Genomic DNA, 48,187 nt, shown 5'->3' with positions numbered 1-48,187 from the left:
TAGCAAGCTATCTATGCTGCCCCTCGACTTGCATGTGTTAGGCCTGCCGCTAGCGTTCATCCTGAGCCAGGATCAAACTCTTCATCGTAGAATCTTTTAAAGATCATTTATTAGAATAACTCCAAAAACCTCTTTTAAGAACCCTCAATTAGCGTACATGTGTCTATTTTTATTTTCTTACCAATACTTGCCTTTGTATTAATCAATACAAAAACAGTATCGCTGTGCTGTCAATCATTATTTTCAATGAACTACTTCAAAATATCTAGACCGAAAATTTGATGCGAAATCCTCACAATCCGCTACAAATATTTCCAACCTTTTTGAAGAACTATCGCTTTATGTAAACATCATTGTTTCCCAAAGCGGGTGCAAATATACACACACTTTTTCTTACCAAACAAACTTTTACGACAAAAAATTTGAAAAAAATCACAACCCGTCCTCAAACACCTTCGAATCAATTACTTACAAAATGAAAAAATCAAAACTTTTTTAATCACAATATATAATCCGTTGTCTAGTCGTAAATAGAAATTTGATCAACGTTTGAAGAGCGGTAAATTGAAAAAGATGTCATCATTGTTAAACAGTGCTGTATTTCCTGGTAATCAAGGAGGTCCTTTAGAGCATATAATCGCTGCTAAAGCAGTGGCATTTAAAGAGGCACTCTCTGATGATTTTCTTCATTACATGGTTCAAGTAAAGAAAAATACACAAACACTCGCAAGTGCCTTAATCGATAAAGGGTTTAATATTATTTCTGATGGTACAGATAACCATATGATGTTAATCGATTTAAGAAACAAAGGCATTACGGGTAAAGACGCAGAAGAGCTTCTTGGTAAGATAGATATAACCGTAAATAAAAATATGGTGCCGTTTGACGACCAGTCACCGTTTATAACAAGTGGTATACGCATAGGAACTGCAGCTGTAACAACAAGAGGATTGAAAGAATATCAAATGAGTCTAATATCTCAATATATAAGTGACGCAATCACAAATAAAGACGATGAGAGTAAATTAAAATCTATAAAAGAACAAATCAATTTGATGATGAGCACATATTCTTTATTTCAACTCTAAAGAACATATTAATAGAATACAATAAAAGGCTGTTATTATTTATTTAATAACAGCCTTTTATTTAATTTATTTCTAATTAGAGAAAGTTTAGCACAACAAAAAACCCTTATCAAATTGATAAGGGTTTTAAAAGAAGGCGGCGACATACTCTCCCACAAATGCAGTACCATCTGCGCTAATGGGCTTAACTTCTCTGTTCGGAATGGTAAGAGGTGAGCCCCATTGCTATAACCACCTTAAAGGTTTCAGTTAAATTAAAATAATCCAACTGTATATGTTGACATTTTGAAAATTCAAAATCAATACAAGTAGATAGAGGTATCTAAGCTTACGGGTAATTAGTATCACTCGGCTATGACATTACTGCCTTTACACCTATGACCTATCAACGTGGTAGTCTCCCACGACCCTTTAAAGAAATCTCATCTTGTGATGGGTTTCGCGCTTATATGCTTTCAGCGCTTATCCCTTCCCGACGTAGCTACCCAGCAATGCCCCTGGCGGAACAACTGGTAGACCAGCGGTCAGTCCAACTCGGTCCTCTCGTACTAAAGTCAGATTCACTCAAATTTCTAGCGCCCACTACAGATAGAGACCGAACTGTCTCACGACGTTCTGAACCCAGCTCGCGTGCCACTTTAATGGGCGAACAGCCCAACCCTTGGGACCTTCTCCAGCCCCAGGATGTGACGAGCCGACATCGAGGTGCCAAACCCCCCCGTCGATGTGAGCTCTTGGGGAGATCAGCCTGTTATCCCCGGCGTACCTTTTATCCTTTGAGCGATGGCCCTTCCATGCGGAACCACCGGATCACTATGCTCTTGTTTCCAACCTGATCGACCTGTATGTCTCTCAGTCAAGCTTCCTTATGCCATTGCACTCTACGCACGGTTACCAAGCGTGCTGAGGAAACCTTTAGAAGCCTCCGTTACTCTTTTGGAGGCGACCACCCCAGTCAAACTACCCACCAAGCAATGTCCCCATTTCTGGGTTAGATTTCAAATAAGCAAAGGGTGGTATTTCAACAATGACTCCACAACGCCTGGCGACGTCACTTCATAGTCTCCCACCTATCCTACACATTACTTATCCAAAATCAATACTAAGCTATAGTAAAGGTGCACGGGGTCTTTTCGTCCCGTAGCGGGTAATCGGCATCTTCACCGATACTACAATTTCACCGAGCTCATGGCTGAGACAGTATCCAAATCGTTACACCATTCGTGCAGGTCGGAACTTACCCGACAAGGAATTTCGCTACCTTAGGACCGTTATAGTTACGGCCGCCGTTTACTGGGGCTTCAATTCAGATCTTCGCCGAAGCTAAACCCTCCTCTTAACCTTCCAGCACCGGGCAGGTGTCAGGCCCTATACTTCATCTTTCGATTTTGCAGAGCCCTGTGTTTTTGATAAACAGTCGCTTGGATCTTTTCACTGCGCCCTATTAAATAGGGGACCTTTCTCCCGAAGTTACAGGTCTATTTTGCCTAGTTCCTTAGCCATGAATCACTCGAGCACCTTAGAATTCTCATCCCAACCACCTGTGTCGGTTTACGGTACGGGCTGCTTCACTTGCTTTTCTTGGAAGTTGCTCCTCTGGATTATCCACGTAGCCGTAGCCTTGTGGTACTATCCCAACCTTAACAGTTGGTTCAACGTACATTTCCGTCAGTACGCACCAAATTCACACCTCCGTCACTTTTATTGTGAGCAGGTACAGGAATATTAACCTGTTATCCATCCACTTCCCCGTTCGGGTACGCGTTAGGACCCGACTAACCCTCAGCTGATTAGCATAGCTGAGGAAACCTTGGTCTTTCGGTGAGGGGGTTTCTCGCCCCTTTATCGTTACTTATGCCTACATTTTCGTTTCTAATCGTTCCAGCAAACCTCACAGTTCACCTTCAACACAATTAGAATGCTCTCCTACCACTCTCAATGGAGTCCATAGCTTCGGTAGTATGTTTATGCCCGATTATCATCCATGCCGTACCGCTCGACTAGTGAGCTGTTACGCACTCTTTAAATGAATGGCTGCTTCCAAGCCAACATCCTAGCTGTCTAAGCAGTACAACCTCGTTTTTTCAACTTAACATACATTTGGGGACCTTAGCTGATGGTCTGGGTTCTTTCCCTTTCGGACATGGACCTTAGCACCCATGCCCTCACTGCTGATCATCATTTTATAGCATTCGGAGTTTGTCAGGAATTGGTAGGCGGTGAAGCCCCCGCATCCAATCAGTAGCTCTACCTCTATAAAACTAAATCAACGCTGCACCTAAATGCATTTCGGAGAGTACGAGCTATTTCCGAGTTTGATTGGCCTTTCACCCCTACCCACAGGTCATCCGAAGACTTTTCAACGTCAACCGGTTCGGGCCTCCACTGTGTGTTACCACAGCTTCACCCTGCCCATGGGTAGATCACACGGTTTCGCGTCTACCACTACTAACTATAGCGCCCTATTCAGACTCGCTTTCGCTACGGCTCCGTGTCTGAAACACTTAACCTTGCTAGCAACGGTAACTCGTAGGCTCATTATGCAAAAGGCACGCCGTCACCCGAAGGCTCCGACCGCTTGTAAGCGTATGGTTTCAGGTTCTTTTTCACTCCCTTATTCAGGGTTCTTTTCACCTTTCCCTCACGGTACTGGTTCACTATCGGTCTCTCAGGAGTATTTAGCCTTAGCGGATGGTCCCGCTAGATTCATACAGGGTTTCCCGTGCCCCGCACTACTCAGGATACTACTATCAATAACTAAAATTACCAATACAGGGCTATCACCTTCTTTGGCTCCTCTTTCCAAAGGATTCTTATTCTTTTAGCATCAAATATTGTAGTCCTACAACCCCAATTAGGCCGTAACCTAATTGGTTTGGGCTTTTCCGCGTTCGCTCGCCACTACTGACGGAATCACTATTGTTTTCTCTTCCTCCGGCTACTTAGATGTTTCAGTTCACCGGGTTTGCTCCATTACTGGTGACATGTCTTCAACATGCCGGGTTGCCCCATTCGGAAATCTGCGGATCACATCGTATGTGCCAATCCCCGCAGCTTATCGCAGCTTATCACGTCCTTCATCGCCTCTGAGAGCCTAGGCATCCCCCATACGCCCTTATTTGCTTATGATACCTATTACTATACAACGATATATAGTAATATTATTTTTTCTATCTTGTATTAATCCTAATTAATATTAGAACTAATGCTCGTTTTGATCTTTTCAAAATGTCAATGAACGTTTAATGATTAATCTCTACTAATCATTCGTGGAGAATATCGGAGTCGAACCGATGACCTCCTGCGTGCAAGGCAGGCGCTCTAGCCAGCTGAGCTAATTCCCCATGACGAATCCTAAATACTGAATTTAGAATATCGAATTTAGAATCCTCAACCTCTAGAATTTCCATTAAAATTCTATAAATGAACTTTATCTCTTAGCTATAATTATCTACTCAATAACTACCTAAGACATCGTAGTCTCAGGCAGACTCGAACTGCCGACCTCTACATTATCAGTGTAGCGCTCTAACCAGCTGAGCTATGAGACTGAGTGTCTTGCGACTATTTCTTGATTGACTTGCTTTTTAAAATAAACACACACTAATTGAGTGTTAAAGGTCTTGAAACTATCCCTTGTTTCGTTCCATTATTTCAGGAACTCCAGAAAGGAGGTGTTCCAGCCGCACCTTCCGGTACGGCTACCTTGTTACGACTTAGCCCCAGTTACTAGTTTTACCCTAGGCAGCTCCTTTCGGTCACCGACTTCAGGCACCCCCAGCTTCCATGGCTTGACGGGCGGTGTGTACAAGGCCCGGGAACGTATTCACCGCATCATGGCTGATATGCGATTACTAGCGATTCCAGCTTCACGCAGTCGAGTTGCAGACTGCGATCCGAACTGAGATAGGGTTTGTAGATTCGCTCCTTCTCGCGAAGTGGCTGCTCTCTGTCCCTACCATTGTAGCACGTGTGTAGCCCAGGACGTAAGGGCCGTGATGATTTGACGTCATCCCCACCTTCCTCACGGTTTGCACCGGCAGTCTCTCTAGAGTCCCCACCATTATGTGCTGGCAACTAGAAATAGGGGTTGCGCTCGTTATAGGACTTAACCTGACACCTCACGGCACGAGCTGACGACAACCATGCAGCACCTTGCAATATGTCCGAAGAAAAATCTGTTTCCAAATCTGTCATACTGCATTTAAGCCCTGGTAAGGTTCCTCGCGTATCATCGAATTAAACCACATGCTCCACCGCTTGTGCGGGCCCCCGTCAATTCCTTTGAGTTTCATTCTTGCGAACGTACTCCCCAGGTGGGTTACTTATCACTTTCGCTTGGCCACTCAGATCTCAATCGATCCAAACAGCTAGTAACCATCGTTTACGGCGTGGACTACCAGGGTATCTAATCCTGTTCGCTCCCCACGCTTTCGTCCATCAGCGTCAATATATTGTTAGTGATCTGCCTTCGCAATCGGTATTCTATGTAATATCTAAGCATTTCACCGCTACACTACATATTCTAACCACTTCACAATAATTCAAGATAACCAGTATCAATGGCAGTGCCGGAGTTGAGCCCCTGCATTTCACCACTGACTTAATTACCCGCCTACGGACCCTTTAAACCCAATGATTCCGGATAACGCTTGCACCCTCCGTATTACCGCGGCTGCTGGCACGGAGTTAGCCGGTGCTTATTCTTACGGTACCGTCAAACAATCACACGTGACTGTATTTCTTCCCGTACAAAAGTAGTTTACAACCCATAGGGCCGTCTTCCTACACGCGGCATGGCTGGATCAGAGTTGCCTCCATTGTCCAATATTCCTCACTGCTGCCTCCCGTAGGAGTCTGGTCCGTGTCTCAGTACCAGTGTGGGGGATCTCCCTCTCAGGACCCCTACCTATCGTTGCCATGGTGAGCCGTTACCTCACCATCTAGCTAATAGGACGCATACCCATCTATTACCGTAACCTTTAATTATTAAATGATGCCATCTTATAATACTATGAGGTATTAATCCAAATTTCTTCGGGCTATCCCTCAGTAATAGGTAGGTTGTATACGCGTTACGCACCCGTGCGCCGGTCGCCATCAGATAGCAAGCTATCTATGCTGCCCCTCGACTTGCATGTGTTAGGCCTGCCGCTAGCGTTCATCCTGAGCCAGGATCAAACTCTTCATCGTAGAATCTTTTAAAGATCATTTATTAGAATAACTCCAAAAACCTCTTTTAAGAACCCTCAATTAGCGTACATGTGTCTATTTTTATTTTCTTACCAATACTTGCCTTTGTATTAATCAATACAAAAACAGTATCGCTGTGCTGTCAATCATTATTTTCAATGAACTACTTCAAAATATCTAGACCGAAAATTTGATGCGAAATCCTCACAATCCGCTACAAATATTTCCAACCTTTTTGAAGAACTATCGCTTTATGTAAACATCATTGTTTCCCAAAGCGGGTGCAAATATACACACACTTTTTCTTACCAAACAAACTTTTGCGACAAAAAAAATGAAAAAAATTACAACCCATCCTTAAACACCTTCAAATCACTTACTTACAAAATGAAAAAATCAAAACTTTTTTAATCACAATATATAATCCCTTATCTATTCGTAAATAGACATAATACTTGTACTTTTAAGAAACTTAAAACTACATTGCAATCCTTCTCACTAAATACTTATATCTGAAAAACATCATAGTTGCCGATGATGTTAACGCAATTAATAAGGCTACCCATATACCCATTGAAGATAAATAAGTGTGTAGCCCCAAGTAATACGCCAAAGGAAATCCAATGCACCAATAACTTATAAGGCAAAATAAACTAGGATACCAAACATCATGCAATCCACGCAATAATCCTAAAAGGAAAACTTGTATTCCGTCACTAACCTGAAAAATTGCTGCTATTAGCAATAAATGTGAGGCTATCTGTATAACCTCTGTATCGTTTATATAAATCCAAGGCAGGTAATTTCTTCCGATGAAGAATAAACACATGAATAGGATCTCAATTACTAGAACCATAAAAAATAAGCTTTTTACAATTTGCTTCATGTAAGCGAAATTTCTTTTCCCTAGTTGGTTTCCTACTCGAATAGTAGCTGTAACTCCTAATCCTATACCGAACATAAATGTTAATGCAGATAAATTCAATGCAATTTGATTTGCAGCCTGATGTTTTGTTCCCAACATACCAGATAAAAATATTGCTCCTGTAAAAAGAGACACTTCAAACAACATTTGCAATGCAGTGGGGAATCCTAACGATAAGATTTTAGTGATATTGGTCTTAGATATAAATATTGGACCCTTGAATTGTTGGTGTAGACTCGGTTTTCGCGAAAGCGAAATATAAATTATTATCACCATGATTATTCTAGATACTAAAGTACCCCATGCTGCACCTACTAATCCTAATTTTGGAAAACCAAACTCTCCATAAATTAATAGATAGTTCAACATTACGTTTATCACGTTTGCAATAATTGCAGCGTTCATTGCATGTTTAGTAAGACTCAACCCATCAGAAAATTGCTTGAAGGCCTGAAATAACATTAATGGCACCATGGATATAGAGACAATATGCATGTACGGAATCGCGAGTTCAACAACTTCTGCTGGTTGATCCATGTAAAATAATAGAGGTTCTGCCACTATAAGTAATGTAGTGAGTAATATTCCCATAATAAAGGATAGGAACACTCCGTTGTCTAGAATCCTTTTAACCTTGGTCCAATTTTCCTGACCTTGTGCTGTAGATACTAATGGCGTTATAGCGAAGGAGAACCCAATACCAATACTTAATGCAATATAGATAAGGGTGTTTCCCAAGGATACTGCTGCAAGAGGAGCATCTCCCAGTTTACCTACCATAACATTATCAGCCAACGCTACTAATAAATGAGCTACCTGTCCTAAAACTATAGGATAGGCAATTTTGTAATTAGTAAAAAATTCTTGTTTATATGATACTAGGTTCACGCCAGATTTTTTGTGATTAAGGCGCCAAAACTAAACAATCAAATGCTCACGATAACATATTGGGGTACTTTTGTCACATCAATAGAATTAAAAAATTCAAGGTTAGAATGTAACTAGAATTTATTCCTCGTTTTCTAATTGGCTGATATAACTCTGAATATTAGCTGCTTTATCCAAGTCTAATTTAGGTGGTTGTATCTCACTAAATTGTTGCAGTGTTTGATTCAAAACCTCAGCAACTATTAATCTTGCCATTGGTTTATTGTCTGACGGCACTACATACCACGGTGCGTATGTTGTCGAAGTATTTTTTATAGCGTCTTGATAACAATCCATATATTTACCCCAAAGTTTCCTCTCTGCTAGATCTCCATCGGAAAACTTCCAGTTTTTTTCTGGTATGTGCAATCTCCTTAATAAGCGATTTTTTTGTTCTTGCTTGCTGATATTCAAAAAGAACTTAAATATAAAGGTGCCATTTTGCGTAAGTTCTTTTTCGAAATTGTTGATTTGTTCAAATCGCATACTCCAAAAATCAGAATTAGCATCGCTAGGATCATTAAAATCAGGGAGATTTTCTTCCATCAGGTATTCTGGATGTACTCTAGTCACTAACACATTTTCATAATGTGTTCTATTAAAAATTCCAAAATGACCTTTTGAAGGTAAAGCTATATAGTGACGCCATAAGTATCCATGTGAACGTTCTAAATCGGTAGGTACTTTAAAACTATAATGTTCAACACCTCTCACATTAAAGTCTTTAAAAACTTCTCTTACTAAGCTATCCTTTCCTGCCGTATCCATACCTTGAAAACAGACCAGTACAGCGTGTTTGTCATGGGCATACATTCTAGCCTGGAAATGTGCTAATTCTCTTCTAACCTTAGCTAGCCTTTTTTTTGCCTCTTTTTTTTCTAAAATATCTAAAGGTAAGGTAGGATGAGATGACAGGTTAAAAGTAGAGTCAACTTTAAAATCTGATGGCGTTACGTTGAATTCCATTATTTACTTGCAAATAGTTTGACATCATTTTCACTAATCTCTTCTCCTCCTAATATGATTAGTCGTTCCACTACATTACGTAATTCTCTAATATTTCCCGTCCAATCATATTCTTGCAATAATTTAATTGCATTAGCATGAAACTCTTTTCTTGAACCACCTTGTTCCTGAGCTATTTTTTGTGCAAAGTGCTCTACCAATAAGGGTATATCATCACGTCGTTCATTCAGTGATGGAACGTTTATTAAAATCACAGCGAGTCTATGATATAGATCTTCTCTAAATCTTTTTTCTTCAATTTCTTTTTTTAGATCCTTATTTGTAGCTGCAAGAATTCTCACATTTACCTGTATATCCTTATCACTACCTACTCGTTGAATTCTATTTTCTTGTAACGCTCGTAAAACTTTGGCTTGAGCAGGCAATGACATATCACCTATTTCATCGAGAAAAATGGTTCCGCCATTTGCGGCTTCAAATTTTCCTGCACGATCTTTATTTGCTCCAGTAAAGCTACCTTTAACATGACCAAAGAGCTCACTTTCTATGAGTTCACTAGGAATAGCGGCACAATTAACTTCAATGAATGGCTTTTTTGAACGATCACTTTTTTCATGTAACCAGTGAGCCACAAGTTCTTTACCTGTACCATTCCCACCGGTTATTAAGACCCGGGCATCTGTAGGAGCTACTTTCTCAATAATATTTTTGATTATTGAAATTAATTCACTCTCACCAATCATCTCGTAATTCTTACTTACCTTTTTCTTTAGTCGCTTATTTTCTACGACTAGAGTTTTACGATCTAAGGCGTTGCGCACAGTATTCAACAGCCTATTTAAATCTGGTGGTTTTGAAATGTAATCAAAAGCTCCTAATCTCATAGTTTGAACAGCAGTATCTAAATCGCCATGTCCAGAAATCATTACTACAGGAGTTTCGGGCTTTATTTTTTGAACAGCTTCCAAAACCTCTACTCCATCCATTTTGGGCATTTTTATATCACAAAGTACCAGATCATAATCGTTGTCCTTTATAAGGTCCATACCTGCAAGACCATCCTCGGCTTCAGTGATTTTGTAATTCTTATCCTCTTCACTTAATATTTTACCCAGCACTCTTCTAATTGCGCTTTCATCTTCTATAATAAGTATTTGTGCCATTAAATTTGAAATTTTATACCTGCTCTAGAATAAAATGTATTGCTGCTATTAATAGTGCGCACATCTTCTCCATCTGCATCTCTTAATCTTATATCGTTAAAGATAGTGTATCCTGCATATACATAAAATGAAATATGCTTTGTTAAGTTATATGTATAACCTGGTCCCATCATGGCAGTTGTCATACTTATATTATCAGCAACTCCATTAATTGTGTTTACGTCGTTTTGAATATTAGCATAAAAACCATCTAATCTTGCATATAATTGTACACTATGTTGATCATTAAATCTATATCTTAAATTCATTTTGGGAGCTCCTATACTATAGCTCCAATCTGTTGCAAACTCTCTGTAATAATTTACGTAAGGTAATGGGAATGGTCGACCAACCGTTGTTGAGTACTGCACACCTAATACAAGTCGCCATGGTTTTCCACCATCTGTTCTTTTTTTCATGTCCTTGATGAAGTAAGCACTTCCTGTAAAAAACAAATCTTCACTTATTGGCTTTGCCTCATCAAAATTTGATGCTGCTAATAAACCTACCCTTGCACCAAATCTCCAATTATTCTCCATAGGAAATGTGTATCCTAGGGCAACTTCAATACTTTCATACCTATCAGTCTTAAGTTGTCTAAATCGTTCATCATCTCTTATTAGTAAGTGAACGTTCCTATATTCTATGAAAGGAACTAGATAAGATTGCTCTTTTACTTTCAATGGAACATTGACAAAGGTTCTAAATCTCCTAAAGCTATTATCACTATCACTTTGTGGGAAATACGTAAATTCTGTTCTAAATAGATCAGTTGCTTGTGAGTTCGCTTTCGCGAAAGCGAGAACAACAATTATCAGTATTAATATTTTAATCAGTTTTTTCATCATCTTTTTTCCATGTGATATTAGAAGATACTAGGTGTAAATCTCGTTGAGGGAACGGTATTGATATCTTGTTTTCTCTAAAAGCTTTGTCAATTTCAAAACGCAGACTACTCTTAATTTTAGGATCGGTAAAAGCATCGCGTACGTAAAAAAACAGTTCAAAATCTAAAGAACTATCTCCAAAATTTTGAAATAGAACCATGGGTTCTGGACTTTTAAGCACTCCTTTTTGATTATTCGCAACCTCGAGTAGTATTTTTTCTACTAGTCGTGTATCACTTCCATAGGCTACTCCTACTCCTACCTTTTCTCTTGTTTTTGCATGATTTTGTGTGTAATTAAAAACAATGTCCGAGAGAAATAAGTGATTAGGTATAATCAATACTTTATCGTCTCTTGTGATGGCTCTCGTACTTCTTAATTTGATTTCAAAAACACGACCTACCTTATCATCTACTTCTATGATGTCATTAACCAGAACCGATTTATCCACGATAATTGTTATACCTGCTATGATATCCTTGAAGAAGTCCTGTAAAGCAAATCCAATCCCGACGAATAACGCGGCACTGGCTGTAAGTAATGCCGTAATATCTGCTCCAGAACTATTCAGTATAACCAAGATAACAATGATGTAAACCAGATAGTTAAAAAACCTGAAAATACTATCAAATTTTAGTTTGTCACTGTGATCCATTTTACGAGTAAGAATTTTTTTCAATACTCTTAAGAGGACCTTGGTTGCAAGTAAAGCAACAATGGCAAGAATCACCATCCATGTGTCTAAATGAAAATCGCCCTTTTCCTTTGCTTCAATTATTTGATAGGTCAAAAAATCTTTAATGGATTGCCAGTCTAATTTCATCTTGTTAGTACTTTAACCACTTATATAATTGTTTCCAACTCGTCTTTTTGCCATACATTAAAATACCTACACGGTATATTTTGGCAGCTATATAGGTAACTCCTATTATACTTGCATATAGCAAGCTTACACTTATAAGAATTTCCCACCAAGTTATCTCTCCAAAAGGAATCCTCATTAACATAACGATGGGACTGGTTAAAGGTATATAACTAAATGTAACGGCAACCGTACCGTGTGGATTATCTATAACCGAGAAAAAACCTACATATATGGATAGCATTAATGGTAAAATGATAGGAAGCATAAATTGCTGTGTATCTGTCTCACTATCTACAGCTGCACCTATAGCAGTATATATACTAGCGTATAAAAAATATCCTCCTATGAAATAGACGAAAAAGAGGAAAATCAATTGTCCTATTGGTAATTTTAAAATGTCATTGACAAAAGCTTGGGCTTCACTAGCTGTTTGAACTTGATTAACGAGTTGCTCGTTAGCTGGGTTTTGAAGAGCATCTGGTCCCAAAACGACTGACAAAACAATTGCCAGCGTTCCACCTAAAACCACCCAAATAAGAAATTGAGTAATTCCCGCCAGTGACGTTCCTGTTATCTTACCCAACATAAGATATATAGGTTTAACACTGCTCACTATAATTTCTACAATACGATTTGTTTTTTCCTCAATTACAGACCGCATGAGCATGTTACCATATATTATGATGAACATCATTAATAAATATCCTGCTGCTCCACCTGCAGCAATTTTAATCCATCCTGCTTCCTTACTGGTCGTATCGCCATCAAATGTTTGTAACTGCAACTGCTTTTTTACAGTTGCTGCTTGTAAAATGCTAGGTTGAATATTGTTTTCTAATAATTTATACTCAGTGGCTTTTTTGTTTATGGCATTCTCTATTCTTTCTATAAAACCTGAAGATGGATTGTCCTTTGAATAAAAAGTCAAATTTTCGACTTCATTGTCAACACCATATATGTGTATCAATCCATAATAGCCTGCCTCTTTAGTAGCAGTTATGGCTTGATCGATCTGATTATCAACTCGAACAAATTTGAAGTTGCTATAATCTTCAAACAAATCTACATAGGACGCACCAGTCTCATCAAGTATTGCTACAGTCCTAGAATCTTCTCTATTCAAATTTGTGAGCCAACCTATAAGCACAGCTACACCGATGAATATCATAGGACTTACAAAGGTCATTATTATAAAGGTCCTATTACGAACCTTTGTCAAGTATTCTCTTTTAATTATTAAACCTAGTTTACTCATTGCAACCTACGTTTTTAATAAATATATCGTTTATGCTAGGTATAATTTCACTGAAATGAGTTACTTCACCCAATTGGGTTAATCTATTGAAAACCTCATTTATAGAAACTTCTTTTTGTAAATGAATTTTAAAATCAACTGTATTATCTAGTCCTTTGATATCGGTTGATTGTGCTTGCCACTCAACTGGAAGTTCTTTTAACCATGAATCTGTTTCACTTAAAATACTTATTTGATAATCGTTGTTACGATACTCTTGTTTTACACGGTTAATTGGGCCTTCCAAAACCAAATTTGATTTGTTAATTAAAGCAATATGATCACACATTTCTTCCACACTTTCCATTCTATGAGTAGAAAAAATAATAGTAGCACCTTGATCTCTTAGATATAGGATTTCATCCTTTATTAGGTTGGCGTTTACTGGGTCAAATCCTGAAAACGGTTCATCAAAGATTAATAGCTTAGGTTGGTGTAAAACAGTCACAATAAATTGAACTTTTTGGGCCATACCCTTTGAAAGTTCTTGCAGTTTTTTATTCCACCATCCTTGCATACCTAATCTTTCAAACCAAAACTCCAGTCGTTGCTTAGCCTCTTTTTTAGACAGACCTTTTAATTGGGCTAGGTACAAGCATTGCTCGCCTACTTTCATGCTTTTATACAAACCACGCTCTTCAGGCATGTATCCAATTTGTGCAATATGATTTGGTGCTAGTGGTTCACCATTCAATAACACACTACCTTTATCAGGCATTGTAATTTGATTGATAATTCTAATAAGAGAAGTTTTACCTGCACCGTTTGGACCTAATAATCCATATATAGATCCTTCTGGAACTTTTATGGTCAAATTATTCAATGCAGTATAATCGCCATATTGTTTTGTTATGTTTTCTGCTTGTAATGCGTATCCCATATTCAATAATGAAACACGCAAGTTAACAATATAGGCCGTGGTATAAAGTATTTTAGATATATTTAATAGGAATGATTTATTTAAAGGTAGGTTAAGCCATAAAAAAAACCCACCTCTTTTGACAAAGAGGTGGGAAAAATTGCTATGAAAAAGAAAAATAACAACTGGTGTTGAAACCAATTGTTATTTCAAATATAGAACTTTTTTCTAATTCATTAAGTTTTTTTAAGAAAACATGTCTTTTACCTTTTCAAAAAATGATTTATCCGACTTCTCAGGAGCTGGTTCAAAGTTTGAATCGGCCATCATATTTTCAAAAAACTCTTTCTGCTCACGAGTTAAGTTACGTGGTGTCCAGACGTTTACATGAACAAGTAAATCGCCAGTTCCATAACCATTTAAGCTAGGCATCCCTTTTCCACGTAATCTTAAAATTTTTCCACTTTGAATTCCAGATTCTATCGGAATTCTGACTTTTCCTGTAACCGTTTGAATTTCTTTAGAGGTTCCTAATACAGCTTCTGGAACACTTATATATAGGTCATAGTGTAAATTATTTCCTTCTCGTTGTAGTGATTCATGAGGTTTAACTTCAATATCAACTAGTAGGTCTCCACTCACACCATTTCCTGGTGCATCGTTCCCTTTACCACCTACCTTTAATCGCATGTCACTTTCAACACCAGCAGGAATTTGAATAGTCACTAACTCCTCATCTACTATGAGACCTTGAGAGTCTGCACCATTAGGTTTTTTGTCCAAGATTTGACCTGATCCACCACAGGTGCTACAAGGAGCGCTAGTTTGCATTCTTCCAAGAATCGTGTTTTGAATACGAGTAACTTGTCCGCTACCGTTACAAGTGCCACAAGTTTTATAAGAAACTCCTGCCGCTTGTTTTTTACGTTTAACCTTAACCTTTTTATCTACTCCATTTGCAGCTTCTTCCAGGGTAAGGGATACTCTTATTCGCAGGTCTTTACCTTTAACTCTGCGGCGTCCGCCGCCGCCACCGAATCCTCCAAACCCAGAAAAGCCACCACCAGCACCGCCGAATATATCGCCAAACTGACTAAAGATATCATCCATATCCATGCCGCCAAAACCACCAGAGCCACCTCCAAAACCGCCAGCGCCACTCGTATATGCCTGATGACCTAGTTGATCATATCTAGCTTTTTTCTGAGGATCGCTCAAGGTTTCATAAGCCTCGGCTGCTTTTTTAAACATTTCTTCTGCCTCTGCATCACCAGGATTCTTATCTGGATGGTATTTAACCGCTTTTTTACGATATGCTTTCTTAATCTCTGCAGCACTCGCATTGCGATCTATACCTAATACTTCATAAAAATCTGCCATATTATTTTCCTATAACCACTTTTGGGTAACGTATCACTTTGTCACCTAGTTTATATCCTTTTTCTATTACGTCGATGATTTTACCTTTCATATCATCATTAGGAGCTGGAATTTGTGTAACAGCCTCGTGATCGTCTGCATTAAAAGTATCTCCAGCCTCAACCTCAACCTCTTCTAGGTTTTTTGATTTTAATGTATTGCGCAGCTTGTTGCTTATAAGTGTAACACCTGCGGTAAGTTGTTCATCATCAGACTTATTGATTTCTACAAGTGCTCTATCAAAATCATCTAATACCGGTAACATATCCTTTAAAATGCCTTCACCGGCTGTTTTAAATAACTCTACACGTTCTTTGGCTGTGCGACGTTTATAGTTTTCAAATTCTGCAAACAACCTTAAGTAGCGGTCTTTTTCTGCTTGTAATTCCTCTTGAACTTTTTCCAGTTCAGTTTTTTCCTCACTATGATCTTGCTCTTGAGCAACATCTTGTTCTTCAGTATTATGCAACACCTCTTGCTCTACTTCTTCTTGTTGTTGTTTATCTTTTGCCATGTTAAACTGGTCTTTTATTTTCTTGTAAAACTTCAATTTTTTCTAATATGTCGATGTATGAGAATTGATAGTTTGAATTTGTACGCTTTCGCGAAAGCGTAATTATCAACAACAATGCACAAACATCATCGCGCGTGAAGGAGCAAAATTACTGCCATCTAGTGGAACGATGTCAAAATGTCACAGGATTTTTTAATAAACCTTTAACCTGTTTAATTGTAGGTACATGTAATTTTACAACAACTTAAATTCAAATTATGAAAACGTCATTTATAAAATTCGCTAGTCTAGCACTTTTATTAGTAGGTGCAGTAGCTTGCAAAGAAAACAAAAACGAGGTAGATGCTACTGAAGAAAAAGAAGTTGCTGAAGCAACTGTAGAAGCTGTAACATACACGATTGATACAGAAGCATCAAACATTGCATGGGTAGGTTCAAAACCAACCGAAGATCACACAGGAAACATCTCACTTAAAAGTGGAATGGTTAAAGTAAACGGTGAAACTTTAGAAAGCGGTGAGTTTGTAATCGACATGACCTCTATCGAGGTAACAGATCTTGAAGGTGACAAAGCTGCAAGTCTAAAAGCTCACCTAGAAGGAACTGTAGAAGACCAACAGACTGACTTTTTTAATACACCAGAATATCCTACGGCAAAATTTGTTGTAACTGGAATTGAAGGTTCTACTTTATCTGGAAACCTTACTCTAAAAGATGTTACTAAAAATGTATCATTCCCTGTTACTGTAAAATATGAAGGTGATAAAATGATGTTAGACTCTGAAGAGTTTACTATTAACAGAACAGATTGGGGAATTAAATACGGATCTGGGACATTTTTTGACATAGCTGCTAATAAAGCAATTAGTGATGACATTAAATTAACTGTAAATTTAGTAGGAACTAAATAAGCAAAAGTTTTTTGATAATTGATCAAAGACCTATGAGTTCAAACCTCATAGGTCTTTTTTATTTTTGCTTACAGTATGAAACTTACCCAACCTCTTTTTATTTTTTTACTGCTATGCTGTTTAAGCAATAAGTGTGTTGCCCAAAATCAACCTTTTAAAATCGATTCTTTAGTTACCATTAATTTGGCTGAAGGAATAGATCTTAGTCACAAATATTCCAATAGACATCAAACGAATGAAGTAGTCGTTTTTAAACAGTATCACACTTATTATATAATTAGGAAAAAGAGTTTAAGCGATAGGATTCATTTTTGTGACCGGGAAGAATTGAAATCGTTTTATAAATCTACTATTGAAGATTTCATCGATAATAATTCACAATCTATACAAGTCGCTTATAATTCTAGATTCAGTCAAAATGGGGTTTACCAAGCAGTATTTGAATATTATCGGAATCATAAATTGGAACCCTTGCATTATGATACTAGATTATTGGTAATAAAAAACTATTTATATCAAGTAAGTATAATTCAACCTAAAAATAAACATAGTGTGTATTCCAATCAAGATTTTTTTGATAGCATACAATTCAATTCAAAATACACTGGCATCAATCAATATGCTGCTTGTCATCATAACCAAGTCAAAACGGATCATTTATTCAAATTCGAAAAACCATTAAATAAAAAAACTATTAATGGTTTAATGAATCTATTTTATTTAGGTACTGGTATTGTAATAACGGTTGTACTAGTTATTCTTTTAATAGTAGTGCTCAGAAAAAGAAACAATAACTAGCCTGTCAATGATTATTTTCTTTAGGATAAATAGTTTTGAAGAGCATTTTCTAATTCTCTATATTCAAAAGTATATCCTGTTTTTTCAATTTTTTCACTACTTACATGTTGGCTAGACAAAACAATAGCAGACATTTCACCTAGCATCATTTTCATTACAAATTTTGGAACATTTGGTAGAAAAACAGGTTTTCCTATAACCTTCCCTATAGTTTCCATCATATTCCTGTTGCGCACTGGATTAGGCGCAACTCCATTATAAATACCTTCCAACTGTTCCTGAGCTATATGTATAAAAATACCTGAAAGATCGTCAATAGCAATCCAGCTTTGCCACATTTTCCCGTTTCCAAAACCTGCGCCAGCATAGTACTTTACCGGTTTGCTCATTTGGTCAAGAGCACCACCATTGTCTGAAAGTACGATACCTATGCGCACTATACTGTGTTTCAATCCAAGCTGGGTAAAAAGAGCTCCTATTTTTTCCCAAGCAATACAAACATCTGCTAAAAAATTGGAAGCAGTAGGTGGAATTTCATTTTCCTTTAATGCTCGACCATCTTGTTGATCCGGATAGATCCCTATCGCGCTTGCAGTAGTTACGTGTTCAACTTGATGCTTGTTGTTTTTAAGCGTATCGATTAATAACTGGGTTGAAAACACCCTACTATCCATAATACGTTTCTTAGCATCATCGGTCCATCTTTGAAAAACAGTTTCACCTGCTAGATGAATGATATTAGTAACGCCTTCTAGACATTTTACATCTATACTACCTTCTTTTACATTCCACAAAAAACCTTTATAGTTAGGCTCATCTTTAATTGCCTCTTGTCTCGTGGTCAAGTAATGGACCACATGTCCCTTTTCATGTAAATCATCAACGATTTGTTTACCTACAAGTCCTGTTGCTCCTGTTATAAGTACCTTCATAAAGTAAAAATAGGATGACTTAAAGACATCCTATTACTTATTATCAAGAGATTAACGTTATTACAACCTTACAACAATCTCTTTGTTTTCACTAATCTCAAATTTGGCCTCGCCCCATTGTGGTGGACCATAGCTCATGGGATTATTACTCAATCCATATGCCTCAGTAGGCATACCATTATCGGTAAAATCCATTCTTTGATTATTATTTTTATCGTGCAGTACGGTCACGGCATACTCACCTTGCGGAATGTTTTCAAAAGTCGCAATCGCTTTACCGTCTTTAATCTCTATACTTGTAGATTGATAAGGTTTCTTATTCCATGTTTCTGCCGTGTTTAAGGCATAAACCATTTTTCCATCATCGGTAGATGCGTTGTTCACAGTTACCGTCAATGTAAAAGTTTTTTCCTCTTGTGCATTTATTGTTAAAGAAACTAATGCTAGTAAAATTGAAGTGATAATCGTTTTCATAATTGTGTGTTTAATATGTTTGACAATGCAAATATGTGATCATGCTTCCGCGAAAGCGTAATTCAACTTACTCAATTGTAAAATATAAGTGCTCAATTGTCATCTATCCCTATAACTACCATTAACACATTGAGAATGCATTGTATATTTACGACAATGAGACTATTTATACTCCTGTTACTTGTATTGATTTATAGCTGTAATAAATCTGATCATAATAATTACGGTCCTGTTTTTAAGTATAACGAGCATGCTGGTGTCACAAGTTTAGATCCTGCATTTGCCAAAGACCAACGCAATATGTGGGTTTGTAATCAATTGTATAACACACTCGTCAAATTGGATAAGGATTTAAATGTGATTCCTGATCTTGCAGAAAGTTGGAAGATTGACAGCACAGCCACAAAATACACTTTTATTTTAAGGAACAACAGCTATTTCTATTATCCTAATCAAGATAAAAAGGAACGTGTTAAAGCCAGTGATGTCGCCTATAGTTTAAATAGATTAAAAAATGAAGCACTAGCCAGTCCAGGTTCTACTATAGTAAGTAATATTGAGACTATCGAGGTGACCAATGATAGTGTGTTAAACATTAAACTGAAGCAAGCGTTTCCTGCTTTTTTAGGCTTGATGAGCATGCAGTATGCATCTATATTATCTGAAAATGCAATCGAAGTTCTCGAGTTAAATCCTAGAAGTCAGCCAGTAGGTACTGGTCCTTTCTATTTAAAAAGATGGGAAGAAAACGTAAAAATGGTATTGCGTAAAAATCAATCTTATTGGGAAACTGATTCACAGGGAAATAGGCTTCCTTATCTTGAATCAGTAGCGATTACTTTTAAGCCAGATAAACAAAGTGAGTATCTTGAGTTTGCTCAAGGAAATCTTGACTTTATTAACGCTATTGATGCTAGTTATAAAGATGAATTGTTAACCAGCACTGGTGATCTCAAAGAGAAACATCAACAAGAAATAACCCTTGCCAAAGCACCATTCTTAAATACAGAATATCTAGGAATTAATTTAAAGTCTAAAAATCCTGCATTGCAGTCAAAAAAAATAAGAACTGCCATAAATATAGGGTTTGATCGTGGCAAAATGATTACCTATTTAAGAAACAACATAGGAATACCAGCAACACGTGGTTTTATTCCTGCTGGTTTACCAGGTTCTCAACAAGCACCAGAGCTCATTTATAATAGGAAAAAAGCTCGTGAATTGGTAAATGCTTATAAACAAGAATCAGGTGCCAATTCGGTAATTATCAATCTAGCTACCAGCGCAAATTATTTAGACCTTTGTGAGTTTATCCAAAAAGAATTAGAAAAAATTGGTATTACTATACAAATTGAGGTAATGCCGCCAGGAACTTTAAGACAATTGCGTAGTAAAGGACAATTAGAAATGTTTCGTAGTAGCTGGATTGCCGACTATCCAGACGCTCAAAATTACCTAAGCTTATTTTATTCTAAAAATCATACACCATCAGGTTCTAATTATAGTTTTTTTCATGATGATCACTACGATGCTTTATACAAAAAAAGTATTGTCACAGCTAGTGTAGACGAACGAGTGATACTGTATAAAAAAATGGACAGTATTATTAATGAAGAAGCTCCTGTAATACCTCTATACTATGATGAAAGTACCAGATTTTACCCAAAAAATATAATAAACCTAAAAGCAGATCCGACCAATATTCTTGATCTTACATCAGTAAAAAAATTAAGTAAGTGATAATTTACGCGACTTATATAAAAAATGCGTTTTCTGTTCTTTATTTTATGTCTTATGCTAACCACTAATCATACTATAACACCAGATAAAAATGATGCTGAAAATTGGTATGTAATTAATGATGGGGTGATGGGTGGATTGTCACAATCTAATTTTGAGATCACAGGTAAACAACTACGATATTACGGTCATGTATCGACAAGAAACAACGGTGGTTTTGCCTCGTTGCGATATAATGTAAAACCTTTAAATATTAACAAGGTTAAATCCTTCAAGCTTACGATTACAGGAGATGGTAGCGATTATGAATTTAGGTTGAGAGCTGCGCAAGATTCCTGGATATCTTACGTCTATAAATTTCAAACAACTGGTGAAAAGCAAACCATTAATTTTACCGTAAAAGATTTAAAACCTCAATACCGCGGTAGAAAATTAAATAAAGAAGTTTATAATGGAAAACAGCCCATTGAAATTGGGCTGCTTATTGGTAATAAAAAGGAACAAGATTTTGAAATCTTGTTTCATAACTTAGAAATTATAGAGTAAGACTAAGTCCTAATATGATTTGACTAGGTCTAGTATCAAGTGTACCTAGAGATCCTACATTGGTGAACTCGGCTTCGTTTTCTGTAAAACCACGTTCATAACGCACATCAATACCCAGATTACCTAAATTAACGCCTACTCCGAATTGTGCTCCTATGGTAAAATCCTCTTCTACGTCATCAATATCAACATCCTCAAGGTCAGTATCTAGAATATATTGAAAACTAGGCCCTGCAAAAATATGGAGAGGTCCTATAATATTGACACCTACTAAAACAGGAGCATCCAATTTATTAACTTCAAATCCTAGCCCATTATACTCACTATTCAATTGAGTATACATTAATTCTGGTCTTATATAAATAGCTCCTAAATCAATTTTCCCAAAAACACCAACGTGAAATCCTATTTTCTCATCAGGATTATCAATAATAGTTTGACCGTCTTGAGATAAATCTCCTGTAGACCCATAATTAACTCCTGCCTTTAGTCCTACTCCTCCATCAGTTTGAGCTTGAGCAAAATAAACAGACATCAAGGCAATAAAACAAATCAATTTTCTCATAGCAATTTTTCTTTTGTTAACGTTCAAACTTACTATTTATTCTCTTTGCATTTCTTTGACCTTAAAAAGCTTAATTTATTTTTAACATGAAATAAATCTAATCGTAAGAGTAAAATAATATATTTGTACCTACAATTAATTCAATTGTAATTAATGAAAGAAAACAAAATGCATATTCCGCTTTCGCGAAAGCTAACCACTACAATCATCAAGAAGGGTACCGACTTTACTGATGAAGTAAGTAGCGCTATAAAAGAGCAAGGAATAACCCTTCAACAATTTAATGCATTGCGTATTTTAAGAGGTAGAAATGGTAAACCAGCCAGTTTACAGGATGTAAGCAAGGACATGATTCACGCCAATTCTAACACCACTAGAGTAATCGATAAATTAGTTACAAAAAAATTGGTAAAACGAGTACAATGTCCGTCAGATCGCAGACAAATTGAAATTACCATAACTCAAGAAGGATTAAATCTACTAACTATCCTCGACCATCAAGTGGACGAAAAAGAAAGTGAAATCACTCAAAACCTTAACGACGAGGAGAAAAAACGATTAATTGCCCTTCTTATGAAGCTTTAAAAAATTTTAATAAATATATGTATATACAATTAATGTAAAAACAATTAAAATGAATCTAATTTTTAAATCGACTGTTGTTCTAGCAATAGTAGCCGCAACATTCACAAACAATGTTAACATGAAAAAAATAAATACTGAAAAAAGCACCGCTGTATGGACCGGTAAGAAATTTGGTGGACAGCACACAGGAACTATTAATCTAACATCAGGAACTTTAGAGTTTGAAAATGATAAGATTAAAGGTGGAAGTTTTGTAATTGACATGTCTAGTCTGGTAGTTACAGATCTAGAAGGAGAAATGAAAGGTAAATTAGAAGGTCACTTAAAAAGTGATGATTTTTTCTCAACGGCAAATTATCCACAAGCCACTCTAGATTTTACGAGTATTGATAACGAGGAAGGATATGCGACTATCACTGCAGATTTGTCAATTAAAGGTATTACTCATCCAATAACTTTTGATCTTACTTATAACAATAATGAAGCTACCACTACCCTTGTTATAGACAGAAGCAAGTACAACGTAAAATATGGGTCTAAAAGTTTTTTTAAGGGATTAGGCGACAATTTTATCTACGATAATTTTGAGGTTGAAGTATCCTTGATTTATTAGCAAATTTTCACATTGAATTATTACAATCAATTAAATCCCACGAATGCTATTCGTGGGATTTTAATTTTATACTACAATAAGGTGTGTATAGATTATGATACTTTTTAGTAATCTCTTGCGTCATACTAGTACATTTGTAGGAATCTTATTTTTATGAAAATCTATACTAAAACAGGTGATAAAGGAACCACTGCTTTATTTGGAGGCACAAGAGTACCTAAACATAATTTAAGAATTGATAGTTATGGTACGGTTGACGAGCTCAACTCATGGATAGGTTTATTGAGAGACCAACCAGTTACAGCGTCTACTAAAAAAATTCTTATCGATATTCAAGATCATTTATTTACAGTAGGTGCTATACTAGCAACGCCACCAGAAAAAGAAAAATTGAAAAATGGTAAGGATCGCCTTAATATTTCCAAAATAGCCGATGAGGATATATTGATGTTAGAACAAGAAATGGATAGAATGAATGAGGATCTTCCGCCTATGACTCACTTTATTCTTCCTGGCGGACATCAATCGGTGTCATTTTGTCACATTACTAGAACAGTATGTCGAAGAGCAGAGCGTTTAGCTAGTGAATTAAACGAAAATACTCCTATTGACGAACAGGTTTTAAGGTATTTAAACAGACTGTCTGACTACTTATTTGTCTTGGCACGTAAATTGTCATTTGATTTGCAAGCCGAAGAAATAAAATGGGTCCCAAAAAAGTATTAAGAATCAGTTGATTTTAAATCAGCATTCACAAGTGGGGTAACTGAGTCTATAACACTGGGCACAAAACATTTTGATTTTCAAAAGCTTGTACGCTCTTTGCAAATCTTGAATCATTAATAAATAATAACTTGCATAAATCGACGATAAGTTTATTTTTGCAAAAATTAACGAGTAAAATTATGTATTGGACGCTTGAACTAGCATCATATTTAAGTGACGCTCCATGGCCAGCTATGAAAGATGAGCTTATTGACTATGCCATACGTACTGGGGCACCTTTAGAAGTGGTTGAAAATCTTCAAGCAATTGAAGATGAAGGTGAAATATATGAGTCTATTGAAGAAATATGGCCCGATTATCCTACCGATGAGGATTACCTCTGGAACGAGGATGAATATTAAAAAACAATTACATCATAAAAAAGTCTCGCAAAGAGACTTTTTTTTTGCTTGAATTTAGGATATTAGCAAAGGTAGTATTCATTTTTTAAACTACTATTAATCAATTAAGTAACAATATATGGGACTATTAGATTCCGTTTTAAAAATCTTTGTTGGAGATAAAGCAAAGAAAGATATTAAAGATTTACAGCCTTACGTGAATCAAATTCTTTCCTTTGAGAAGGAATTAAGTTCTCTTTCCATAGATGAATTAAGAGCAAAAACTCAAGAATTTAAAGATAAAATTCAAGCTGCTAAAAAGGATACTTTAGAGCAAATTGAAAATCTTAAACTTCAAGTAGAACAAGAACAAGACATCGATAAAAAGGAAGATTTATATAATGAGATCGACCAATTAAATGATGTTGCTTATGATCAAACAGAAGCTGTTCTAGAAGAAATAATGGCCGAAGCTTTTGCTGTTGTTAAAGAAACTGCAAGACGTTTTGTTCAAAATGAAGAATTAATAGTACAGGCCTCACCTAGAGACCGTGAACTTTCTGCTGTAAAAGATTATGTTCGATTAGACGGTGACAATGCTATTTGGGCCAATTCTTGGGATGCAGCTGGTAAAGCAGTTACTTGGGATATGATTCATTATGATGTACAGCTTATTGGTGGTACGGTACTTCATCAAGGAAAAATTGCCGAAATGCAAACTGGTGAAGGTAAAACACTTGTAGCTACTCTTCCTGTTTATCTTAATGCCTTAACTGGTAATGGTGTTCATGTAGTTACCGTTAACGATTATCTAGCAAAACGAGATAGCGCCTGGATAGGACCTATTTTTGAATTCCATGGACTTACTATCGATTGTATCGATTATCACAAACCTAATTCAGAAGAACGTAGAAAAGCTTATCTAGCAGATATTACCTACGGTACCAATAACGAGTTTGGTTTTGATTATTTGAGAGACAACATGGCTCACTCGCCAAAGGATCTTGTTCAACGTAAACACAACTATGCAATCATTGATGAGACCGATTCTGTTTTAATTGATGATGCGCGTACGCCTTTAATCATCTCTGGTCCTATTCCAAAAGGTGGTGATCGTCAAGAATTTGACATGTTGAAGGCTCCTGTCGAGAATGTGGTAACCATTCAACGTAGAGAATTAACGCAAACACTTGCACAAGCCAAGAAATTGATTAATGACGGTGACACTAAAGAAGGTGGTAAATTACTTTACACCGTTTATAGAGGATTACCTAAGAATAAAGCATTAATAAAATTCCTAAGTGAAGAAGGAAATAAAACTTTACTTCAGAAAACTGAGAATTTTTACATGCAAGATAACAATCGTGAAATGCCAGAGATTGACAAATCTCTTTATTTCGTGATCGATGAAAAGAACAATCAGGTTGAATTGACCGATAAAGGTATTGAGCATTTATCAGGTGCCGAAGATCCAGAATTCTTTGTACTTCCTGAGCTAGGTATCGAGATTGCCAAAATTGAAAAAGAAGATATTTGTGCCGAAGAGCAAGCTGAAAAGAAGGAAGATCTATTTCGTGAATACTCGATTAAATCAGAACGTATTCATACTCTAAATCAACTTCTTAAAGCTTACACTCTTTTTGAAAAAGATGTAGAATATATAGTTGCAGAAGAAGAAAAAGAAACTGCTAAAGGGATTACACGTGAAATGTCTGTAAAAATCGTTGATGAACAAACAGGTCGTGTAATGGAAGGACGACGTTACAGCGATGGTTTACACCAAGCAATTGAGGCAAAAGAAAATGTAAAAATTCAAGACGCCACACAAACCTTTGCTACCATTACCTTGCAAAACTATTTCCGTATGTATAAAAAACTATCGGGAATGACAGGTACAGCAATTACTGAAGCTGGTGAATTCTGGGAAATCTATAAGTTAGATGTTGTTGAAATTCCAACTAACAGACCAATTGCTCGTGACGATAGACAAGACTTGGTTTATAAGACTAAACGTGAAAAATATAAGGCAGTAATTGATGAAGTTTTATCTTTAAGAGAACAAGGAAGACCTGTTCTTATAGGAACAACCTCTGTTGAGATTTCAGAATTATTAAGTCGTACATTACAACGTGCAGGAATAGAACACAATGTTCTTAATGCAAAACAGCATAAAAAGGAAGCTGATATTGTCGCTCAAGCTGGTAACCCAGGACAAATAACCATAGCTACAAACATGGCTGGTCGTGGTACAGATATTAAACTATCAGACGAAGTTAAGAATGCAGGTGGTCTTGCCATAATTGGTACAGAACGTCATGATTCTAGACGTGTAGATCGCCAGTTAAGAGGTCGTGCTGGTCGTCAAGGTGATCCAGGTAGTTCACAGTTCTATGTCTCTCTTGAGGATAATTTAATGAGATTATTCGGATCAGAGCGTATGGCGAAAACTATGGACCGATTAGGAATGAAAGAAGGTGAAGTTATTCAACATTCTATGATTTCTAAATCCATTGAACGAGCACAGAAAAAAGTAGAAGAAAACGCATTTGGTGTGCGTAAAAATCTTCTTGATTATGATGATGTAATGAACACGCAACGTGAGGTAATTTATAAACGCCGTTATAATGCCTTATTTGGAGAACGTCTTGCTGTAGATATTGCAAACATGATCTATGATATCGCCGAAGATGTAACTACAAGTAATAAACTTGCTCAAGACTACAAGAATTTTGAATTTGAATTGATAAGATTTTTCTCAATGAGCAGTCCTATCAATGAATCAGAATTCAAGTCAAAATCTGATCAAGAAATCACAGGTATCGTTTATAAAGCAGCATACAACCATTATAAGGATAAAATGGAGCGCACTGCGCAAGAAGTGTTTCCGGTAATTAAAAATATCGTAGAAAATGATGAACGTAATTATGAACGTATTGCAGTTCCTTTTACTGATGGTATAAAAACACTTAATGTAGCGACTAACCTTAATGATGCCTACGAGAGCGAAGGGAGAACTCTAGTTACAGATTTTGAAAAAAACATTACGCTAGCCATAATCGATGACTCTTGGAAAAATCACCTACGTCAAATGGACGAATTACGCCAAAGTGTGAGACTAGCTGTGCATGAACAAAAAGATCCTCTACTTATTTACAAATTTGAAGCCTTTGAACTTTTCAAACAAATGGTCGATAAAGTAAATAAAGAAGTAATAGGATTTATGTTCAAAGGTGACCTACCTACTAGAGACACTTCAAACATAAGTGAAGCAAGAGAAAGAAAGACTGAAAAAACTACTACTCAAAAAGAAGAAGTTTTAAACAGCGATGAGCGAGCAGCACAAGCTAGATCAGTTGGAGCAGGCGCTAGTCAACAACGTCCACAAGTTACTGAGACCATAACCCGTGAACAACCTAAAATCGGTCGTAATGAAAAGGTAGTGATTAAGAACGTGATGACAGGTGAGACTAAAGAAGTTAAATTTAAACAAGCAATCCCTTTAATCAACAAAGGTGAATGGGTGGTTCAAGGTAAAGCATAATTGTAACTATCACCATAAGATAAATCCTCAACATTTTTTGTTGGGGATTTTTTTTATTCAGTAAACCCAGTTAAAATATTCTTAGTTAACAACTTACTAACTACAAAAGGTATATTCATTTTATAGTTTTAATTAAAAAATGAGTGATAAGAGTAATGAAGAAATTTATGACGAGTTCTATGATGCTGTAAACATGACTCCGAGTGAACTAGAACAATGGTTAGATACCGACAAATCAAAAAGTGTAGGTCAAGATAGTGGTGATGGAGAATCAAAAGGTCATAAGTCTGGACGTAAGATTATAACCATCAAAAACAAGAAGAAGGACGATCTCAATCAAAATGATTACGAGCACATGAATAAAGTGATAGGATATATTCACAGGCACACAGCTCAAAAACCAGACAGCGATATAAAAGAAAGCGATTGGAGATACAGCCTTAAAAATTGGGGACACGACCCTTGTAAAGAAATGAATTGTTAAGATTGTTCAGTAATAGTAGTATTTTAGTGGTTGAAAATCTACCATTATGAAACCTCTATTACGAAATATTATAGCATTACCAGCGGGAATAATCGCTGGTGGATTACTCAACAGCAGTATCGTCTTTATAGGTAACGCAGTTTTTCCCACAGGAATCGATCCTAATGATTATGAGGCCTATGCACAAGTGATTCCTACCCTATCGATGGAATACTTCATCTTCCCATTTTTGGCACATGCTTTAGGAACCTTATTTGGGGCATACATTGCTTCAAAAGTTGCTGTATCATACCAACTACTTTGGTCTTTATTAATTGGTGGGTTTTTCCTAGTTGGTGGTATTACCGCTATTTCAATGTTTGGAGGACCTACCTGGTTTATGATACTAGATTTAACAATTGCCTATATACCTATGGCTTATCTAGGCTATAAATTTGCATCCAAATAACTTTTATGAGTTTAGAGCACCTTAATCCTAAATCCTGGCAACGCAGGAAAAAACCTTCCTCACAGGAAGTTTTTGAGAAATTAAGAAAAGGAGATATAAGTGCTTTAAGTAGAGCAATAACTGGTGTTGAAAGTAAAGCTAGTGAGGATTATGCTTTCGCGAAAGCGTTACTACAACAAGCACTACCCTATTCAGGAAACTCCTTTAGATTAGGAATAACTGGCGTTCCAGGAGTAGGCAAATCAACATTTATAGAGTCTCTAGGAATTCATTTAATCAAATTAGGTTTTAAGGTAGCTGTACTAGCTATTGATCCCAGTAGTAGCGTTTCCAAGGGAAGCATACTAGGAGACAAAACTAGAATGGAACAATTGGTTAAAAGTGAATTTGCTTATATAAGACCTAGTCCGGCAGGCGAAACTCTAGGTGGCGTGGCAAGAAAAACCAGAGAAGCCATCTTGCTGTGTGAGGCGGCAGGATTTGACTTTATTATGGTGGAAACTGTTGGAGTCGGTCAAAGCGAAACTGCGGTTCACAGCATGACTGACTTTTTCCTTCTCCTTAAACTAGCAGGCGCTGGTGACGATTTACAAGGGATTAAACGAGGAATAATGGAAATGGCCGATGCTGTCATCATTAATAAAGCTGATGGTGATAATAAAAAAGCGGCTTTACATGCCAGAAGAGAGTTTCAAAATGCGTTGCATCTTTTAAATCCTAAATCCCATCAATATCCAGTTAAGGTGCATTTATGTAGTGGATTGCACAATGAAGGCATTGAAGAAATTGCTCAAGAGATTGCATCATTTAGACAACATAGTAATCAAAACGGTAGTTTACTGGAACGTCGTAATTCACAGGAATTATACTGGTTACATCAAACTATAGAAGACCGATTAAAAGAAGCATTTTATTCAAGATCCGAAATAATAAATCAAATTAAAGAGATAGAAACTTCTGTTGTTGAGCGTAAAATATCGGCATTTGATGCAGCCGACAGATTACTTTCTCTCTAACCGACAATTAGTATCAACAACAAGCAGGCAGCAGTAATGCTTATTGATGAAAATATAAGTTGCACCCAATTTTTGTAAATTCTAGATAGGTGCTGATTTGCAAAAAGAAAGAGAAAAACTGGTAACAACCAAAAGCTATATTGGTATTCTTGAACTATTATCTGGGCATATTCCATAGTGACTGATTGCATTTTAAAAACAAAATACAATATCATAAAAAAATAGAAAAATACTTGTGTTGCTCCATACCTCGCAAATCCTGAAATTCTTCTATCGATATGATTAATATGGGAAGTAAGCCATAGATAGACGGTAATAAGATAACCTAGACAAAAACTTAATCCAGATAAAGCATATAGTGTTGAACTATCTTTATGCCTATCTATGATAAAGCCATCGTATAAACGGTAATCATTATTGAAACTTAAAAAAGAATCGATATAAAAAAATAAGTAAAAGCCATAAAATAGAATCAGTCATACAACAAATCCTACCAATATTGAAAAACAAAACCTAGTTCTACCAATACTGTGTATTGTAAAACTAGGTCTTGAATATTTAAATGTTTTTTCAAACACTGACTGTATTAATAAAAGTCTACTGAGCCTGTTGAAATGTCATACATACCACCAACTAATAAAACATCTTCATCCTCTACAAGTTCTCTGATTACCTCACTTTTTTTAAGGATGTTTTCAATCGTCATCAATACGTTTTGTTTAGCGACAGCATTTACAAAGTCAATATTTTTAGATGTACGTTGGTCTTCTTCCTTTGGCTCCTTTACAGCTTCAACGGCTGGTTCTAATTTATTAATCAATGTGGTAAGATTACCCATACGTGCATGATCACAGGCACCTTTAATGGCACCACACGCAGTATGACCTAATACTAAAATAACTTTGGTCCCAGCAAGTTTAGTAGCAAACTCCATACTTCCCAAAATATCTTCATTAACGAAGTTTCCTGCAATTCTTACACTAAATAAATCTCCAATCCCTTGATCAAAAATATGCTCGGCGCTTACCCTACTGTCTATACAATGAAGTACGGTAGCAAATGGGAATTGTCCAGTGCTAGTTGATTGTATTTGTTCGTTGAAATTTCGTGAAATTTGTTGTTGCCCAACAAATCTTTGATTTCCTTCTTTTAATTCTTTTAAAGCGGCTTGCGGAGTCATCGCCGCTTGTGTTTCTTTATTTTGTGTAATCATCATTAATAATTAAGCTGATTGTAATTTTTTTCGTTTAAAAAACTCGATAAAACTATCGGGATTTTCCACCGTACCTCTTTGTGAGTATAGTTTTATGTAGATGTTTCTATTTTTAGCTTTTGTCCCAAAGTCCTCTAAAATTTCGATAACATCGTGATCTAGATAAACTGTATTACGCACGTCTATCTCTAGGAAGGTATCTTCTGGTATGCTATCTAATTCTTTTAAAATAGTTGCTTTATTGAAGAAAGTCACTTCTTCAGCAAAAGTCATGTTTATCTTATGCTGGTTGTCCACCTCAGCTTCTTTTTTATGTAGAAAATGACTGTTCTTAAAACTTTGATATAAAGTAAATACTATTCCTATGGCCAGCCCTACTCCTACTCCTGCAAGGAAGTTAAAATATAAAACTATCACAGTTGCGATAAAGGGTATAAACTGTCTCCATCCTGCTTTCCACATTGCTGCAAAAGTTTTTGGATTAGCAAGTTTATATCCTACTATTAATAATATAGCTGCAAGAACCGAATTAGGGATCATGTTAAGTATGGTAGGGATTGATATAACTGATATCAAAAGGAAGAAACCATGAATTATTGCACTCATTTTAGTACGTCCACCACTTTGAACATTGGCACTACTGCGCACAATAACTTGAGTAATAGGTAATCCTCCTATTAAAGAAGAAAGTACGTTACCAGTTCCTTGAGCCAGTAATTCTCTGTTAGTTGGTGTTACTCGTTTTTGAGGATCTAGTTTATCAGTAGCTTCCACACACAATAAAGTTTCAAGACTAGCTACTAGTGCAATCGTAAAGGCAGTTATCCAAACTGAAAAATTACCTAAATCACTAAAATCAGGAAAAGTAAATTGACCAAAAAAGTCATCCATACTGGATGGCACAGGAACATTTACTAGGTGTTCATTGGCAATACCATATACGGTATTATCTTGAGTAAAATAATAGTATAATATTCCTACTACCACAGCTACCAAAGGCCCTTGAATTAAGTGGAACACTTTAGACTTTTTAACTAATACGTTACTCCATAACAACAAAATTGCCAATGAAATTACAGCTATTATAGTTGCACCAGGACTGATAAATTCACCAATCTTTCCTATTTCAGAAAAAGTAGTTTCTCCGTCTAATTGAAAAAACATCCAATCTCCTTGAGGATCTTTATCTAACCCGAAAAAATGTGGAATTTGTTTAGTGAAAATAATAATACCAATACCTACTAGCATCCCTTTAATCACACTACTAGGAAAGTAGTATCCTATAACACCTAGACGTACAACTCCAAAAACTATTTGGATAACACCAGCTATCACTGCTGCGGCTAGAAAGGTTTCATATCCTAATTCACTAATAGATGCGAGTACAATCGCAGCAAGCCCAGCTGCTGGACCGCTTACTCCAATTTGAGAACCACTAAGAGCTCCTACTACTATTCCTCCTATAATACCAGCTATTATTCCCGCAAAAGGCGGTGCACCGCTGGCTAGCGCTATTCCTAAACAAAGTGGTAGTGCAACAAAAAACACTACGATACTTGCTGGTAAATCTGATTTTAAATTTTGTAAATACTTGGTTGTAGACATAATACGTTTTTTTTACATGCATGTGCATGGGTAATACTAAATAAAGGGTAGAAATATTACGCTATGACTGGCGGCGGCAATTGGATTTGCCTGATGGGAGAATCCCAATTAAATGCATTATGATGACTAATCGAGCTTTTCACCTTATAAGATGGTATCGAAATGGATAAGATCGAATAAAATAAAACTGGTAGTTGGTTTTCTTTCTCTATCTCGTTAAGAGAAATTTGTTCAGAATCTAATTCGATATCAATATCATAAACTAGTTCTGATTTACTTACTTGATCCATTAAAGTAGGAATAACAGGTAATGAGATCAAAGCTAAAGCTAAGATCACCGCACCTATCATATATAGTCTTCCTAACTGCATATGGGGTAAATATAAACTATTTTTATAACTACTATAAATATATTTAATAGAACAATTTAGGGCATAAAAAAAGCCACTTTAAAGGTGGCTTAGCTATTTATTAATCAGATTACTTACTTCAAAGTAACACCTAATTTTGCTGCTACTGCTGGTGTAAGATTAACAGACTCATCTGCAAACAACACTGCACTTGCATTTACGACAAGTTTAAAACCTTTTTCTTTGGCAACGGTCTCTATTGCATCATTTACCCTTTCTAGAATTGGGTCTAACAATTCTTGACGTTTAAGACCTAGTGTTCTTTCTGCACTTTGAGCACTACTTTCTAATTCCTTTTGTAATGCATCTGCTTGTGAGGCATACTGCTTCATTTGTTCTTCTGTAACTCCAGGAGCACTTGCTTTATATTGTAAATCGGCTAATTTTTGTTTCGCATTTGCCTCTGCTTTTTGCAAGTCGCTGCCTAAACTTTTATTCAATTTTTGAATTTCTGCATTTGCCGCTTGCATCTCTGTCATTGAAGCTAGTAGATAATCAGAATTCACATAGGCAGTCTGTGCCATTGCCATTGAACCTATTAAAAAGAATAATAAAAATACTTTTTTCATTTGTAGTTATTTAAGGTTTGCAAGATAAACAACATGTCACACCTTGCATATTATTTCACTCAGACATTTCAATTATAATGCCGTAAATATAACCTGTTGAAAAAGTGGTTATTACGCTTTCGCGAAAGCGTAACAAGTACTCTACTTAACATTAATTAACCTACTACTATAATGGAAAACGGCTCAAAAGATGTCGTTACCTTTTCTTGCGACGACGATTGGCATTCTTATCGCCACGAGTTTTGGGCTTTTTATACTTAGCCGCCATTTTGCGACGGTAACTACCACCTTGATTTGTTTTTTTGTTTTTATCCTTTTTTTCATGGAAAGCGGCACCACGCTCGTCTTCTTCTACTTTATTAGGATTAAAAATTTCTCTGACCTTGGGTTGTTCTTCAGGAGTTTTTTGTTTTGACACTTCTACTTCATCAGGAAAGGCAACTTCTGGAATAGAATAATCCATAAGTTGTTCAATAGCTTGTTTTGATTCTATCTCCTTTTCAGTGTAAAATAAAATAGAATTACCAGCATTTTGAGCCCTTCCAGTACGTCCTATACGATGCATGTAGTTTTCAGGAAATGCGGGTACATCGATATTAATAACGTGTGAAATTCCCTCAATATCCAGTCCACGTGCCATTACATCTGTAGCTACAAGGATACGACAATCACCGTTTGTAAATGCCTCAATGGATCGTAAACGATAATTTTGTGTTTTGTTGGAATGAATAACTGCTACTTCATTACCGTAATGAGGTTGGATGACCTCATGCAACCTGTCAGCACTACGTTTATTATCTACAAAAACCAGTACTTTACTATAAACCTCGTGATCACTTATAAGGTGCATGAGTAAATTTACCTTAGTATAAAAGTTAGGTACTGCTATACTTTGTTGATTTATGTTATCCAGCCTCGTTCCAGAAACTGCTACAGACACCTTGGTAGGGTTGTAAAAATAGTCCTTGATAAAGGCTTCTATTTGATCAGTCATTGTTGCAGAATACATGATATTCTGTCTTTTATTGGGTAAATGATCAAAGATATTGGTAAGTTGAAATCTAAATCCTAAATCCAACATCACATCTACCTCATCGATAACCACCTTTTTGCAATGTTTAAAACTTATAGATTGATGTACTATAAGATCATACAACCTTCCTGGAGTTGCTACCACAATATCAACACCGTTTGCCAGAGCTTTCTTTTGCGTGTTAATATTAGTGCCTCCATAAACTCCTTGAACCCTTAGCTCCATTTGAGCTGAATAGGATTTAATATTATCCACTACTTGAACTACTAATTCTCGGGTAGGCACCAGCACCAAGATTCTAGGATCATCGATTTGTGCAAAGGGTAAAGAATTAAGCAAGGGAAGCATGTAAGCAAGAGTTTTCCCTGTACCCGTTTGGGCAATACCTATAACATCACGTCCTGATGCTACCACTGAATAGGACTTTTCCTGTATAGGAGTCATGGTTTGAAAACCTAGGTCTTCTATACTTTTACGCAGCGGTGTTCTAAGTTCTAATTCAGTAAAGGTATTCATGGTTTATTGCTTTCTAGGTTGCAAAGGTAAATTAATCTATTTGACCACTATTATTTAGTCATGCAGTCAAATAGTTAATCGTAATTTATAATTCCTATTAATCAACTTTTAAATTAATTAATAGTTGGGTTTCATATGAGTATCTACATTTGTTCAGGAACATCGATTCCTAGCAGTGAACAAGCGTCCTTGATTACTAAAGCTGTTTTGTAACACAACAACAGTCTAAACTGTTTTAAATCGGCATTTTCCTCTTCAACGATCTTAGGGACATTTTGATAGAAAGAATTAAATTCTCGTACTAGCTCATACGTATAATTGGCAATACTAGCAGGATTTAATTTTATAGCAGCATTGTGGATCACATCAGGGAATTGCTCAATTGTTTTAATGATTGCAATATCCTTGTCGGTTATATCTAGATCACTATTAGCATTTAATTTAGTAGAATTAAATTGAGCCTTCTTTAAAATAGATTTAATCCTAGCATGTGCATATTGAATAAAAGGACCTGTGTTTCCTTGAAAATCAACAGACTCTTCAGGGTTAAACATCATGTTCTTAACTGGGTCAATTTTAAGCATGAAGTACTTGAGAGCGCCTAGTCCTATAATTTTGAAAAGGTCTTCTTGTTCCTGTGAAGAAAGTCCATCAAGTTTACCTTGTTCTAGAGCTATTTTACGTGCAGTAGCTGTCATCTCTTCCATTAAATCATCGGCATCTACAACGGTTCCTTCACGTGATTTCATTTTACCTGATGGTAATTCAACCATTCCATAACTAAGGTGATGCAGGTTTTCGGCCCAATCATAACCCAGTTTCTTTAAGATTAAAAACAAGACTTTGAAATGATAATCTTGCTCATTTCCTACCGTGTAAACCATCGCATTTATAGGGTGATCCTTAACACGCTGAATAGCAGTACCTATATCCTGAGTCATATAAACGGCAGTACCATCACTACGTAGAACTAGCTTTTCATCCAATCCTTCATCTGATAAATCAATCCAAACTGAACCATCATCTTTCTTAAAGAAAACGCCTTTTTGCAAACCTTCTTCAATGATGTCTTTACCTAGTAAATAGGTATTACTCTCATAGTAAAGACTATCAAAGCTTACTCCTAGATTATTATAAGTCACCTCAAACCCATCATAAACCCAGCCATTCATTTTTTCCCAAAGAGCAACTGTTTCTGAATCACCAGCTTCCCATTTCCTAAGCATTTCTTGCGCTTTAAGTAATGATGGAGCCTGTTTTTCTGCCTCTTTAGGATCTATACCTTCATTAATGAGTTGAGCTATTTCTTCCTTGTATTGTTTATCAAACTTTACATAATAATTCCCAACTAGTTTATCACCTTTTAATCCCGTACTTTCTGGAGTTTCTCCATTTCCCTGTTCTTGCCAGGCAAGCATGGATTTACATATATGGATACCTCTATCGTTTATTATTTGTGTTTTATTCACACGTCTACCCGATGCTTCTAGAATTTGCGCAACACTATAACCTAATAAGTTATTTCTTATATGACCTAGGTGTAGTGGTTTATTCGTATTAGGTGAACTATATTCAACCATAATACCTGGTGAGGAATCATCAACTGGAGTAAAACCGTACTTAGAATTACTTAGCATTTCATTGAAAGCGATAATAAAGACAGCGTTTGTCAAGGTTACATTCAAAAATCCTTTGATTACCTCGTAACTACCAATGAGTTCGGTATTTTCTTGTAAGTACGCTCCTATTTGTTCACCTATGACTGCTGGATTACCTTTAATTTGACGCAACATTGGAAAAACCATAATGGTAAAATGGCCATTTTGATCTTTGCGAGTTAGAGTTACCTCAACTTTTTCTAGATCAACTTGAAACAACTCTTTAACTGCTGTTTTAGTAACATTTTCCAACTGATGGATCACAGACATAGTATAGTAATTTAGGCCTGCAAAGGTAGTATTTCTAAACAGATAATGGAATAGAAAAAAGACTTGTGAACTAGGGTATTATAGACAAGATACTAGGGTAATTAAATATTTCTATTTAATTGTTACGCTTTCGCGAAAGCATAAAACCTCCAAACATTATTTCATTCTTAAAAAAACACAGCTACCTAAATGTCTTTTAATGATATCTATTGAAAGGATTAATCAATAAAACAGACTCAATTAAAAACAATATGCTGTACAACGTTTCCTATAACAAGCCTGAAATTCAACGTAAACTACGCCAGGAAGTTGGTGTACCGCTTTCCTTAAAAGAGCGCTGGAAATTAAGAGGTTCTGGATCACCTAAACTGAACATCACAAGTTGTAGCATTCATATTCACAATCTACTCGTGCTTGACAATAATGCCAATATTTGTAATGTAGAGATACTCGAAAAAGGAATTATTGTTAGATTTAGATCGCTTTTGGAGACTTTTGCCTTACCCATTCCTTTTTACAAACTAAGTATCTATAAAGGTGAGGCCGATGTCTATTCGATTTATAGAGATAATTATTTCATTAAAGTAAAGGCTAATCATAAGAGCGTTCACAAATTTTTTCAAAAAGTATTGCTGCGCAAGGAAGAGCAAGGCTACACTTTTATTGACGATTTGTAGTACTATATTTGAATCATGAAACGTATTTATTTATACTGTTTAATGATTGCGTGTTTCTCGTTTTATTCTTGTAATGAGAATGATGGTCAGGACAACTATAATGAATCCACAATCTTTTATAAAGGTATGGATTTATCCTTTCTAGAAGAACTAGAACAATCAGGATTGCAATTTAAGGACGAGAATAATAATGTCATAACAAACAATTATGCATACATATCTAGCAAAGGTGTTAATCTCGTAAGAATTAGATTGTGGTTAAATAATCCAAACGGATTATACGACCTAGACCATGTAAAAAGACAAGCATTACGTGCCCAAGAAAACGGCATGGAATTTTTACTGGACTTTCACTATTCCAGCACATGGGCCGATCCAGGTTCACAGCGCATACCCAGTAATTGGAGTAATTATAGCCATCAAGAATTAACAGTCGCAATAGAAAACTATAGTAAAAATGTTTTACAAGAATTAAACGACCAAGGTACGTTACCAAAATTTGTTCAAATAGGAAATGAGACTGATAATGGCTTTTTATGGCCTATTGGAAAGATATACGACAGTGGTAATGAGAATTGGAATAATTACATTGATCTAACTAAAGCCGCAATTAATGGTGTTAAAAGAGTATCTCCTACTTCAAAAATTATTATTCACAAGGCAGATATTGCAACTAGCGAGTACTTTTTTCAACAGCTTATAGATAGAAACGTTGAATTTGATGTTATAGGATTGAGTTATTATCCGTGGTGGCAAACTACTAATCTCGATGACATTGAACAAAAATTAGAGCAATTAGCACAAAGTTTTAATCAAGAAATATTACTAGTAGAAACTGCCTATCCTTTTACCTTAAACTGGAATGATAATAAGAATAATATAGTAGGACTTCAAAATCAACTTATCCCAGAATACGGCGCCACACCATCAGGACAGCGTAATTATTTATTGCGCATTCATAATACAATTAAAAACCTTCCTAAAAATAAAGGAATAGGTTTTTGTTACTGGGCACCTGACTGGGTTGCAGTAGCACCTGGTATTTCTACTTACACACAGGGAAGCAGTTGGGAAAATCTAGCCTTATTTAATTTTGAAAACCGAGTGACACCTGCCATTGAAATATACGCGATTGAATAATCGTTTTGATATGTAACATATTGTGACGTTCTTGCACTAACCATTCAAATCAAAAGAACATCAATTATGTTATTAAGCCTTAAAAATGTTTCTAAAACTTATAAAAACGGTGTAAAAGCACTGGACAATGTAAGTATTGATATTCACGCTGGAATGTTTGGATTACTAGGTCCTAATGGAGCTGGAAAATCTTCATTAATGCGTACTATCGCTACCTTACAAGCACCAGATGGAGGATCTATTCATCTAGATGATTTAGATATTCTTAATAACAAAATTGAATTTAGAAAAACTCTGGGATATCTACCTCAAGAATTTGGGGTATATCCTAAAATGAGCGCTCACGATCTATTACATTATTTTGCCCAACTTAAAGGAATTTCAAACAGTTCAGAAAGAAATGCAATTGTAGACAAAGCTCTTGAAGTTACCAATTTAAGTGATGTAAGACATAAACATGTAGCTGGGTATTCTGGAGGAATGAAACAAAGATTTGGAATTGCTCAACTTTTACTCAACGATCCTAAATTAATAATAGTTGATGAACCTACAGCTGGTCTAGATCCTGCAGAACGTCATAGATTCTTAAATGTCTTAAGAGAGATAGGAACAAATCATATTGTAATTTTTTCTACACACATTGTTGATGATGTGAAAGAATTGTGTACTGATATGGCCATTTTAAATGGTGGTAAAATTCTGGCACAAAACACACCGAAAAACCTGGTTAAGGCATTATCGGGAACCATATGGAAAACCACGGTAACCAAGGATCAATTACCTACTTATGAAGCGTCTTATAATATAATTTCATCCAGTTTTGATGAAGATAGCAATCTGGTAATTAGAGTAATGAACGATACACAACCAGCTCCAGAATTTATCGCTACTGATGCGTCTTTGGAAGATGTGTATTTCACAACATTAAAACAGGAACAACAAATAGAATTAAACTCATAATCATGTTTAGTACTATTTTTTTACACGAGCTTAGAACCTGGTTTAAGAAACCACTGTTCTATATTTATACTGGAGTTATCTTTCTATTAAGCTTATTAATTACCGCACTTTCCGTTGGAGTATTTGATAGTGACTCTGTAACCGTTACTTCTCCTTTTTATCTAAACAGTGCAGTAGGAGTTTATAGTTTAATAAGTGGTGGTATATTAATCACTTATTTACTTATACCTAGTATTATAGGAGGAACTATCCAACGTGACTTTAGCAGTAACATGCACCACGTACTTTATTCCTATCCCTTAAATAAAGTAAGTTACTTATTAGCAAAATTCAGTGCTGGGATGCTACTTACACTATTAATTATTCTTGCAAGTATGCTGGCCGTTACAATTGGCTTTTACTTACCTGGAGCTAATGAAGATTTGATAGGACCTTTCTCACTCATGAATTACATTCAACCATTTTTAGTAATGGTAATACCTAATGTATTTTTCTATGGAGCCATCGTTTTTGCTATAACGACCTACTTCAGAAACATCAATTTAGGTTTCATGAGTGTGCTCATCTTGATTATCTGTCAATTTGCTGCTGCTAGTTCATTAGATTCTGTAGATGATACATTTTGGATAGAACTTCTAGAACCTACTGGAGAAAGTGCTATTGGACAAAGAATTAAATACTGGACACCAGATGAGCAAGGCAGTAAATTATTACCTACCGATGGTACTGTATTGTATAATAGATTATTGTGGTTAGGGTTTTCCGTTATTCTATTCCTTTCTGTAATCGTTGGTTTTAGATTTTCTCAACATGCTATTTCGGTAGGGAGAAAGAAGAAATCATCACGAGTAATCAAACGTAATTTTGGAACTGTTCAGGATATTACCTTACCTAAGGTAAGTCAAAACTTCAGCTTTTTTAATCAATTGAAAACAGCTTGGACAATATCAAAATCAGACATTAAATACATTGTAACAGGATGGCCATTTATTATTATAGCGGTAATTGCTTTTGCCTTTTCACTTCTTACTATGTTGGTAAGCGGTCAAGTGTATGGTACAGACATCTTGCCAAAAACCTGGTTGATGTTACAAATCCCTGCAGGAATATTTAGCACATTTACCTATCTATTAATATACCTGTACACTGGCTTCATAATGGACCGTTCCAAAACGGCTCACATGTTACAGCTAGTAGACACCACTCCTACTAAAAACTGGGTTTTCCAATTATCACGAGTATTCTCTATGAGTATAATGGTGTTTTCTCTATTTGTTATAGTGATGTTAAGTGGTATCATCATACAAACCGTAAATGGTTTTAATGATTATCAAATTGACCTTTATTTGTTTGATTTGTTCATGATCAAATTTTGGGAATTTTTACCATGGATATTGATGTCAATTTTAATTCACACTTTGATTAAAAATAAATGGTTAGGACTTATGACCTTGCTTGTAATTGCCTTAGGATTACCATTTGCCATGGAGGCTATAGGAGTTGAACAAGCTCAATTTATTTTTAACCAAGGAACCGGCGCTCCTAGTCCTTCAGATATGAATGGTTATGGAGATAGTATCTGGCGCTACTTCACATTTAGAGGTTACTGGATTGCATTAGGTATAGCGCTATTTGGTGTTAGTTTATTATTCTTTAGACGTGGAATGAGCATAGGTGCAAGTGAGAGGATCGCTTTCGCGAAAGCGAGATTAAAAACACCTATCACCACACTACTTAGTGTAGGATTAATAATATTTGTAGGAATAGGAAGCTACATTTGGAAAGTTAACAACATTGATAATGAAAGAACTACAGGAAAAGAACGTGAACTACTGGCAGTAAATAAAGAAAAGGAATTAAGTAAATATTTAAACGTTCCCCAACCTAGAATTACTGATGTTAAGGCGTTTGTTGATATTTATCCAGAAACTAGAGACTTTAAAGCTAGAGCAGAAATGCTTATGGTCAACAAGTCCAGCGCCGTAATTGATACACTGCACGTTAATATAAACGACACACTTACCACAATTGAAACAGATCGTAAAATTGAAGTGGTTTACGACAACGAGGACTATGGTTATCGCATGTATAGGATAACGCCACCCTTGCAACCTGGAGATACGCTAGAGTTTAATGTAGCAACTTACAACAAAGAAAACACCTTCTTTGAAAAAAACTCACCTGTTGTTGAGAATGGAACTTTCATGAATAATTTCGTTTTTCCATCCATTGGATACAATGATCAAGGAGAGATCCGAAATACTCAAATTCGCAAAAAGTATGAATTACCTCCAAAAGATCGCTGGCCTGACGCAACTAAACCAGGTGTGCGAGACAATAATTACATAGGCGGAAACAGCGATTGGATAAACTTTGAAGCTACATTAAGTACAAGTCCAGATCAAATTGCCATATCACCAGGTTATCTAACTAAAGAGTGGGAAGAAAATAACCGTAAGTACTACTATTATAAAATGGATAGTAAAATGGTGAATTTTTACAATTTTATGAGTGGTAGATATGAAGTCATGCGCGACGAGCACGACGGCATTAAACTAGAAATCTATTACCATAAAGATCATGATTACAATATCGACCGCATGATGGCTGGCCTTAAAGCCGGACTAGATTATTATAATGACAATTTTACACCTTATCAACACAGGCAAGTACGCATCATTGAATTCCCAAGAAATTTTGGAACGTTTGCACAGGCGTTTGCAAACACGATACCTTTTAGTGAAGGAATAGGTTTCATTGCCGATGTTGATGGAAGTGACAAGGATGCAGTAGATTACCCTTTTAGTGTTACCGCACACGAACTTGCCCATCAATGGTGGGCACACCAGGTAATTGGAGCCTATGCGAAAGGTGCTACATTACTTTCAGAAAGTTTATCAGAATACAGTTCATTAAAAGTTCTAGAGAAATCTAGAGGAAAAGAACAAATGAGGTCTTTTCTTAAAGACGCTATGGATAAATACCTTTTAGGAAGAACGGTAGAGTCCATTGGAGAAAACCCATTGATGTATAATGAAAACCAACAGTATATTCATTATCAAAAAGGATCTTTAGTCCTTTATGCAATGAGCGATTATTTAGGCGAGAAACAATTTAATAACGTGATTAAACAATTTGCAGAAAAATATCAGTTCCAAGGTCCACCATACCCAACAGCTATCGAATTTGTAGACGATATAAGAGCCGCAACTCCTGACTCGTTACAATATCTTATTAAGGATATGTTTGAAACGATAACTTTGTATGATAATGATGTAAAAAAAGCTACGTATACAAAACTTGATGATGGTCGTTATCAAGTGGAATTTACTGGATACATAACTAAGTATAGATCAGACAAAAAAGGAAAAAGTGTTTATAAAAACACGGTAGGTGATAGCCTTTCATACACTCCTGAAGGAAAGAAAAAAGCCTTAAAATCATTACCTCTAGCTGATTATATAGATGTTGGTGTTTTTGGAGAAAAGGATGATGAAACAGGAATTAACAAGGTTCTTTATCTCAAAAAACATAAAATTGTAGCTATTGAAAATAAATTCTCAATCATCGTAGATGAAAAACCTGTAGAGGTTGGAATTGATCCGTTCAACATATTGATAGACCGTAACTCTAACGACAATAGAACAGCGGTTAAAGAAAAGGAATAGATTTTTTCTTCGCGAATTAAAAAATAGAAAAGCCTTACTTTAAAATATTTAAGTAAGGCTTTCTTTATTCAGTAAAAACCATTGTAATCCTATAATCGATATCGAGTTGTTTATAGCTCCGTCTCGTAATAGTTGTTTAATTTCAGACAAAGGTATTTTGGTTAACAAAATATCTTCCTTTTCTGATGCTTCACCACCACCTTGAAAAATCTTATCATGAGAAGAAACTTGAGAAAAATATAAATGTATTTGTTCTGAACAACCACCTGGTGATGGAAAATAAGAACAAATTTTTTCAATATTTTTTAATGAATAGCCTATTTCTTCTTCTACTTCCCTTTTTATTCCTTCAACGGGATCTTCATTAAACCCTAAGCTACCAGCTACTAATTCCATCATAAACGCTTTACCTCTTCTTGCACTGGGATACCTAAATTGTTTAGTAAATAAAAACGATTTTGTGTCTTGTTCATAAAGTAATATTGCTACACTATCTCCTCGTTCTAGGGATTCCCTTGTAACTTCCAGTTGCTCATTACCGTGCCAAGTATCATGTTTTACCTGGGCTTTTATAACTTTTAGAAAACCATCGTAAACAGTTTCTTCCTTGATTATCTCAAAGTTATTTGCAGTATCGTCTTTCATTATAAATCCAGTATCATTTGAACGGGACAAGAGTAATGTCCAGTATTACCTATGGGCTCATTGAGTAATTTAAAACCCATATGCTTGTAAAGCCCTTGAGCTTCAAACATATTATCCATGGTTTCAAGATACATTTTTGAATAAGCTAATTCCTTAGCAGTTTTAATACATAATTGTATAAGCTCCTTGCCATATCCCTTACCACGTGCTTCTGGCAAAAAATACATTTTTTGAAGTTCACAGATATTCTGCTCTTGATTGTCTAGCGGTCCTACACCACCGCAACCTACAATTTCATCATCCAATTCTATAACGTAATAAACGCGTCTAGGTAACTGAAAGTGCTTATACATGGATTGGGTTGCTTTATCACTATATGCAGTTCCCTCTTTAGGAGCTCCATATTCAAGTATAGTTTGTTGGATAATATTCTTAACAACTGTATTATCCGCCGGTAGAATAGGTCTAATTATCATAATTTCAAAAGTACATCTAGTAACTATTATAAGTTTGCTATTGAGTCTAAATTTAACCCAGCCTTGTGATTTAAATCTTACTTTTGCTGGAATCATGAACAAGGACGAATTTTATATGCAACGTTGTTTGCAGTTAGCTCAAAATGGACTGGGTACTACTTATCCTAATCCATTAGTAGGAAGTGTCATTGTATATGAGAATAAAATCATTAGTGAAGGCTGGCACCAAAAAGCAGGAAAACCTCATGCCGAGGTTAACGCCATTAATAATGCAATTAAAAAATTAGGTGAGGAAAAGTTTGAAAAAATAGCTCCTAAGTGTAGTATTTATGTAAATCTTGAACCTTGCTCACATACTGGTAAAACGCCACCATGCGCTTTGCTACTAGTAAGGTATAATTTTAAAGAAGTTATAGTAGGAACACTAGACCCACATGATAAGGTAGCAGGAAGAGGAATAAAGATTCTTGAAGAAGCTGGTATTTCATGTAAAACAGGAATACTTGTAGATAAATGTAACGAAGTTAACAAGCGTTTTTTCTCATTTCACAAGTATAAAAAACCATTTGTTCTGCTTAAATGGGCACAAACTAACGATGGCTATATCGCTCCAGAATTTAAGACTAAGAAGCAACCTGTTTGGATTACAAATTCATACAGCTTACAAAGGGTACATCAACAACGATCTACAGAAAACGCTATTTTAATAGGTGCTGGAACAGCGCTTGCAGACAATCCAAGTCTTACAACCAGAAATTGGAAAGGTACACATCCCTTTAGATTTGTTCTTGCTAATAAAAAGGAGCTGCCAAAAAATCTTAACGTTTTTCAATCACCTGATCCTGCTCAAATTTTAGACATTCCTCTATCCGACATTAAGACAGTATTGCAAGAGTTATATAAAAAAGATATCCAATCGGTAATTATAGAAGGTGGATCTAGGACTCTCCAAGCATTTATAGATGCAGGGCTATGGGACGAAGCACATATTTACACGAGTGAAAATACGCTATTTCATTCTGGAGTAAAAGCACCAGAACTCGACAATCAACAATTAAAAAATCATTTTAATATAAAAGGTGATACTTTAAGAATTTACCATCGTTTATGATCTATCTAGGATTAAGCATATTACTATCTAGTTTACTATATGTAATTTTTAAATTGTTTGATGTTTATAAAATAAACACCCTACAAGCTATAGTGGTAAATTATCTTGTAGCTTTTATAACAGGTATTATTTCAAGCAATGGGACTTACGATATAACATCTGTTTTAAAGTCAGACTGGTTGTTTCTAGCGATGTTCATGGGAATTCTTTTCATAACTATTTTCAATGTCATGGCGTTAACGGCACAGCGCAATGGCCTGTCTGTTGCCAGTGTTGCCAGTAAAATGTCATTAGTTATACCTGTGATCGCAGGTTTCACAATATTTAATGAAGAGTGGAATATATTAAAAGCCATAGGTATAATAATCGCTCTAGCAGCAGTTTATTTTACCACAGTTAATAAGAAATCGCAGTCAAATATAGATTGGACTCCAAAAAAACTACTCTTACCACTAGCGCTATTTGTAGGAAGCGGTATAATTGATACAGTTCTCAAAATTCTACAAAACAACCATATGTCAAATAGTAATGAAGATGTTATAAGTGCCACAATTTTTTCTTTTGCATTTATAGCAGGATCTGCGGCTGTGATATATCGGTTAATTAATAAAAATGAGAAATTAGAATGGAAAAGTCTTATCGGAGGAATTGTTCTAGGAATTCCTAACTTTTTCTCAATTGTGGTGATTTTAAAAGCCCTCAATTCACCTGGTTTAGAGAGTACATTTGTTTACCCTATTAACCATGTAGGAACCGTAGTATTATCAACCATGTTTGGTTTATTTCTATTCAAAGAAAAACTTAAATCTAGAAACGTTCTAGGTATTATACTTGCTATAATTGCGATTGTTTTCATCGCTTTCGCGAAAGCGTAAATTCATGAGAGACACTTATAAAACGATAGCAAAAGAAACAACTGAAATCTTATTCAAGGACAAGGGTAGTAAATTCTACGCTCGTGCATTTCCAATCCAGAATCCAGATGAAGTTTCACCTATCATTGATGCTCTGAAGAAAAAATATCCGAAGGCAAATCATCATTGTTATGCCTGGAAGATCGGTCCTGGAGAAAACAATTATAGGGCAAATGACGATGGAGAACCCAATCATAGTGCAGGTGATCCCATTCTAGGTCAAATTAATTCAAATGAATTAAGCGACGTTCTAGTAGTAGTTACTAGGATATTCGGAGGAACAAAATTAGGTGTGAGCGGATTAATAAATGCTTATAAAGAGTCTAGTGCTTTGGCCATTGAGCAGGCTACAATTATAACAAGAACCATCACTTCTCAAGTGAAAATCGACTTTGAATACGCTCAAATGAGTCAAGTTATGAGGTATATTGAAGAGCAAGGACTCACTATGGCCTTGCAGGATTTTACCGCCAGCTGTTCTATAACTATAGATGTTCCTCTCAACAATGTTGAAAAAGTAGTCAAAGATATTAATCAAATGTACCCAATTAAGGCAAAAGCTCTAGAAGACTAGACATTATGGAGCAAGCCAGTGACCAGCCCAATTATCTTCGCGTTTATATAAAGCTCTTAAGTGATTAGGACGTTTAAGTTTGAGATATTCTATTTCACTAATTTCAAATCGTAGCGGTAAAAAAAAGCTTTTATCGCGTGACACGTATTCTACATGATCAGGATTATCAATAGGCGTACCTGGTGATGGAATTGAGGTATAATCCTTTATACTTTTTGATGTAACCTTTTGAAACAATCGTTTATTTTCTTTGGGACTGTTAATTATAATCAATCTAACATTACACCTTAATTGTAAAAGTTTTTTAGAATTGTAAAATAAAAAACAAGCCTGATCATTTGATTTTACATGTTCTACTTTAATAGATCTTGAATCGGTAAAAACAATTAATTCCTTCTTTTCGACATCAATCTCTCTTAAAACAACAGTTCTAGACCTAGGTACCCCATTGTTGTCTACAGTTGTTAAAACGGGATATTTAAAATCGTGTTTGGATTTAGATGTTGCTACTTGCAATTCATCGATTAGACTTTCAAAATATTCAGGAAGCATACTTTTGATAAGTTAGTAGATTTTAAAACAATTTCTTACAAGCTTCTAGAAATTCCGGAATTGGTTTTCTAGGTCTAAACGAGTTTGCATCAGTAAAAACAAGAGTTAAGTTTGCGGACGCATGTAAAACATCATTTTGATCGATTATTTCGTAGTAAAATTCAACACGCGTTGTAGGAATATTCTTAAGAGTGGTTTTGACGAAAATTTCATCGTTTAATCTAATTGGTTTTCTGTAAGTTATATCGATATTGTAAACTGGTAGTAGTACTCCTTTTTTTTCCATTTCATCATAAG

41 protein-coding genes, 2 tRNA genes, 4 rRNA genes and 1 pseudogene (1 of these 48 running past the window's edge) are annotated in these 48,187 nt (G+C 35.8%); 20 read left to right on the top strand and 28 right to left on the bottom strand.

What is annotated here, in order from left to right:
- Positions 1 to 88, bottom strand: a 16S ribosomal RNA gene (locus BST93_RS06845); the annotation flags it as partial.
- Between the two features lie 449 nt (positions 89 to 537).
- On the opposite strand from BST93_RS06845, the pseudogene BST93_RS06840 reads away from it, so the two are divergent.
- A pseudogene (locus tag BST93_RS06840) lies at positions 538 to 1,089 on the top strand (PLP-dependent aminotransferase family protein); the annotation flags it as partial.
- A gap of 131 nt (positions 1,090 to 1,220) precedes the next feature.
- Here the strand turns inward: BST93_RS06840 and rrf are convergent.
- The 14 genes from rrf to BST93_RS06770 form a co-directional block, all read right to left on the bottom strand.
- Positions 1,221 to 1,328 (bottom strand): 5S ribosomal RNA (rrf, locus tag BST93_RS06835).
- Positions 1,329 to 1,407: 79 nt separating this feature from the next.
- A 23S ribosomal RNA gene (locus BST93_RS06830) occupies positions 1,408 to 4,219 on the bottom strand.
- Between the two features lie 140 nt (positions 4,220 to 4,359).
- Positions 4,360 to 4,433, bottom strand: a tRNA-Ala gene (locus tag BST93_RS06825).
- A gap of 133 nt (positions 4,434 to 4,566) precedes the next feature.
- A tRNA-Ile gene (locus tag BST93_RS06820) sits at positions 4,567 to 4,640 on the bottom strand.
- 116 nt (positions 4,641 to 4,756) lie between these two features.
- A 16S ribosomal RNA gene (locus BST93_RS06815) occupies positions 4,757 to 6,282 on the bottom strand.
- A gap of 478 nt (positions 6,283 to 6,760) precedes the next feature.
- Positions 6,761 to 8,095: an MATE family efflux transporter gene (locus BST93_RS06810; protein ID WP_105018560.1), complete on the bottom strand. Its 1,335-nt coding sequence runs from the start codon at positions 8,093 to 8,095 to the stop codon at positions 6,761 to 6,763.
- 120 nt (positions 8,096 to 8,215) lie between these two features.
- Positions 8,216 to 9,100, bottom strand: a complete 885-nt coding sequence (locus tag BST93_RS06805) for a PPK2 family polyphosphate kinase (RefSeq protein WP_105018559.1) — start codon at positions 9,098 to 9,100, stop codon at positions 8,216 to 8,218.
- Positions 9,100 to 10,263: a sigma-54-dependent transcriptional regulator gene (locus tag BST93_RS06800; RefSeq protein WP_105018558.1), complete on the bottom strand. Its 1,164-nt coding sequence runs from the start codon at positions 10,261 to 10,263 to the stop codon at positions 9,100 to 9,102. The genes BST93_RS06805 and BST93_RS06800 overlap by 1 nt, the downstream gene beginning before the upstream one ends.
- The gene (locus tag BST93_RS06795; protein ID WP_244895670.1) at positions 10,263 to 11,150 is read right to left on the bottom strand and encodes a DUF6268 family outer membrane beta-barrel protein; all 888 of its coding nucleotides are present in this window, start codon (positions 11,148 to 11,150) and stop codon (positions 10,263 to 10,265) included. The genes BST93_RS06800 and BST93_RS06795 overlap by 1 nt, the downstream gene beginning before the upstream one ends.
- A complete protein-coding gene (locus BST93_RS06790) occupies positions 11,131 to 12,012 on the bottom strand; it encodes a mechanosensitive ion channel family protein (RefSeq protein WP_105018557.1) in 882 nt (293 codons plus the stop codon). Before BST93_RS06790 ends, BST93_RS06795 begins: the two co-directional genes overlap by 20 nt.
- 4 nt (positions 12,013 to 12,016) lie before the next feature.
- Positions 12,017 to 13,309 carry an ABC transporter permease gene (locus BST93_RS06785; protein WP_105018556.1) on the bottom strand — a complete coding sequence of 431 codons (1,293 nt, stop codon included), beginning with the start codon at positions 13,307 to 13,309 and terminating at the stop codon, positions 12,017 to 12,019.
- On the bottom strand, positions 13,302 to 14,228 hold the full coding sequence (locus BST93_RS06780) for an ABC transporter ATP-binding protein (RefSeq protein WP_105018555.1): 927 nt from the start codon (positions 14,226 to 14,228) through the stop codon (positions 13,302 to 13,304). Before BST93_RS06780 ends, BST93_RS06785 begins: the two co-directional genes overlap by 8 nt.
- 225 nt (positions 14,229 to 14,453) lie before the next feature.
- Entirely contained in the window at positions 14,454 to 15,587 is a 1,134-nt protein-coding gene (gene dnaJ, locus BST93_RS06775; protein WP_105018554.1) for a molecular chaperone DnaJ, read from the bottom strand.
- 1 nt (position 15,588) lies between these two features.
- A complete protein-coding gene (locus BST93_RS06770) occupies positions 15,589 to 16,140 on the bottom strand; it encodes a nucleotide exchange factor GrpE (RefSeq protein WP_105018553.1) in 552 nt (183 codons plus the stop codon).
- Positions 16,141 to 16,397: 257 nt separating this feature from the next.
- Here BST93_RS06770 and BST93_RS06765 point away from each other — a divergent pair, with 257 nt between their 5' ends.
- Together BST93_RS06765 and BST93_RS06760 are read left to right on the top strand one after the other, a co-directional pair.
- Entirely contained in the window at positions 16,398 to 17,051 is a 654-nt protein-coding gene (locus BST93_RS06765; protein WP_042279062.1) for a YceI family protein, read from the top strand.
- A gap of 75 nt (positions 17,052 to 17,126) precedes the next feature.
- Positions 17,127 to 17,849, top strand: a complete 723-nt coding sequence (locus BST93_RS06760) for a hypothetical protein (protein ID WP_105018552.1) — start codon at positions 17,127 to 17,129, stop codon at positions 17,847 to 17,849.
- Between the two features lie 20 nt (positions 17,850 to 17,869).
- Here BST93_RS06760 and BST93_RS06755 read toward each other — a convergent pair whose 3' ends face one another.
- Positions 17,870 to 18,781: a TIGR01777 family oxidoreductase gene (locus tag BST93_RS06755; protein WP_105018551.1), complete on the bottom strand. Its 912-nt coding sequence runs from the start codon at positions 18,779 to 18,781 to the stop codon at positions 17,870 to 17,872.
- Between the two features lie 60 nt (positions 18,782 to 18,841).
- Positions 18,842 to 19,255, bottom strand: coding sequence for a DUF2141 domain-containing protein (locus BST93_RS06750; RefSeq protein ID WP_105018550.1), 414 nt, complete (start codon positions 19,253 to 19,255; stop codon positions 18,842 to 18,844).
- 156 nt (positions 19,256 to 19,411) lie between these two features.
- Between BST93_RS06750 and BST93_RS06745 the strand changes: the two genes are divergently transcribed.
- Both BST93_RS06745 and BST93_RS06740 read left to right on the top strand, forming a co-directional pair.
- Complete coding sequence (locus BST93_RS06745; protein WP_105018549.1) at positions 19,412 to 20,995, top strand: ABC transporter substrate-binding protein; 1,584 nt, start codon at positions 19,412 to 19,414, stop codon at positions 20,993 to 20,995.
- Between the two features lie 54 nt (positions 20,996 to 21,049).
- Positions 21,050 to 21,541 carry a CIA30 family protein gene (locus BST93_RS06740; RefSeq protein ID WP_167341649.1) on the top strand — a complete coding sequence of 164 codons (492 nt, stop codon included), beginning with the start codon at positions 21,050 to 21,052 and terminating at the stop codon, positions 21,539 to 21,541.
- Here BST93_RS06740 and BST93_RS06735 read toward each other — a convergent pair.
- Positions 21,531 to 22,106 carry an outer membrane beta-barrel protein gene (locus tag BST93_RS06735; RefSeq protein ID WP_105018585.1) on the bottom strand — a complete coding sequence of 192 codons (576 nt, stop codon included), beginning with the start codon at positions 22,104 to 22,106 and terminating at the stop codon, positions 21,531 to 21,533. The two genes, BST93_RS06740 and BST93_RS06735, sit on opposite strands and share 11 nt — an antisense overlap.
- Positions 22,107 to 22,259: 153 nt before the next feature.
- On the opposite strand from BST93_RS06735, the gene BST93_RS06730 reads away from it, so the two are divergent.
- From BST93_RS06730 to meaB, 8 genes are all read left to right on the top strand, one after another.
- Positions 22,260 to 22,691: a MarR family winged helix-turn-helix transcriptional regulator gene (locus BST93_RS06730; RefSeq protein WP_060522934.1), complete on the top strand. Its 432-nt coding sequence runs from the start codon at positions 22,260 to 22,262 to the stop codon at positions 22,689 to 22,691.
- Between the two features lie 49 nt (positions 22,692 to 22,740).
- Positions 22,741 to 23,304, top strand: a complete 564-nt coding sequence (locus BST93_RS06725; RefSeq protein WP_258150494.1) for a YceI family protein — start codon at positions 22,741 to 22,743, stop codon at positions 23,302 to 23,304.
- A gap of 153 nt (positions 23,305 to 23,457) precedes the next feature.
- Positions 23,458 to 24,030, top strand: a complete 573-nt coding sequence (locus BST93_RS06720; RefSeq protein ID WP_060522936.1) for a cob(I)yrinic acid a,c-diamide adenosyltransferase — start codon at positions 23,458 to 23,460, stop codon at positions 24,028 to 24,030.
- Between the two features lie 179 nt (positions 24,031 to 24,209).
- Positions 24,210 to 24,431, top strand: a complete 222-nt coding sequence (locus BST93_RS06715) for a DUF2795 domain-containing protein (protein ID WP_042279049.1) — start codon at positions 24,210 to 24,212, stop codon at positions 24,429 to 24,431.
- Between the two features lie 118 nt (positions 24,432 to 24,549).
- Positions 24,550 to 27,951, top strand: coding sequence for a preprotein translocase subunit SecA (gene secA / locus BST93_RS06710; RefSeq protein ID WP_105018547.1), 3,402 nt, complete (start codon positions 24,550 to 24,552; stop codon positions 27,949 to 27,951).
- Between the two features lie 139 nt (positions 27,952 to 28,090).
- On the top strand, positions 28,091 to 28,435 hold the full coding sequence (locus tag BST93_RS06705) for a DUF3140 domain-containing protein (RefSeq protein ID WP_085774331.1): 345 nt from the start codon (positions 28,091 to 28,093) through the stop codon (positions 28,433 to 28,435).
- A 46-nt stretch (positions 28,436 to 28,481) separates the two neighbouring features.
- The gene (locus tag BST93_RS06700) at positions 28,482 to 28,883 is read left to right on the top strand and encodes a hypothetical protein (RefSeq protein WP_105018546.1); all 402 of its coding nucleotides are present in this window, start codon (positions 28,482 to 28,484) and stop codon (positions 28,881 to 28,883) included.
- 5 nt (positions 28,884 to 28,888) lie between these two features.
- Entirely contained in the window at positions 28,889 to 29,899 is a 1,011-nt protein-coding gene (gene meaB / locus BST93_RS06695) for a methylmalonyl Co-A mutase-associated GTPase MeaB (RefSeq protein ID WP_105018545.1), read from the top strand.
- 586 nt (positions 29,900 to 30,485) lie between these two features.
- Here meaB and BST93_RS06685 read toward each other — a convergent pair.
- The 6 genes from BST93_RS06685 to argS form a co-directional block, all read right to left on the bottom strand.
- Positions 30,486 to 31,112, bottom strand: a complete 627-nt coding sequence (locus BST93_RS06685; RefSeq protein ID WP_042279101.1) for a carbonic anhydrase family protein — start codon at positions 31,110 to 31,112, stop codon at positions 30,486 to 30,488.
- A gap of 9 nt (positions 31,113 to 31,121) precedes the next feature.
- Positions 31,122 to 32,717, bottom strand: a complete 1,596-nt coding sequence (locus BST93_RS06680; RefSeq protein WP_105018543.1) for a SulP family inorganic anion transporter — start codon at positions 32,715 to 32,717, stop codon at positions 31,122 to 31,124.
- Between the two features lie 56 nt (positions 32,718 to 32,773).
- Positions 32,774 to 33,088 (bottom strand): hypothetical protein, encoded by a 315-nt coding sequence (locus BST93_RS06675; protein WP_060522942.1) that lies wholly within the window; start codon positions 33,086 to 33,088, stop codon positions 32,774 to 32,776.
- A 113-nt stretch (positions 33,089 to 33,201) separates the two neighbouring features.
- On the bottom strand, positions 33,202 to 33,696 hold the full coding sequence (locus tag BST93_RS06670; RefSeq protein ID WP_105018542.1) for an OmpH/Skp family outer membrane protein: 495 nt from the start codon (positions 33,694 to 33,696) through the stop codon (positions 33,202 to 33,204).
- 196 nt (positions 33,697 to 33,892) lie between these two features.
- Positions 33,893 to 35,245, bottom strand: a complete 1,353-nt coding sequence (locus tag BST93_RS06665) for a DEAD/DEAH box helicase (protein ID WP_105018541.1) — start codon at positions 35,243 to 35,245, stop codon at positions 33,893 to 33,895.
- A gap of 143 nt (positions 35,246 to 35,388) precedes the next feature.
- Positions 35,389 to 37,173, bottom strand: coding sequence for an arginine--tRNA ligase (gene argS, locus BST93_RS06660; RefSeq protein ID WP_105018540.1), 1,785 nt, complete (start codon positions 37,171 to 37,173; stop codon positions 35,389 to 35,391).
- A gap of 251 nt (positions 37,174 to 37,424) precedes the next feature.
- Between argS and BST93_RS06655 the strand changes: the two genes are divergently transcribed.
- The 4 genes from BST93_RS06655 (at position 37,425) to BST93_RS06640 (ending at position 43,618) form a co-directional block, all read left to right on the top strand.
- The gene (locus BST93_RS06655) at positions 37,425 to 37,850 is read left to right on the top strand and encodes a hypothetical protein (RefSeq protein ID WP_105018583.1); all 426 of its coding nucleotides are present in this window, start codon (positions 37,425 to 37,427) and stop codon (positions 37,848 to 37,850) included.
- A gap of 15 nt (positions 37,851 to 37,865) precedes the next feature.
- Positions 37,866 to 38,990 carry a glycoside hydrolase family 53 protein gene (locus tag BST93_RS06650; protein WP_105018539.1) on the top strand — a complete coding sequence of 375 codons (1,125 nt, stop codon included), beginning with the start codon at positions 37,866 to 37,868 and terminating at the stop codon, positions 38,988 to 38,990.
- A gap of 66 nt (positions 38,991 to 39,056) precedes the next feature.
- Positions 39,057 to 39,950 carry an ABC transporter ATP-binding protein gene (locus tag BST93_RS06645; RefSeq protein WP_060522945.1) on the top strand — a complete coding sequence of 298 codons (894 nt, stop codon included), beginning with the start codon at positions 39,057 to 39,059 and terminating at the stop codon, positions 39,948 to 39,950.
- A gap of 2 nt (positions 39,951 to 39,952) precedes the next feature.
- Positions 39,953 to 43,618 (top strand): ABC transporter permease/M1 family aminopeptidase, encoded by a 3,666-nt coding sequence (locus BST93_RS06640; RefSeq protein ID WP_105018538.1) that lies wholly within the window; start codon positions 39,953 to 39,955, stop codon positions 43,616 to 43,618.
- Between the two features lie 48 nt (positions 43,619 to 43,666).
- Here the strand turns inward: BST93_RS06640 and BST93_RS06635 are convergent, their stop codons facing one another.
- Both BST93_RS06635 and BST93_RS06630 read right to left on the bottom strand, forming a co-directional pair.
- Positions 43,667 to 44,263 carry an NUDIX domain-containing protein gene (locus BST93_RS06635; RefSeq protein WP_105018537.1) on the bottom strand — a complete coding sequence of 199 codons (597 nt, stop codon included), beginning with the start codon at positions 44,261 to 44,263 and terminating at the stop codon, positions 43,667 to 43,669.
- Positions 44,263 to 44,835: a GNAT family N-acetyltransferase gene (locus tag BST93_RS06630; RefSeq protein ID WP_308736857.1), complete on the bottom strand. Its 573-nt coding sequence runs from the start codon at positions 44,833 to 44,835 to the stop codon at positions 44,263 to 44,265. Before BST93_RS06630 ends, BST93_RS06635 begins: the two co-directional genes overlap by 1 nt.
- Between BST93_RS06630 and ribD the strand changes: the two genes are divergently transcribed.
- Genes ribD through BST93_RS06615 form a run of 3 tightly spaced genes read left to right on the top strand, consistent with a single transcriptional unit; the run spans position 44,834 to position 47,338 of the window.
- On the top strand, positions 44,834 to 45,850 hold the full coding sequence (gene ribD, locus BST93_RS06625; protein ID WP_105018536.1) for a bifunctional diaminohydroxyphosphoribosylaminopyrimidine deaminase/5-amino-6-(5-phosphoribosylamino)uracil reductase RibD: 1,017 nt from the start codon (positions 44,834 to 44,836) through the stop codon (positions 45,848 to 45,850). The two genes, BST93_RS06630 and ribD, sit on opposite strands and share 2 nt — an antisense overlap.
- Positions 45,847 to 46,725 (top strand): EamA family transporter, encoded by an 879-nt coding sequence (locus BST93_RS06620; RefSeq protein WP_105018535.1) that lies wholly within the window; start codon positions 45,847 to 45,849, stop codon positions 46,723 to 46,725. The genes ribD and BST93_RS06620 overlap by 4 nt, the downstream gene beginning before the upstream one ends.
- A complete protein-coding gene (locus BST93_RS06615) occupies positions 46,691 to 47,338 on the top strand; it encodes an IMPACT family protein (protein ID WP_244895667.1) in 648 nt (215 codons plus the stop codon). The genes BST93_RS06620 and BST93_RS06615 overlap by 35 nt, the downstream gene beginning before the upstream one ends.
- 3 nt (positions 47,339 to 47,341) lie before the next feature.
- On the opposite strand, the gene BST93_RS06610 is transcribed toward BST93_RS06615, so the two are convergent.
- Positions 47,342 to 47,890 carry a pyridoxamine 5'-phosphate oxidase family protein gene (locus tag BST93_RS06610; RefSeq protein ID WP_105018534.1) on the bottom strand — a complete coding sequence of 183 codons (549 nt, stop codon included), beginning with the start codon at positions 47,888 to 47,890 and terminating at the stop codon, positions 47,342 to 47,344.
- Positions 47,891 to 47,912: 22 nt separating this feature from the next.
- Positions 47,913 to 48,187: the 3' portion of an acyl-CoA thioesterase gene (locus BST93_RS06605; RefSeq protein ID WP_105018533.1), read on the bottom strand. It continues 130 nt past the right edge of the window; 275 of the gene's 405 nt are visible here — the last part of the coding sequence; its start codon lies off the right edge, out of view — the gene reads right to left on this strand; its stop codon occupies positions 47,913 to 47,915.

Source organism: Nonlabens tegetincola (genome assembly GCF_002954355.1).
Lineage (GTDB): Bacteria > Bacteroidota > Bacteroidia > Flavobacteriales > Flavobacteriaceae > Nonlabens > Nonlabens tegetincola.
The sequence above is the reverse complement of the archived record's forward strand: the minus strand, read 5'-3'. Positions and strand labels throughout refer to the sequence as shown.

What these genes read in the sequence shown, in the direction of transcription:
- BST93_RS06805 (WP_105018559.1), bottom strand. Translation starts at nt 9,100, where the DNA reads ATGGAATTCAACGTAACGCCATCAGATTTTAAAGTTGACTCTACTTTT.
- BST93_RS06800 (WP_105018558.1), bottom strand. Translation starts at nt 10,263, where the DNA reads ATGGCACAAATACTTATTATAGAAGATGAAAGCGCAATTAGAAGAGTG.
- BST93_RS06795 (WP_244895670.1), bottom strand. Translation starts at nt 11,150, where the DNA reads ATGATGAAAAAACTGATTAAAATATTAATACTGATAATTGTTGTTCTC.
- BST93_RS06790 (WP_105018557.1), bottom strand. Translation starts at nt 12,012, where the DNA reads ATGAAATTAGACTGGCAATCCATTAAAGATTTTTTGACCTATCAAATA.
- BST93_RS06785 (WP_105018556.1), bottom strand. Translation starts at nt 13,309, where the DNA reads ATGAGTAAACTAGGTTTAATAATTAAAAGAGAATACTTGACAAAGGTT.
- BST93_RS06780 (WP_105018555.1), bottom strand. Translation starts at nt 14,228, where the DNA reads ATGGGATACGCATTACAAGCAGAAAACATAACAAAACAATATGGCGAT.
- dnaJ (WP_105018554.1), bottom strand. Translation starts at nt 15,587, where the DNA reads ATGGCAGATTTTTATGAAGTATTAGGTATAGATCGCAATGCGAGTGCT.
- BST93_RS06770 (WP_105018553.1), bottom strand. Translation starts at nt 16,140, where the DNA reads ATGGCAAAAGATAAACAACAACAAGAAGAAGTAGAGCAAGAGGTGTTG.
- BST93_RS06765 (WP_042279062.1), top strand. Translation starts at nt 16,398, where the DNA reads ATGAAAACGTCATTTATAAAATTCGCTAGTCTAGCACTTTTATTAGTA.
- BST93_RS06760 (WP_105018552.1), top strand. Translation starts at nt 17,127, where the DNA reads ATGAAACTTACCCAACCTCTTTTTATTTTTTTACTGCTATGCTGTTTA.
- BST93_RS06755 (WP_105018551.1), bottom strand. Translation starts at nt 18,781, where the DNA reads ATGAAGGTACTTATAACAGGAGCAACAGGACTTGTAGGTAAACAAATC.
- BST93_RS06750 (WP_105018550.1), bottom strand. Translation starts at nt 19,255, where the DNA reads ATGAAAACGATTATCACTTCAATTTTACTAGCATTAGTTTCTTTAACA.
- BST93_RS06745 (WP_105018549.1), top strand. Translation starts at nt 19,412, where the DNA reads ATGAGACTATTTATACTCCTGTTACTTGTATTGATTTATAGCTGTAAT.
- BST93_RS06740 (WP_167341649.1), top strand. Translation starts at nt 21,050, where the DNA reads ATGCTAACCACTAATCATACTATAACACCAGATAAAAATGATGCTGAA.
- BST93_RS06735 (WP_105018585.1), bottom strand. Translation starts at nt 22,106, where the DNA reads ATGAGAAAATTGATTTGTTTTATTGCCTTGATGTCTGTTTATTTTGCT.
- BST93_RS06730 (WP_060522934.1), top strand. Translation starts at nt 22,260, where the DNA reads ATGAAAGAAAACAAAATGCATATTCCGCTTTCGCGAAAGCTAACCACT.
- BST93_RS06725 (WP_258150494.1), top strand. Translation starts at nt 22,741, where the DNA reads ATGAATCTAATTTTTAAATCGACTGTTGTTCTAGCAATAGTAGCCGCA.
- BST93_RS06720 (WP_060522936.1), top strand. Translation starts at nt 23,458, where the DNA reads ATGAAAATCTATACTAAAACAGGTGATAAAGGAACCACTGCTTTATTT.
- BST93_RS06715 (WP_042279049.1), top strand. Translation starts at nt 24,210, where the DNA reads ATGTATTGGACGCTTGAACTAGCATCATATTTAAGTGACGCTCCATGG.
- secA (WP_105018547.1), top strand. Translation starts at nt 24,550, where the DNA reads ATGGGACTATTAGATTCCGTTTTAAAAATCTTTGTTGGAGATAAAGCA.
- BST93_RS06705 (WP_085774331.1), top strand. Translation starts at nt 28,091, where the DNA reads ATGAGTGATAAGAGTAATGAAGAAATTTATGACGAGTTCTATGATGCT.
- BST93_RS06700 (WP_105018546.1), top strand. Translation starts at nt 28,482, where the DNA reads ATGAAACCTCTATTACGAAATATTATAGCATTACCAGCGGGAATAATC.
- meaB (WP_105018545.1), top strand. Translation starts at nt 28,889, where the DNA reads ATGAGTTTAGAGCACCTTAATCCTAAATCCTGGCAACGCAGGAAAAAA.
- BST93_RS06685 (WP_042279101.1), bottom strand. Translation starts at nt 31,112, where the DNA reads ATGATTACACAAAATAAAGAAACACAAGCGGCGATGACTCCGCAAGCC.
- BST93_RS06680 (WP_105018543.1), bottom strand. Translation starts at nt 32,717, where the DNA reads ATGTCTACAACCAAGTATTTACAAAATTTAAAATCAGATTTACCAGCA.
- BST93_RS06675 (WP_060522942.1), bottom strand. Translation starts at nt 33,088, where the DNA reads ATGCAGTTAGGAAGACTATATATGATAGGTGCGGTGATCTTAGCTTTA.
- BST93_RS06670 (WP_105018542.1), bottom strand. Translation starts at nt 33,696, where the DNA reads ATGAAAAAAGTATTTTTATTATTCTTTTTAATAGGTTCAATGGCAATG.
- BST93_RS06665 (WP_105018541.1), bottom strand. Translation starts at nt 35,245, where the DNA reads ATGAATACCTTTACTGAATTAGAACTTAGAACACCGCTGCGTAAAAGT.
- argS (WP_105018540.1), bottom strand. Translation starts at nt 37,173, where the DNA reads ATGTCTGTGATCCATCAGTTGGAAAATGTTACTAAAACAGCAGTTAAA.
- BST93_RS06655 (WP_105018583.1), top strand. Translation starts at nt 37,425, where the DNA reads ATGCTGTACAACGTTTCCTATAACAAGCCTGAAATTCAACGTAAACTA.
- BST93_RS06650 (WP_105018539.1), top strand. Translation starts at nt 37,866, where the DNA reads ATGAAACGTATTTATTTATACTGTTTAATGATTGCGTGTTTCTCGTTT.
- BST93_RS06645 (WP_060522945.1), top strand. Translation starts at nt 39,057, where the DNA reads ATGTTATTAAGCCTTAAAAATGTTTCTAAAACTTATAAAAACGGTGTA.
- BST93_RS06640 (WP_105018538.1), top strand. Translation starts at nt 39,953, where the DNA reads ATGTTTAGTACTATTTTTTTACACGAGCTTAGAACCTGGTTTAAGAAA.
- BST93_RS06635 (WP_105018537.1), bottom strand. Translation starts at nt 44,263, where the DNA reads ATGAAAGACGATACTGCAAATAACTTTGAGATAATCAAGGAAGAAACT.
- ribD (WP_105018536.1), top strand. Translation starts at nt 44,834, where the DNA reads ATGAACAAGGACGAATTTTATATGCAACGTTGTTTGCAGTTAGCTCAA.
- BST93_RS06630 (WP_308736857.1), bottom strand. Translation starts at nt 44,835, where the DNA reads ATGATTCCAGCAAAAGTAAGATTTAAATCACAAGGCTGGGTTAAATTT.
- BST93_RS06620 (WP_105018535.1), top strand. Translation starts at nt 45,847, where the DNA reads ATGATCTATCTAGGATTAAGCATATTACTATCTAGTTTACTATATGTA.
- BST93_RS06610 (WP_105018534.1), bottom strand. Translation starts at nt 47,890, where the DNA reads ATGCTTCCTGAATATTTTGAAAGTCTAATCGATGAATTGCAAGTAGCA.